This is a genomic window from Kitasatospora sp. NPDC057738, from assembly GCF_042798815.1.
Lineage (GTDB): Bacteria > Actinomycetota > Actinomycetes > Streptomycetales > Streptomycetaceae > Kitasatospora > Kitasatospora lactacystinica.
Window position 1 is genome coordinate 1 of the sequence record NZ_JBHVJT010000018.1, and the last position, 51,512, is coordinate 51,512.

The following is a 51,512-nucleotide window of genomic DNA, read 5'->3' on the forward strand; positions in this document are numbered from 1 at the left end:
CGGCCGGACCGCCCCACGGGCGATCCGGCCGTTGCGCCCGGGGGTCGGGCCGGTCAGCGCGGGGGCAGCAGGGCGGCGCCGGTCGCGGCCCGGACCTCCGCGAAGTCCACGCCCGGCGCCGTCTCCACCACCCGCAGCCCCTCCGGGGTCACGTCGATCACCGCGAGGTCGGTGACGATCCGGTCCACGACTCCGCGACCGGTCGCCGGAAGTGACAGCTCGTCGACGATTTTCGGGGAGCCGTCCCGGGCGGTGTGCTCCATCACCACGATCAGCCGGCGGGCCCCGTGCACCAGGTCCATCGCGCCGCCCATGCCCTTGACCATCTTGCCGGGGATCATCCAGTTGGCGAGGTCCCCGGTGGCCGACACCTGCATCGCGCCGAGCACCGAGACGTCGATCCGCCCGGCCCGGATCATGCCGAAGGAGAAGGCGGAGTCGAAGTACGAGGCGCCGGGGGCGACCGTCACCGTCTCCTTCCCGGCGTTGATCAGGTCGGCGTGCTCGGCGCCCTCCTCCGGGTACGGGCCGACGCCGAGGATGCCGTTCTCCGAGTGCAGCACCACCTCGACGCCCGGCGGGAGGTGGTTGGGGATCAGGGTGGGCAGGCCGATGCCCAGGTTCACGTACTGGCCGTCGCGCAACTCGCGGGCGGCGCGGGCGGCCAGGGCGTTGCGCGGGTCGAGGGCGGAGGCGGGCGCGAGGGCGGGCGCGGAGGCGGGTGCGGAGGTGCGGGCGGAGGTGGGTACCGGGGTGGGGGCGGCGGTCTCGGTGGGCATCGGGTCAGGCCTCCTGGAGTGCGGGGCGGACGGTGCGGCGCTCGATGCGGCGGTCCTCGGGGTCGGCGGCCACCACCCGGTCGACGTACACCCCGGGCAGGTGCACCGCGTCCGGGGGGAGCTCGCCGGGCTCGACGATCCGGTCCGCCTCGACCAGGGTGATCCGGCCCGCCGCCGCGCAGAGCGGGTTGAAGTTCCGGGCGGCGGCGTGGAACACGCAGTTGCCGTGCCGGTCCGCCACCTCGGCCCGGACCAGCGCGAAGTCCGCCGTGATCGCCTCCTCCAGCAGGTACCGGCGGCCGCCGAACTCCCGGACCTCCTTCGGCGGGGACGCCAGGGCCACCGAGCCGTCGGCCGCGTAGCGCCAGGGCAGCCCGCCCTCCTCGACCTGGGTGCCGACCCCGGCCGGGGTGAAGAACGCGGGGATGCCGGCTCCACCCGCCCGCAGCCGCTCGGCCAGCGTGCCCTGAGGGGTCAGCTCCACCTCCAGCTCGCCGGAGAGGTACTGCCGGGCGAACTCCTTGTTCTCCCCGACGTACGAGGAGGTCATCCGGGCGATCCGGCCGGCCCGCAGCAGCAGGCCCAGCCCCCAGTCGTCCACCCCGCAGTTGTTCGACACCACCCGCAGTCCGGTGGTGCCGGAGTCGGCCAGGGCGCCGATCAGCGTGCTCGGGATGCCGCAGAGGCCGAAGCCGCCGACGGCCAGCACCGCGCCGTCGGGGATGTCCCCGACCGCGTCGGCGGGGGAGTCCAGGACCTTGTCCAAGGGATCACCTCATGAGGGAGTGGGAGGAGGGGAGTCGTAGGAGAGGAGTGGGAGAAGAGAGGAGGGGGCGGAACGGCGGGGCAGGGGAGGGGCAGCGGGGCAGGAGGCGACGGGGAGCGGGGGAGGGACGGCCGGCGGGCCCGGGAACCGCGCGGAGCCCGTGGCCGTACCAGGCCGGGCTGGGGTCCTGCCTGGGCCGGACCGGGCGGGCACGCCGCTGGGGTGGCTGCCGCCGGACGGGCTCCGCGCCCCTCCACCGTCACCGGGCGGGGGCCGCCGCAACCATGGCGGCCACCCCCATGGGTGGGTGAGGAGTCGTGTCGACAGGCCACATCCGGGCGCCCGGAGGGCGACGGAGGCCCGGCGGTATGTCGGCCGGAACCATATCCGGACGGGCTGATGCGTCAACTGGGCACATGTCGCCACTCCCACCGCACACCTACGGTTCCGGCATTCACCCCGCCGCACCTCAGGAGTCGGTCACCATGCGCAGCTCGACAGCCCCCTCCCGGACCGCCGCCGGCGCCCGTCCGGGCGACTCCCTGACCGGCGGCCCGGCCCGGAAGCTCGCCGCCCTCGCGGCCTGCGTCCTGCTCGCCTCGGGTTGCGCCAAGGCCGGAACGGCCGGGACGAGCGCGGCGGACGGTGGCGCCAAGGGCCCGATCAAGGTCGGCCTGGTGTACTCCAGGACCGGTCCGCTGGCCGCCTACGGCAAGCAGTACCTGGAGGGCTTCAAGGCCGGCCTGAGCTACGCGACCAAGGGCACCGGCGCGGTCGACGGGCACAAGATCGAGTTCGAGGAGCAGGACGACGCCGGCGACCCGGCCAAGGCGGTGTCCGCCGCCAAGGACCTGATCGGCAAGGGCTACAAGGTGCTGGCCGGTTCCACCGCCTCCGGGGTGGCCCTCCAGGTCGGCCCCATCGCCGCGCAGAACAAGGTGCTCTTCATCAGCGGGCCGGCCGCCGCGGACAAGGCCACCGGTCTGAACAAGTACACCTTCCGTTCCGGCCGCCAGTCCTACCAGGACATCAAGACCGCGGCCTCGTTCGTCGGTGACGCGAAGGGCAAGAAGGTCACCGTGCTCGCTCAGGACAACGCCTTCGGCCAGGCCAACGTGGCCGCGGTGAAGGCGGTGCTCGGCGGTGAGGGTGCGACCGTCGACCAGGTGCTCGCCCCGCCGAGCGCCACCGACCTCACCCCCTTCGCCACCCAGGCCCGGACCGCCAAGCCCGACCTGCTGTTCGTCGCCTGGGCAGGCGACACCGCCTCGGCCCTGTGGACGGCGCTCAACCAGCAGGACGTGTTCGCCGACACCAAGGTCGTCACCGGCCTCGACCTGGCCGCCTCCTACCCGCTGTTCGGCCCGGCCGGCGAGAAGATCTCCTTCCTGAACCACTACTTCGACGGCGCCGCCGGCACCCCGGTGGAGAAGGCCATGACCGAAGCCGTCACCGCCGCCGGAGGGAAGACGGACATCTTCACCCCGGACGGCTTCACCGCCGCCCAGATGATCGTGCACGCCGTCGAGTCCAACCACGGCTCCGCCGACGACACTTCGGCCCTGGTCAAGGCCCTGGAGGGCTGGAGCTTCGACGGGGTCAAGGGGAAGACCACGGTCCGCGCCGAGGACCACGCCCTGCTCCAGCCGATGTTCCAGGTGCGGCTGACCGGCAATGGTGCCGCCGCCAAGCCCTCGGTGGAGAAGACCCTGACCGCGGACGAGGCCGCGCCCCCGGTCACCCCGATGGCGGGCTGATCCCGATGCCCGCCCGCACCGACTCCACTCCTTCCGCCGCCTCCTCCTCCGCTCAGGACTCCTCGTCCGTGCGTTCCTCCGCGTCCTCCTCCCCGGTGCTGCGTCTGGACGGGCTCGGCTGGGCCGTCCGCGGCGTGCCGATCGTCGAGGACGTCTCCTTCTCGGTCGGCGAAGGCGAGTTCATCGCCTTCATCGGGCCCAACGGCGCCGGCAAGACCTCCCTCTTCAACCTGATCTCGGGCATCTACCCGGCGACCCACGGCAGCCTCCACCTCGACGGCGCGGACGTCACCACCGAGGCGGTGCACGCCAGGGCCCGCCGCGGTCTCGGCCGCACCTTCCAGACCTCCTCCCTCTGGCCGGGGATGACGGTCGCCGACCACGTCCGCCTGGCCGCCCAGGCGGCGGCCGGGCCGCGCGCGTCGTACCGGCTCTGGCGCCGCGCCGACCGCTACGAGCAGCAGTTGGCCGACACCCTGGAACGCACCGACCTCACCCATCGCGCCGACACCCTCGCCAGTGCGCTCTCGCACGGGGAGAAGCGCAAGCTGGAGCTGGCCGTCCTGCTGGTCTCCGAGCCCCGGCTGATCCTGCTGGACGAGCCGATGGCCGGTGTCAGCGCGGAGGAGGTGCCCGCCCTCACCGAGCTGATCCGTTCCGTGCACCGGGACCTGGGCCGGACCGTCCTGATGGTCGAGCACCACATGGACGTCCTGCTCGGCCTGGCCGACCGGCTCGCGGTGATGCACCACGGCACGCTGCTCGCCCTGGACACTCCCGAGGCCGTGATGGCCGACCCGACCGTGCAACAGGCCTACCTGGGTGAGGCGTTGTGACCTCCTCTCCGTTCTCCGCTCAGCGCCCCACTCCTTCGGGGAACTCCGCCTCCTCGCCGTCCTCCGACACCGTTCCCCTCCTCTCCGTCCGCGATCTGCGGGTGGTCATCGACGGGCTGCACATCCTGCACGGGGTCGACTTCGACGTGGCCCCCGCCGGAGTGACCGCGCTCCTGGGTCGCAACGGTGCCGGCAAGACCACCACCGTCAAGGCCGTCATGGGCCTGGTGCCGCGCACCGGAAGCATCCGGCTCTCCGAATCCGAGCTCTCCTCCCTTCCCACGCATCTGGTCGTTCGTCACGGCATCGGCTACGCGCCCGAGGACCGGGGGATCTTCGCCGGCCTGACGGTCGCCGAGAACCTCCGCCTCGCCGAGCGCGCCGCCGGGAGCGGGGGCGCCGCCGGTGAACCGGACTACGCACTCGTCCACGAGCTCTTCCCCGAACTCAAGCAGCGAGCCGGGCAGTTGGCCGGGACGCTCTCCGGCGGCCAGCAGCAGATGGTGGCGATCGGCCGGACGCTGCTCAACCGCAACCGGCTGATCATCGCCGACGAGCCCACCAAGGGCCTGGCCCCGAAGATCGTCGCCGAGGTGGCCGAGGTGCTGGCGCGCGCGGCCGAGGCCGTGCCCGTCCTGCTGGTCGAGCAGAACCTCGCCCTCGTCCGCCGACTGGCCGGCACCTGCGCCGTCCTGGCCGACGGCCGCACCGCCCACCGCGGCGACACCGCCGAGCTGTTGGCCGATGAGGAAGCCGCCCGCCGCCTGCTCGGCGTCGGCTCCCGCCACCCGCTCGCCGGCGGGCCCCGGCCCGCCTCCTCCCCGGCCGCCCCCGTCCTCACCGCCGAGGTGAAGCCCTGATGGACACCGTCGTCCTCCTCTCCTGTACCGGACTCGGTCTCGGTGCGCTGTACTTCCTGGTCGCCTCCGGTCTGTCGCTGATCTTCGGTCTGATGGACGTGCTCAACTTCGCGCACGGCGCCCTGCTCTCCATCGGCGCCTACGCCACCTGGTGGGCCGGCGCCGAGGCCGGCTTCTCCTTCTGGCTCGCGGTGCCGTTCGGCACCCTGGTCGGGACGGTCGCCGCCGTCCTGTTGGAGCTCTTCCTGATCCGGCCGCTCTACAGCCGCCCGCGCGACCAGATCCTCGCCACCGTCGGGGTCGGGCTCGCCGTACCCGCCCTGCTGATGGGGGTCTGGGGCGCGGATTCCCGTCCCTTCCCCCAGCCGGAACTGCTGTCCGGCACCTGGCACGTGCTCGGGGCGACCGTCCCGGTCAACCGCTTCGTGCTGGTGGCCGCCGCCGCACTGCTGCTGCTCGCTCTTCGGTTGTTCCTCGCCCGCACCCGCTACGGGCTGATCGTCCGGGCCGGCGTCGAGGACCGGGCGATGGTCACGGCGCTCGGCATCGACGTCCGGAGGGCGTTCACCCTCGTCTTCGCCCTCGGTGGGGCGGCCGCCGCGCTCGGCGGCGCCCTCGGCGGCCTCTACTTCGGTTCGGTCAATCCCGGCCAGGGGACCGGCCTGCTCATCTTCGCCTTCGTCGTCGTGGTCATGGGTGGCATGGGCTCCGTGACCGGAGCCGCCGTCGCCTCGGTGGGCGTCGGCCTCGTCCAGCAGTTCGCCAACTACTACACCGGCGCCGGTCTCGGCGACCTCTCGGTCGTCGTCCTGCTCGCCGTCCTGCTTCTCGTCCGACCCCGTGGACTCACCGGGAGGCTCGCGTGAGCGCCGAAACACCGATCACGAGCACCGGTGGCCCCGCGGCGAGCCGCAGCGCCGCCGCTCCGGCAGGGGGGACTGACACCGGCCCTGCCGTGACCGCCGTGCCGGAAGAGGGGACTGACACCAGCTCCGCCGACACCGCCACTGTGGCAAGGGGGACTGACACCGGCCTTGCCGAGACCCATTGTGAACACAGGAGCGGTCCCGGCGCCATCCCTCGAACAGGTGATTCAGTCACTAACCGCTGGACAGGCGTGCACAGAGCGCTACGCTGGTGGCCGATCGCCCTGCTGATCACGTTCCTTGTCGCCCCATACAGTGCGCTTCCCGTCCCGGGACTGCTCGACGGCCCGCTCGGCAGCCCCGGCAGCCTCCAACTGCTCGCCCTGTGCCTGCTCTACGGGGCCCTCGCCACCGGTTACGACCTCCTGCTCGGTCGGACCGGCCTGCTCTCCTTCGGCCACGCGCTCTACTTCGCGACCGGCCTGTACGCCACCGATCTCGGCATGCTGGAGCTGCGACTGCCGTTCGCCGCCGCCGCGCTGTTCGGCGTCGCCTGCTCCGTGCTGCTGGCCCTGCTGCTCGGCTCGGTCAGCCTGCGCGTCACGGGCATCGGGTTCTCCATGGTCACCCTCGCCTTCGCCCAGGCCGGCTCGATCCTCGTCCAGCGCAACCCCGGCGGGGTCACCGGCGGCGAGGAGGGCCGATCCGCTCCGGCCGACCTGCTGCCCGCCGGCCTGCTCGGGATCGAGAACACCGCCAACCTGTACTGGATCGCCGTCGGCTACCTGGTGCTGACCGTCGCCGCGGTCCACTGGGCCGTCAAGTCGCCGATGGGCCGGGTCTGGGAGGGCATCAAGGAGAACGAGCGCCGGGTCGAGGTGCTCGGACTGCGGCCCTACGGCTACAAGCTGGTCGCCTTCGTGCTCGCCGGCGGGCTCGCCGGGCTGGGCGGGGTGGTCTACCTGCTGCTGACCGGTGGCGCCACCCCGCAGGCCGCCACCTCGGACGCCACGCTCGCGCTCCTGGTGATGGTCGTCCTCGGCGGCTCCGGCACCCGCTGGGGACCGCTGCTCGGCGGTGTCCTGTACACCTGGGCGAGCCACCGGCTCGGCGACCTCGCCAACTCCTCGACCGTCGCCGACCTGCCGGCGGTGCTGCGGGTTCCGCTCTCCCAACCCCTGTTCCTGCTGGGCGCCCTGTTCGTCGCCGTGGTCTACCTGCTGCCCGGCGGCCTGGCTAGACTGCCTGCCCGCATCCGCACCGCCCGGTCCGCCCGCTCCGCCTCGGTGCCGGCCGGTCTCGGAACCGCCCACCCCACCGGAGGTACCCCCGCGTGAGCCAGTCGCCGCTGAAGCCCGAGGAGTTGACCGTCCCCGTGCCCGGTGGGGACCTGGCCGTCCTGCGCTGGCCCGCAGACGACCCGCGGGCCCCCACGATCGTGGCGGTGCACGGCATCACCGCCAACGGCCTCGCCTGGTACGAGGTCGCCCGCCGGCTCGCCGGCCGGGTCACCCTGCTCGCGCCCGACCTGCGGGGCCGCGGCGCCAGCCGCTCGGTCGCCGGACCGTACGGGCTGGCCCGGCACGCCGACGACGTGGCCGCGCTGATCGGCGCCCTCGGCCCGGGGCCCGTCACGGTGGTCGGCCACTCGATGGGGGCCTGGGTCACCGCCCTGGCCGCCGTCCGGCACCCCGGCCTGGTCCGCCGCGTCCTGCTGGTCGACGGAGCGGTGACCTTCCCGCTGCCGCAGGGCATCCGGGAGGAGGACGCCCTGGCCGCGGTGCTCGGCCCCGCGCTGGCCCGGCTGTCCACGACCTTCCCGGACCGGGACGCCTACCGGGAGTTCTGGCGCGGGCACCCAGCCTTCGCCGGCGAGTGGACCGAGGGGATCGACGCCTACACCCAGCGCGACCTCGTCGGCACGGAGCCCGAACTGCGCTCCTCCTGCGTGCTGGAGGCCGTACAGGTCGACGGCGCCCAGGTCCTGCTGGACGAGGAAGCGGCCGGCGCCGTGCACCGGCTGCCCTGCCCGGCCGACCTGCTCTGGGCCGAGCGCGGCCTGCTCGACGAGCCGCAGGGCCTCTACGACCACGCGCGGCTCGAACTGGCCCGGCTGGACACGGAGCGGGTGCCCGCCGCACCGGTACCCGGCACCAACCACTACTCGATCCTCTGGGGCGGGGCCGGGGCGGACCGCATCGTCCGGATCCTGCTCGCGGACGCCCTCGCCGCCGAGTAGCCGGCCGGGCTCGGGAGCGGGTCGGAACACCAGCGACCGGCACGCCAACGGCGGAACACCAGCGGCCGGCACGCCAACGGCCGGAACGACAGCGGCCGGCGAGGGATCCGACCCCCGCCGGCCGGTCCCGGTGGCCCGCTCCTGCACGCCTCGGCGCGTCAGCCCGCCGTGCCGAGGAAGCTCTCCCAGCCGCCCGCCGGCGCCTGGCCGACGTTGAGCGAGCGCAGCTTGCGCAGGGTGGACTGGTCCTGCACCTCCAGCCACTCGACCAACTGCTTGAAGGAGACCAGTCGGACGTCGGGCTTGCCCGCGACGGTCTTGAGGGTCTCCTCGACGGCGTCCATGTAGATGCCGCCGTTCCACTGCTCGAAGTGGTTGCCGATGAAGAACGGCGCGCGGTTGCTGTTGTACGCGCGCTCGAAGCCCGCCAGGTAGGAGTTGGTGGCCTGGGTGCGCCAGTCGCCGTACTTGGCCGGGTCGCCCTTGGTGCTGCCGCTGGACTGGTTGGCCAGGATGTTGTAGTCCATCGACAGCACCTGGAAGGTGTGCCCGGGGAACGGGATGGACTGCAGCGGGAAGTCCCAGACCTTGCCGTCCTGCACCTTCTGCGGCCATATTTGCAAGCCGCCCGAGGAACTGGCGTCGTACTTCCAGCCCAGCTTGGCGATGGTCGGCAGCAGCGCCTTCTGGCCCTCCAGGCACGGGGTGCGGCCGCCGATGAGCTCCTTCTTGTAGTCGAAGGGGAGCGGGTCGACGTCGGTGAAGCCGGTGTTGGTCCGCCACTGGGTGACGAAGCCGATCGCCTGGTCGATCTCGCTCTGCCAGTCCTCGGGGGTCCACATGTTGACCCCGTTCTTGTCCGGACGGCTGGAGCAGAAGTGCCCGTTGAAGTGGGTGCCGATCTCGTGCCCGGCCAGCCAGGCCTGGCTGATGAGCTTGAGCGTGCTCTTCACCGCGCCGTCCGACAGGTACGGGATGTCGGAGGCGCCGACCGAGTGCTTCGGCGGGTGGTACAGGTCGGCCTTGCCCTTGGGGAGGGCGTAGATGCCCGAGAGGAAGAAGGTCATGGTGGCCTTGTGCTGCTCCGCCAGCTTCAGGAAGCGGGGGAACTGGCCGTCCTCGGTGCCGCCGGCGCCGTCCCAGGAGAAGACCACGAACTGCGGCGGCCGCTCGCCCGGCTTGAGCTTCTCGGGCTTGGGCTGGTTCGGCTGCGGTCCGGTGTCCGCGTTGGAACCGTCGCCGATCGGGGTGCCCTTGGGCACCGCCGCCTGGGGGTCGGGGCCGCCGCCCTGGGCGGTTCCGGTACCGCCGGGGCCGGGGGAGGTGGCGCCTTGTCCCGAGCCGGATCCGCCGCTGGAGCAGGCCGCGACCGCGCCGAGGGCCGCGGTCGCGGCGGTTGCACTGAGCACCGTCCTGCGCGAGATGCTGGTCATGGTCTCCCCTGGGTGCCGATGCCGGTGGTGAGGGCGGCCCGCAGCCGCACCGGTCAAATCGGGCAATTGATGAATATTCCGCCGTTAGCATGTCATGTCGCCGCGGCGGCTTCCAAGGTCGCCGAGCGCTGACGACTCCCAACACGCCTGGCGCATCCGGCTGGGCTGCGGGGATGCGCCGACTGTTGCCGTCCTGTGACGCTTCCCACCCCGTGCGGCCCGGTCAGTACGCTACCGCCGGCCGGTCGGCCCGCCGCCGGGGTTCGTCGTCGTTGGGCCCGATTGGTCGCCCTTTTGGGAAAACTTTTGCCCCTTGCCGGGGCGGGCGGCCCGAAGCCCGCCAGGGGGAGGGCCGGCCCGGGCGGGCGTGCGGAAAGAGGTGTGCCGGCCCCGGTGGGATCACGGAAGCCGCGCGGAACCACAAGGAAGGGGTCCGCCGCGGCGGGACCGTCGCAAGGGGCGGAGGGGTGGCCGGGAGCGGTCGCCGGGCGGACCGTCAGAGTGCGGCGAGCCGCCGGGTGCGGCGCACCATGCGCGCGATCGCGGTGCTGATGGCGGTGGCCGCCGCGCAGGAGACCACGAGGCTCAGCCAGGCGGTGTTGAACCAGTGGCTGTTCAGCCAGCCCAGCGTCACGATGTAGGCGGCCCAGACCAGCGCCGCCAGTGCCGACCAGTGCAGGAACCGGTGCGGATGGGCGGGGGAGTGGCCGATGGCCAGGTCGAGGACGGTCCGCCCGGCCGGGACGAACCGCGCGACCACCACCATCGCGGCGGCCGCCCCGTGGGGTCGTTCGATCAGGGCTTCCTGGACCCGGGCCACGCTGGCCGCCAGTTTGGGGCGCCGGGCGAGCCGGCGGTGCAGCACCGGGGCGCCGCGCCGGGCCAGGTTGAGCAGCAGCAGGTCGCCCAGGAAGGAGGCCACCGCCACGCCCAGCCCGAGCATCAGGGGCGCACCGTCGATCTGCGCGGTCTTGAGCACGGCCAGGATGACCAGCGTCCCGCTGGGGATGAACGGAAGGAGGGCGTCCCCGAGCACGGCGACGAGCGCCAGCGCGCAGATCCACGAGGATCCGGTCGCCGCCACGAAGTTCAAGGCCCTTTACTCCCTCCACGCCTCCCGAGGGAGCAGGTGGCTGCAGGGGTCAACGCTAGCGCCTCGACTTTTCATGCCATGAAGCACCCCGGTATGGCATGGGTCACGGTCGCTGATTCCGGCCGCGCCCCGGGGCGGGAAACGACGCGTCCGGGCCGGTCCGGGGGTCGGGGCGCCCGGGGGGCGGACCGTCGCCGAAACCGAACGAGCCCCCGGGGCGGGGTGCCGCGCCGAGGGCTCGCAGTGATCGTCCGGTGCTGGTCCAGCCCGACGATCTTGCTGGTGGAGTGCGGATCCCGCTCCGGCGACCCGCTCCCGGCCCCAGCCTGCCGGACGCCGGCCCCCGGTCGCGAGTCCTGGCGCTGGCGACTTCCGGCGCTGGCGGGAAGTCGCCAGCCGTGTTCGCCCGCTGGCTCTGCGTCAGCCGAACGGTCGGTCGACTTCCGCGCGAAATGGCCGAAACCCGCTTGGACCGTGGCCGGACGACACTCCGGAGGCGGGAACAGCGAGGCCCCGGCCGTGGTTGACCCCCCTCGGCGACAGCGACCGGCGGGCCATCCGGGACCGCGCGGTCACCCACGACGGCCGGCCCGAGGACGGCGGCCAGAAGGGCGGACGGGATGACCACCGAGGACCACCAGGAGCACGGGACCGGACCGGAGACCGGACCGGAGACCGGATCGGCGGCCGGACCGGCGGCCGGCGCGGCGATCCGCGGCACCGCCCGCGGGACGGCGCCCGCGCCGCTCTCGATCCTCGACCTCGCCACCGTCGGCGTCGGCCACACGCCCGCCGAGGCCCTCGCCGCCACCACCGAACTGGCCCGCCGGGCCGAGCAATGGGGCTACCACCGCTTCTGGGTGGCCGAGCACCACGGCATGCCCGGAGTGGCCAGCTCCACCCCGGCCGTCCTGCTCGCCCACCTCGGGGCCAACACCACGACGCTGCGGCTGGGCTCCGGCGGCGTCATGCTCCCCAACCACGCCCCGCTGGCCGTCGCCGAGCAGTTCGGCCTGCTGGAGGCCCTGCACCCGGGGCGGATCGACCTCGGACTCGGCCGCGCCCCCGGCACCGACCCGGCCACCGCCCGGGCGCTGCGCCGCGGCCTCGCCGAAGGCGCGGACGACTTCCCGCAGCAGCTCGCCGAGCTGACCCACTTCCTCGACGGCGACTTCCCGGACGGCCACCCGTACGCCCGGCTGACCGCCGTCCCCCGGGGCGAGGGCCGACCGCCGGTCTGGCTGCTCGGCTCCTCCGGCTTCAGCGCCCAGCTGGCGGGCCGCCTCGGCCTCCCGTTCGCCTTCGCCCACCACTTCAGCAGCGCCAACACCGTCCCGGCGCTGGACCTCTACCGCTCGTCCTTCCGCCCCTCCGCCGTGCTCGCCGAGCCGTACGCGCTGATCGGCGTGAGCGCGGTCGCCGCCGACGACGAGCCCTCGGCCCGGCGACTCGCCCGCTCCGCGGCCCTCGGCATGCTCCGCCTGCGACGCGGCAACCCCGGCCCGATCCCCACCCCGGAGGAGGCCGAGGACTACCCGTACAGCCCGGTCGAGGCCGACTTCATCGACAGCTGGCTCGACAACGTCGTGCTCGGCGACCCGGGCCGGGTCGCCGACGGGCTGGAGGCGCTGCGCAAGCGGACCGGCGTGGACGAGCTGATGGTGACCTCGCACATCCACGGCCACGAGGCCCGGCTCCGCTCGTACGGCCTGATCGCCGAGGCCTACGGCCTGACGGCGGCGGCGTGACCTCGACGGCCTGACGGCACCCGGACCGACGGCCCACCGTCCGCCGCGTCCGCCACCTCCACCGCGGCGGCCGGGCCCGGCCGTTCCGCCCCGCAGCGCCCGCCGGTCGCCCGCCCGTCCTGCGGCTACCGGCCGTTCAGGGCGGGGCGGCCCTCGCGGAGTATGGCCGCGACCAGCTCGGCCTCGCCGGGGCGGGCAAAGTACCAGCCCTGGGCGGTGTCGCAGCCGGTCAGCCGCAGGCGCTCGGCCTGGGCGGCGCTCTCGATGCCCTCCGCGGTGACGGTCAGGCCGAGGGTGTGGGCGAGCTGCACCATCGCGCCGACGATCTGCTCGTCCGCGTCGCTGCGCCGGGAGCGGAGCTCCGGGCGGCCCGGACGGTCCGTCGGGGCGGGCTCGCGGAAGCCCTCGATGAAGGTGCCGTCGAGCTTGAGCACGTGCACCGGCAGCCTGGAGAGGTAGGCCAGGTTGGAGTAGCCGGTGCCGAAGTCGTCGATCGCGATCCGCACGCCCATGTCCGCGAGCGCCTGGAGGGCCTGGAGCGGGCGGCCGCCGGGGCCGAGCAGGGCGCTCTCGGTGATCTCCAGCTGGAGGAGCCGGGCCGGCAGGCCGGTGCGTTCGAGCGCCCGGGCGACGTCGGCGACGATGTCGGAGTCCCAGATCTGGCGGGCGGCCAGGTTGACGCTCACGAAGGTCTCGGTGTCGGGGAACTCGGTGAGCCACTGCCGGGCCTGTCGGCAGGACTCCTCCAGCACCCAGGTCCCGAGCGGCACGATCGCGCCGGTCTCCTCGGCGAGCGGGATGAAGCGGTCCGGGGAGAGCGTCCCGTAGCGGGGGTGGCGCCAGCGGACCAGCGCCTCCGCGCCGTGCACCGCACCGTCGGCCAGGCCGACCAGCGGCTGGTACTCGATGGTGAACTCACGGCGCTCCAGGGCCGGGCGCAGTGCGGTGGCGAGCAGCTGCCGGGTGAGCTGGTGGGCGCCGCGGTCCGGGTCGTAGAGGGTCCAGCGGGCGCGGCCGTCGGCCTTGGACCAGTAGAGCGTGGCGTCGGCGTCCTTGACCAGGTCGGTCGGGGTGGTCTCGTGCACGGACCGCTCGACCACGCCCACGCTGGCGGTGATCACCAGTCGGTGCCCGGAGACGTCGAAGGGACGTTCCAGCACCTCCAGGATCCGGGCGGCCAGCTCGGTCAGCTGCTCGCTGCCCAGGCTGTCGGTGACCAGGACGGCGAACTCGTCGCCGCCCATCCGGGCCACCAGGTGGGTGTCCCGCCCGTCGAACCCGCGCCGCAACCGGGTGGCGACGGCGATCAGCAGCTGGTCGCCGATGTGGTGGCCGAGCGCCTCGTTGATCGCCGCGAAGCCGTCGAGGTCCAGGTAGCAGACCCCCACCCGGCGTTCGTCCGCGGCCTCGGCCGGGCCCGGCCGGTCGTCCGGCGCGAGGCAGGCGGCGTCGAGCCGCTCGAAGAAGTAGGCCCGGTTGGGCAGCCGGGTCAGCGGGTCGTGCAGGGCCTGGTACTCCAGCCGGTCGCCGAGCCGCCGCTGCTCGGTGATGTCCTCCACCAGGGCGAGGGTGTAGAGCGGATCGCCGGCGCCGTCCCGGATCAGCGAGACGGTGACCTTGCTCCAGACGGTGTGGCCCTCGCGGTGCTTGAGCTGCTTCTCCACGCGGAACCGTTCCCGCTCCCCGTGGACGAGCTCGGGGAAGAGCCGGTCCGGCATGCCCTCCGGGTCGATGATCTCGTGCAGGTGGGTGCGGGCCAGTTCGCCGACGCCCCGTCCGATCAGCGTGGCGAAGGCCGGGTTGACCTCGATGATCCGGTCCTCGGCGTCGATCAGGGCCATGCCGATGACGGCGTCGCAGAAGGCGGCCCGGAACCGGGACTCGCTGGCCCGCAGTGCCGCCAGCAGCCGGTCGGTGCCGGCGCCCTCCCGGTCGCTGCCCTCGGCCGCCCGGCCGCTGCCGCCGGCGAGCCCCCGGTCCCGGTGGGCGTCGTCGGTGAGCGGGGCCGAGCAGGTGGGGCAGAGCAGCAGCTCCGGCTCCGCGAGCGTCCCGCAGGCGCCGAGGGCCGTGGTGGCTCCCGCGGCGGGGGCGGTGGTGGTTCCCGCGGCGGGGGCGGGGGCGGTGGCCGGTCCGCCGGTGCCGGCGGCCGGTTCCAGGACCGGCGAGGCGAGGTGGCGGTGGCGCGGTGATTCCTCGTGCCGCACGCCCGGGTGGTGTGCGTCGGCCCCCTCGTTCCGGCCCGGCACGGCATGCTCCCGTCCGCTGCTGACGCTTGACGATGGTCCGGCCGGCCGGTCGGGACCCGGCGGTCGGCTCCGCACTCTGTCGTGGTCCTCGGAGTCGGCCGCTGCGGGGGCTGCCCGTCGTGGGGCGCCGGCGCGCGGGGACCCGCCTGAAGGACAGGGCGCTGCGGCCGATCATAGGCCGCGACGACAACACGCGGTGACCGCCGCCAGGGTGATTCGCCCGCTTTGTGATCATGAATGGCGGTACGTGCGGACGCCCCCGGTGCACATCACATGATGTGCGCCAGGGGCGCGTGCGCCGAAGCCGCGCCCTTGGGCGCCGGTCGCGCGCCGGATGCGGAGCGGAGCGGGCCGGGAGCCCGGGGGCGGAAGGGGCTGTCGGAGGTGATGGAGAAGAGGGCGGAAGAGAGAAGAGAGGGCGGAAGAGAGAAGAGAGGGCGGAAGAGAGAAGAGGGCGGAAAGGAAGAAGAGCGAAGACGGGCGGGCTCAGGCCAGCGAGGCCGTGAGGGTGATGGTGGTGCCGGTCAGGGCCTGGCTGACCGGGCAGTTGGCCTTGGCGTCCTCGGCGGCCTTCACGAAGCCGGCCTCGTCCAGCCCGGGGACCTCGCCGACGACGGTCAGGTGGATGCCGGTGATGCCCGTGCCGGGCTGGAACGTCACGTCGGCCCGGGTGTCCAGCTTGGTCGGCGGGGTGCCGGCACCGGCCAGGCCGTGCGAGAGGGCCATCGAGAAGCACGCGGAGTGGGCGGCTGCGATGAGCTCCTCCGGGCTGGTTTTGCCGTTGGGGGCCTCGGCGCGGGACGGCCAGGAGACGGGGTACTCGCCGATCCCGGAGGAGGCGAAGGTCACCAACCCCTTTCCGTCGAGGAGGTTGCCCTCCCACGCGGTGGTGGCGGTGCGGGTGGTTGCCACGATCGGTTCCTCCAGTACTGAGGGAGTGTTCGAACGGTCACGTCCGGTCATGCACGCCCCAGCCTACGGGCAGAGCCGTCCCGGCCCGGTGCGTCACGCCGCCGGGGTCGGGCGGAGCACCGGCCCGCCGTCCGGCCCGGCTCACCGTCCGGTCCGGCCCGCCGTCCGGATCGTGGACGGTTCCGTCCGACGGTGCGGGGCCGGAGCGGGGGCCCTGTTAGATTTGCCCGGGCCCGAGCCCGGCCGCCGTACGGTCGGGCGCCCACTGCAGACACCGGGAGCCGCCCCGATGACGGACCACTCCACGACCCCCGACGCCGGCCTGACCGAGGGGATCGACGACGCCGTACGGGCCGAGCTGACCGGCCTGCGCGAGAGCATCGACAACATCGACGCCGCGGTGGTCCACATGCTGGCCGAGCGCTTCAAGGCGACCCAGCGGGTCGGCCGGCTCAAGGCCGAGCACAAGCTGCCGCCGGCCGACCCGGCGCGCGAGCGGGACCAGATCAAGCGCCTGCGGGAGCTGGCGGCGGGGGCGAAGCTGGACCCGGTCTTCGCCGAGAAGTTCCTGAACTTCATCATCGCTGAAGTGATCAGGCATCACGAGCAGATTGCGAGTGCCGCTGTGACCAGCCGGAATGCATCCGACTGACGGGCCGTTAGGTGCCTTGGAAGATCATTTGGGGGAGATTCAGGAGATCAACTCCAGATCACTCCCAGATGCTCTTCCAGCCGAGGTTGGCCATCGCACGTTGGAACGTCGCCTCAAGGCCTTCCAGGCGCCGCTGCCGCATCGCCGGGGTCGGCCGCCGGTAGACGCCCTTGATCCCACGATACTTGTGACCCATCTGTTCGTGCGCCAAAACCTCCGGAACCTCAAGCTCGGCCTGAAGGCTGTCGTGGAACTTCCGCAGCGTTCGGGAGGTGAGCCCAGGGAAAAGCGGCTCCCACGCCTCCTGCGGCGGCCCGCCTCGACCGCGGGGGCGTTCCTCCCGACCGTCGGCCGCCGGCCGGAGGGCAGTGTGCCAGGTCGACCTCCACCACATCTTCCCGGTCGGGGTGCAGAACATGATGTCGTGGGGCGACGTGTGCTTACGGTCCGCGAGAAGGGCGGCGAGGAAGGGCGGCACGTCCACGTCGCGCGCGCTCTGCGGGTTCTTCGGAGGCTCGAAGCCTCGAAAGGTCGACCGCTTGCCGTCGGCGTCGTAGACGTAGTACTCGGCCCAGACGCCCTCTTCCTTGTCGATTCGGATGATCGGGCACTCGAAGACGCCGCCGTCGTACCGCTGTCTGCGGATCAGCAGGGTGTTGCGCCTGTGCAGGCCGCATGACTCCTCGTACCGGACGCCGGTCCACCCTTCGGTGACGATTTTGAGGCCGTTCCAGGGTCCCATTCGGCGGGCAGCCTCCAGCACCACCTCGGGCCGCGGAATCTCCTCCTCGTCCTCTTCCTGCTGGGTGTCGGCTTGCTTGACCTCGACCCGAAGTCCGGTCAGGCGGCGGTTGTACAGCGGGTTCACGGTGAGACGCTTCGCGTCCACGGCGCCCGTGAGGATCTGAGACAGCAGGCCGACGGCCGCGCGTACGGTGCTCTCGGCATACGACCTGCTTCGGTTCCGGGCCCACGTCTCGACGTCGAACCAGGTGAACGCGATAAGCGGGGTGTGTTCCCATTGGGGGAGGATGTGGTTGGCCAGTAGCTCGCGGCGGTTCATGGTGGTGCGGCCCCGAGGGGAGTCGCCCTGGGCCTCGAGCCAGAGCTTCACCCACGTGCCAAGCTTCCCGCGGGCGAGTTCCGGGTCCACCCAGGTGCCGGAGCGGATGGCGGCTTCCTGCTCGTCGCCCCAGTCCTCGGCCGTCTTTTTGGTGGCGAAACCAGGCTCAGAGCCCCAGGTTCCGTCCGGCTTCTTGTAGCGGGCGCGCCACGTATAGGACGTAGTCTTCTTCCCGTCGCGGACCTTGAACACTTTCTCGGCGTACGCCAAGGGGCACCCCTCTTGTCCTGGCAGGCGGGGCCTGCCGTTCCGCGAAGCCCCGCCGTGCCAAGGTGTGCCACTACACGTCGGCGTCGCAGATTGCCCGCAGGAGGTCCGGGTCCTTACGGAGCCACTGATCGAGCTTGAGTGCCTGGGCCTCGGTGAGGCGCTGGGCATTCAGTTCGACCATCAGCACGCCGGCCTTCCGTCGGACGACCACTAGGCCGTCGTGGGGGACGAAGTCCGTCACGCGCTCGATCCGCATCCGCATGGGGCGGCCCCCCTACCTGTGTTGGGTGACCCCCCTCACTCAGGTAGCGGAATCTTTACACACGTTTGGCATATGCGCAGGGGTTTCGCAGTGTGTCGTGTGATTGTCGACTTACTGCGTGTCGTCCTCGGAGAAGATCTCGTGGGCAGCCCGCTGAAGCCGGCTCCACTTCTTCTCCAGCTCGCGCCGCTCTTCGGGCGTGAGGTCCCTTCCTTCGCCCTCCTTCCAGATGATCACCACGTCACCGTCGTCGGGCGAGCTGAGCGTGACTGCTGTGGCATCGGCAACGCGGCCGCCAAGCAGGGCTGCCTTCACTCGTCCGGTCAGACTGTCGAGAAGTTCGTCAACCTCGGTGTCTTCGATGTCAGTTCCTGGCGGGACATCGCCATGCCCTCCGCGAACGATCGGGGCGCCGCCGGCCAGTACAGCCTCGACGCTGTCCTCGGTCCAGCCGAACCGACGAGCGGCCGCTCGGTGCAGTGGCGTGATCTTGGAGTAGCGATGGCCGCTTTCCATCTTCTGGACCGCCGACCGCCCGACACCCAGCTCCTGCGCAAGCTGGGGCTGCGTTAGCTCGAGGTCGTCTCGCGCGGCGGCGATCGCGCTTGAAAGGCGAGCCCAGTCTCTGTCCATGGGCACATCATGCCGCATCCTCATGCAACCGCAGAGCTCGGATCCGGCCGTTTGACCTGCATTTAAGGCTGGCTTGGGTTGCATGGCGGGCCGCGCGCCCCCGGCATGGCATGCATTGCATGCCTCAAAGTGCATCGAAAGTGCGCCGAGACTGCTTGCAAAGCAAGCTCTCCCGTGGTTGTCTTCTCTCGTGACGCCGAACGGATCCGCAATCAGAGCCTTCCGGACTGCTTGCAATGTAAGCCTCAGAGAGCTTGCTTTGCGGACTGGGCGTGACCGCAGTCATCTGTCCCGAGTGGAACGCGGGCTGGCTGGGGCGAGCGAGGAGACGATCCGCGCGATAGCCGCTGCCCTGTCCGTCCCCGTGGCCGCTCTTAATCGAGAGGAACAGCCGTGACCACGAAGAAGGTCGCGCACTCCACCCTCGCCACCGAGTTCACGGCCGAGGAGCGTCTCCGGCTCTACACCGCCGAGCAGGTCATCGAGAAGGGGCTCCTGCCCTACACCGTTCGCACGCTCAAGATCGCCGCAAACCAGAAGCGCATCCCGCACATCACGGTGAACCGCAAAATCCGATTCCGGCTGGCCGACATCAAGGCCATCCAGGAGGCCTCGGCCGTCGACCCGGCCACCCGCGGCCGTCGTCGCGCCGCCTGACCCCTCAGACATGGGTCGGGCCCCCGTCGGGATGCCGCCCGTACGAGAGCCCTTGGCCCACCCGTGCGTCAAACGATCACGAAAGAGAGGTGGACCTGTGTCCATCATCCCCTACACGTCCCCGGAGACCGCAACCGCGGTCCGGGACAACGCCGAGCTCCTGAACCGCCAGATCGACGGTGCGCTCACGAAGCTGACCGCGCCGGCCACGCAGTTGGTGGTCGAGGACCCGTGGCTGGACCGCTGGTACGACGTGCTGGATGGTCGGGCGGAGAGCCTGCTGCCGGTGTGGTCGCCGGAGACTGTCGCGCTGGTCGCGGAGTTCGCGGCGCGGACGGGCGGTGCGCTGTGACCGCGTTGGTGGATGTGTCGGTGCTGCGGTGGCTGCCGGCGGTCGAGGTCGACCTGGCCGCGGCACGCGTGGCGGTGGCCGGGCTGACGGCTCGGGTGCCGGGTTCGGTGCTGGACGTGAACGTGTCGTCGGACGGCCGCGCGGTGTCGGTGCAGGTCGTGGACGTGGCCGCGCTGAGCATCTGGTTCGACCTGTTCGGCCGGGCGGCGGGTGGTACGTCGTCGCGGGATGGCGGCGGGATGGCCTGGCACGTGCGGCTGACGGTGCCGGAGCTGCCCGGGGTCCGGATCGAGCTGACCGCGGTGTCCGGCGAGTTCGAGGTGCTGCCCAGGACGGCGTTGGTGCGGGCGATGTGTCCGTGGATGCCGCACCGGTGGGCGGTCGAGGACCGCGAGGCCGCGGCGTGGGCTCGGAGGGCGGCGTGATGGCCAAGCTCACCGTCACCGACAACTACCGCGTTGTCGTGACCGGCACCCTCGATCTGTCCCTGCCGATCGGGCCCCGGATCCAGGTGTGCGTCAAGGACGCGGTGATCGAGCCGCAGCGCCTCGGCGACCTGGGGTGGGTGTCGATGTCCGATCGGCTGGCCAGCCGGGACATCGGGGGCGATTACCGGCGTCGGTGCGAGGAGATCGTGCAGGCCCTACGCGCCCAGCATCCGGGCATCAAGGCCGCGATCGAGTTCGACACCACCGAGACGTGCTCGCACTGCGGGCTCGACTGGGACGAGTGGACGACCGAGAGCGCCGAACGGTGGCCGGACGAGGACTACGTCGTCGGTGAGCCGCTGTGTTGTGACGAGGCCCAGTCGAAGTACCGCGCGGCCCGGGCGGGGACGGCGTGATGGCCGGGGACCTGCCGGTGCGTCGGGAGATGGCCGCCGAGGCGCCGCTGATGGAGCGGTACATGGACGCCTACGGGGACGACCTGTGGGCGTGGCCGCCGAGCGTGCAGCTCCAGTACGCGGCCGAGGTCGCGGAGCTGCGGGAGCAGTGGCTGCGGGGTGAGGTCCAGTGATGCTCACCGCCCTGATCGCCCTGTCCGTCGGCGCGTTCGCCCTACTGCTGTGGCTGGACTGGCGGGCCCGTCGCCGGGTGCGTCCGGTCCGGGCCGCCGAGGTGACGCCCGAGCAGATCCGGCACGTGGCCTCGCGGCAGCCCCGGGACGGTGACCGGTGATCGGCTGCCTCCGCTCTCTCGCCGCCCTGCGCATCGTGCGCGTCACCTGGCCGTACCCGGCCCTGGGGCTCGCCCGGCCCGACGGCCGCGGCTGGCTGATCTGCCGACTCCCCAAGAACTGATCCGCCCCGGCCGGGGCTCGGAGTCCCGGCCACTCCAACGGAGAACACGTTGAGCACTGAGATCGTCAGGGCCACCCCGGTCCACTCCCAGGCCCTGTCCCTGGGCATCATGTCCGCCCGCGACGCGTGGCTGTTCTGCGAGAGCCTCGCGAAGGCCAACATCCTGCCGCCGGAGTACCGCGGCAACCCCGGCTCCGTCCTGTGGGCGCTGGAATACGGCCGGGCCCTTGGCCTGGACGTGGTCACCACCATCACCACCATCCACGTCATCAAGGGCAAGCCCACCCAGTCCGCGGACCTGATGCTGTCCCGGGCCCGGACCGCCGGCCACAAGGTCCGGGTGCGGCCGGAGAACGAGCGGTGCGTCGTCAGCATCTGGCGGTCGGACGACCCGGACTTCGAGAACCGGACGGAGTGGACGCTGGACGACGCACGGAAGGCCCAGCTCTACCCGGGTAAGCCGGACTCGAACTGGGCGAAGTACACCCGTTCCATGCTGCGGGCCCGGGCCATCTCGGAGTGCGTGCGGTCGGCGTGCCCGGAGGTTCTGCACGGGGCGATCTACACGCCGGAGGAACTGGGCGCCTACGTCGACCAGGAGGGGAATCCGGTGGACGCCCCAGTGCAGCCACTCCGCGCGGTCCAGGCTGAGCCGGTCCGCGATTGGCTCGCGGAGGCCCGTGCAGCCGACAGCGCCGAGCAGGTTCGTGCGATCTACCGCGATGCCAGCGCGGCCGGCGCTCGGGATGAGCTGAACCGGATCGCCGAGATCGGCCGCGAGAAGGCCGCCCAACCTGCCGAGGTGGTCGAGGCAGAGCTGGTCGAGGACGACGGGCGTACGGCCGCTGTGGACGCCCTGCGGGGTGCCGCGCTGGCCGCTGGTGTCGCGTCGAGCATCGAGCAGGACTTCACCCAGTCGTACGGCGTGCCGATCGCCGAGGCCTCGGTCGAGCAGCTCGCGGAGATGACCGAGCTGCTGCGAGGTGCCGCGTGAGCCTCAAGGAGATCGCGGGCCGGGCGGCTGTGCTGCAGGCCCTGTACGAGGAGATTGGCGAGCAGTTGAAGGCCGCGAAGGCGGACCAGGCTGCGGGCCTGAAGGCCGCTCGTGAGGAGACGGGGGCGACCCGGATCGAGGCCTCGCTGCCGAACGGAACGGTTGTCGCCAAGGTGGCGCTGGTCAGCCCTGGCGCGGCCGCTGTGGTGGTCGACGAGGTCGCGTTCCTGGAGTGGGTGCGTGACAACCGGCCGGACCAGATCAAGCGCGAGTTCGTCACCAGCGTTCGGGAGACGTTCGTGAAGGCCCTGTTGAAGGAGCTCACGGCGGCGGGTGTGCCGCAGTGGGTGGACCAGGAGACGGGTGTTGTGCACGAGGTGCCTGGTGTGCGGATGCAGCCGCGTGCGTCGTACACCCGCATGACGTGGGAGAAGTCGGGGCCCGACGCCGTGGCGGAGGCCTGGCGTGCGGGCGAACTGGCGGCGCTGGTGCTGCCGGAGCTGACCGTGGGAGGTGCCTCGTGAGCTGGTGGCAGCAGCCGCTGGTCGGCTTCGACCTGGAGACCACAGGCGTCAACCCGGAGCAGGACCGGATCGTGACGGCCGCGGTCGTCATGGTGGGCCCGCGGCGGTCGGCCAACGCGGAGGACAACGCGGTGCGTTGGCTCGCGGTGGAGCGGTTCGGGTGGACTGTGGCTCCGGCTCCCGGTGTGGTGATTCCGGCGGCTGCAACGGCGGTGCACGGGATCACGACGGAGTACGCGTTGGCAGTCGGTCGGCCGGCGGCGCGGGTGGTGCAGGAGATCGGCATCGTCCTGGCCGAGCACATCGCCGCCGGCCGGCCGCTGGTGGCGATGAACGCTCCGTACGACTTCACGATGCTCGACCGGGAATCGGAGCGGCACGGCTACCAGCCGCTCGCGGTGCAGGCCGGCTGCGAGCCGATCGTGGTGGACCCGCTGGTACTGGACCGGCAGGTGGACCGGTACCGGCGGGGGAAGCGCACCCTCGGTGCGCTGTGCGAGCACTACGGGGTCCGCCTCGACGGTGCGCACGAGGCCGCTGCGGACGCGCTCGCTGCGGTCCGGGTGGCGGTCGAGATCGCCAGCCGTCACCCCGCGATCGGCGGGGCGTCGCTGGCGGACCTCCACGCGGCCCAGGCCGCCTGGGCGGGCGAGCAGGCGGACAGCCTGCGGCAGCACCTGGTCCGGCAGGGCCGCGACGCTACCAGCGTGCATGGGCACTGGCCGCTGATTCCCCGGCAGGAGGTGGCCAAGTGAGCGCCAACCAGCCTGGTGACACGGCCGAGCGTCTGCTGCCGATCGCGGCCGGCCTGGCGTGCATCGTCCGTGGCGAGGGCGGCCCGCGGGAGGTCGCCCACATCCTCGGGCAGCTGGACGCCTACGAGCGTGAGGTGATGATCGTGGTCCTCGCGGGCCTGGTGGATCCGGACCGGACGGTCGCCGACGTGCTCGGCTACCTGACTTGGGACGAGCACGAGCAGCCCGTGCCGGCGCCGACGGTGGAGAAGACGCTGCGGGAGATCGCGGTTATGCCCAACCTGCCGTCGCCGCTGGTCAGATGGCTGAAGGCCGAGCAGCAGCACGAGGCCCGTATGCGGTATCGGTCTGGGGAGACACAGGGCGAGATCGCTCAGTCCATGGGCCTTGATGTGCAGACCGTGGGCCGATGGGTTCGAGCGGCGGTGGCGGCGTGACGGCCCGGCGGTACACGGATCCGGCGGAGCGCGCGGAGGCGTGCAGCCCCTCGCTGGTGGCCACCGTGGTGTCCGAGAAGGACCGGGAGAGCGCCCGCCGGTACGTGGCCCGACGGGCCCGGGACGGCGGGGACGAGCAGCTGCTGCTGGCCGCTCTCGGCCTCGACCAGCCTCCGGCGTGACCTGCCGTCAGTGGCTGCCCGCGGTGCGCAAGTACTGCGGGCAACCGGCCCGGCCCTACATCCAGGGGCCGCGTTGCCCCGACCACACACCGGCCGCACAGGCCGGACGCCCCGAACCACCAGACCCCAAGGAGACGTGATGGGCCTCGACTTCAGCCACACGGAAGCGCACTGGACGTACACGGGTTTCATGCGGTTCCGCCGGGCGATCGCCACCCATGAGGGCATCGACCTCGACCAGATGAACGGCTTCCGCATCTACGGCAGCAACCAGCCCCAGATCCCTTGGACGGCCGTCACCACGGCGCTCCGTCCGCTCCTCGACCACTCGGACTGCGACGGCGAGCTGTCGCCCGAGGAGTGCCGCCTGGTCGCACCCAGGCTTCGCGAGGTGGTTAGTGCCGTGTGGCCGAAGGACTGCTACGACCGCACCCACGGCCTGCTCCTCGCCGACGGCATGGAGGCCGCAGCCGCCGCTGGCGAGCAGTTCGAGTTCTGCTGACGCCCGCCTGACTGCCTGGGGCGGGGTGACCGTCCCCCGCCCCAGGCCACCAACCCCTCACCGACCGCACTGCCGAGAGAAGCCACGATGGCCTGGGTCCGTATCTCCGACGACTTCTACGACCACCCCAAGTTCGACGCCGCGGGGTCCCTCGGTATCGCACTGTGGGCGGCCGGGCTGGCGTGGAGCAACCGGAACCTGACCGACGGGTACATCCCGCGGAAGACGGCCCTGCGGTTGCTGGACTTCGAGGACGCCGCGGAGGCAGTTAGTAGCGCTGACCGTAACGGCGTTACTAACGGGCCCCGTAACGGCTATGTCACACCGGATGTCGCGCGTTTCGTCGCCGATCGGCTCGTGAAGGCCGGCCTCTGGGAGGAGGTCGAGGGTGGGTTCGCCATCCACGACTACCTCGATTACCAGAAGTCGGCCGCCCAGATCACTGCCGAGCGTGACAAGAACGCTGCACGTCAAAAGGCTTTTCGGGACCGCCGAAGCACGGCAAAGGGCGAGTCAAGTCGTAACGGTGACCGTAACGGCGTTACTAACAGGCCCGTAACGCATGCTCCCAACCCCAACCCCAACCCACCTAAAGACAAGAGGACTACGTCCTCTTCGTCCACGGTCGGCGAGCCGCCCGCAGACCCACCGATCCGACACGACGTCGAACGCGTATGCCGAGCCCTGGCCGACGCCGTGGCCGCCAACGGCAGCCGCAAGCCCACCATCACCAAGGGCTGGCGCGACGCCGCCCGCCTCATGCTCGACAGGGACGGCATCGCCCTCGACGACGTCCTCGGCGCAATCCGCTGGTCCCAGGCCGACGAGTTCTGGCGCTCCAACGTCCTCTCGGTGCCAACCCTGCGCAAGCAATACGACCGGCTCCGCCTCGCCGCCCAACGCAACCGGCCCGGCGTCAACCTCCCGGCCCAGTCCCAGGGCCACCTGCCCGGCACAGACAGCCGCGTTGCCGAGCACTACGACCTCATGAACGAACTCCTCGCAGAAGGGAGCAAGTAATGGACCGCGTTGAAGCCACCAAACTTCTCGCCCATGCCGCCGCTTTCGATAACCGCAAGCCCAGCAAGGCCGCCAGCATCGCCTGGGCCGAAGCCCTCAAGGACATCCCCGCCGACCCCGATGCATTCGCCGCGGTTGCCAGGTTCTACTCCCAGCCCAGCCGGAACGGAGACCTCGACTCCACCCGCTGGATCCAGCCCCACCATGTCCGGGTCCTTCGCAAGGAGATCCGCGACGAACGCATCCCCGACGGCGCGTTCACCTACCCGCTGCCCGCCGGTTCCGAGACCGGCGCCGAGTTCGTTGAACGTCGACGCCAACAGATCACCGCCATTGCCGACGGCCGCATCGAAGCCGAACCCATTCGGCAACTCACCGGCGGACCCCACCCGTCCGTTGCCGACGCCCTCATGGGCGTGGGGCGCATGCCCAACCACGTTCGTGACGCCCTTGCCGACGCCCTGCCCGGCCGCAAGGCCCGCGAAGAAGCCCGACTCCGTGGCGAAGCCGACGCCCTTGCTGTTCCGTGCCCCTGGTGCCACTCCGCCGCCGACGACCCGTGCAAGCGCCGCAGGGGCGCCCGAGGCGACAAGCCCGGTACCTGGTTTCATCGTACAACCGTGCACCCCGGCCGGGTCGATGCCGCTGCCGTAGCAGCCCGAGCATGCCCCAACTGCCGAGCCCCGATGGGAGTGCCGTGCGCGCACCCTGACGGCCGGTTCCACGACGGCGTCCACCTGGGCCGATTGACCAACCAACCCGCCGCGTGATGGGCGCCCCGATGCCCACCGGCCTCCGCCGCCGCCGCGACCGCCCGCCCGAATGGCAGATCCCCTGCCCCGTCCCCACCTGCCGCGCCAAACCCGGCACCCCCTGCCACACCCCCACCGGCCGCCGCCTCACCGCCGACAGCCACCCCAGCCGCGCCGACGCCTGGATCGTCCAGACCACCCGCCCCGCCGCCTGAACGGAGTCACCGTCATGACCGGCCCACTGCTGCTGACCGTCACCCTCAACGGCATCAACCACCCCCTCGCTGCTTGCCGCTGGGTCCGCTACGAGCCCAACGGATGCGCCACCGGCAGCCTCCTCGGCGACGAAGCCACCAGCCCCGAGAGCGCTGCCGCCACGTTCACCACCGTTCGCCGCGACCGCGAGCGCGCCCACCGCCGCGGCGTCCGCTACCGCCTCGTCAGCCCCGACGAATGGCGCGACACCGTCCGGGCCTGCCTGCTCGGCGAATGCACCCACCGAACCGCCACCCAACCCGCCGCCTGAGGAGACCCCGATGCCGATCCGCCTGCACCGCCCCGCCGTCCGCGGCTGGCGTGCCCCCAAGGGAGCCATCTACGTCGGCCCCGGCAGCCGCTGGGCCAACCCCTGGCGCTGGCGCACCCGCGACGCCCTCGCCCGCGTCCCCGCCCTCGACGGCTCGGACTGGGAACTGGAGGACCGCATCAGCTCCGCCGGCCGCTGGCACCACTACAAGCACCCCGACGGCCGCGTCACCCCGCACGCGATCCGCTACATGACCCGGCAGGAATGCATTGACCTGTATCGGCAGGCCCTCACCGCCCCGACCGCCGACGTCCGGCTGTGGACCTACCCCGGGCCCGCACTCACCGTCGCCGACGCCCGCACCGAGCTCGCCGGCCACGACCTCGTCTGCCGGTGCGCGCTCGGCCAGCTCTGCCACGCAGACCTGCTGCTCGAACTCGCCACCCCCGCCGAGGAGAACGCCCGATGAACCAGCCCCAGCCCGCCGACCTGCTCGCCGTCGCTCGCCTCGCCGTTCTCTTCCGCATCGCCACCGAGGAGATCCACGTCTTCCGTGACCCCCTCCACGTTGGCGCTGGCATCACCCCCGGAACCCTCCGCCACCTCACCGAGACCCACTTGATCACCGTTGGCGACCACGAGCCAACACGCGGCCACTGCCTGACCCTCACTGACACCGGCAGGGACGCCCTCTACGCCGCCATCTCCACCCAGGAGGCCTGAGCCATGGACCAGCTCGACCTCGACGCCATCCAGGCCCGCACCGACGCCGCCACCCCCGGACCCTGGTGGGCCGACGACACCGACATCATCGTCGGCACCTCCGACGACCTCCAGCCCCACCCCGTCTGGATCGGCGAGACCGCCAACCCCGGAACGCCCAACGGCGGCCTGGCCAACGCCCAGTTCATTGCGGCTGCCCGCACCGACGTGCCCGCCCTGCTCGACCGGGTCCGGGAGCTCACCGCCGACCTCGCCGAGATGACGCACTGCCGCGACAACGCCATCCGAGCCCTCCGCCGCGACGACATCGACACCGACCTCGACATCGAGGACACCATCGCGAACGAGATGTCCGTCCAGGGCTGGGACTGGGAAGACGATGACGCGCCCCGCACCATCGCCACCATCCTCAGCCCCGTGATCCGGCCCGCCCTCGCGAAGGCCACCCAGCAGCGCGACGAGGCGCTCGCCCGGGTCCGGCAGCTGGAGGCCGAGCAGGCCGCCACCAAGGCCCCCACCATCCTGTGGCTCGCCGAGTACGACGGCACCGAGCCCACCCTCTGGAGCACCGAGGGCGGTGCACTCGAACACTGCAGCGCCATCGCCCGGACCGAGCTCACCTCCTGGGACTGGATCCCCGAAGACGGAGGCCAGCAGATCTACCGCGTCCACCCCGACACCGACGAGCCACTGGGCCCCGGACCCGGACGAGTCACCCCGCTCACCATCCAGACCAGCTGAGCCACCACCTGACGGCCCCGTGCGCGGCCAGGACCGGACCCCTACCGGCCGCGCACGGCCCCAGGCACCCCGAGTGCCACCCACACCACGAACGCCCGTTCTAGCCCCCGCCACGCACACCCACCACGGAGACCACCATGGACCAGCCGGACTTCAACCCCCGCACCCACCAGCTGTTCTGGATGCTGCTCGACGAGATCAAGCCCGCGCAGAACCGCTACCAGCGCGCACTCCGCAGGGCGCACTCCACCGCGACCGACAGTCCCGAGAACCTCGCCGCCCGGGCCAAGGGGAACACCGCGCTCGCCGAGATGGAGATGGCCATCCGCGAGTGGGTCGCCGCCACCGCCTGCACCTGCGGTCGGATCGCCATCGGCCTGGAGGTCACCGACCACCGCGAGTGGCACCGGGACTGCCGGCAGCACGGCGTCTACTCCACGTGGTGGAACTCCCCCGAGCAGCAGGCCGCGCGCGAGACCCGGCGCCAGTCGTCGATCGATCTGCAGGCCCGCGCCCGCGACGCCCGCCTCGCCGCCGGCGGTGCCCGGTGACCGACACCCCGCCGTCGCTCCCCGACGCCGACCTCGCCGACATCCGGACCCGGTTCGAACGTACGACAGAACCCGGTTGGCGCGACGTCACCGACATCGGACGCCTCCTCGGGGAGATCGACCGGCTCCGCGCCGAGGTGGACCGGCAGCGACACCGGTGGGCGAAGTCCCAGGACCGCGCCTGGGAATCCCACCTCGCCGCCGAGGCCGCTGCCGAGACCCGCGACCAGTGCCACGCCCAGCTTCGCCACGCCCAGCAGGCCCTCGCCGACGTCCAGGCCGAACCCGACAGCCACGCCGCCCGCATCGTTAATTTTTACGCCGCTCTGACCAGCCTTGGCGAGCTGCACCACCCCACCTACTGGAACGGCCGGCAGATCTGCCCCGAATGCCAACGCCGATGGCCGTGCCGCACCTCCACCGCGATCGCCGCCGCCTGCGACACGACCAGCTGACACCCCACTGACGTCCGCCCGCACCCGCGGGCGGCCCAACCCAAGGAGAACCCAATGCCCGACGACACCACCACCGCGCCCGTGCCCTGCGGCGAGGGCCACTGCCTCTGCTACGGCACCGGCGAAGAGCACGCCAACTGCGCCTGCGGCTGCGACTGCCCCCGCGACGTCGAGGGCTGGCTCCTCGACGACGGCGACGACGACTGACCACCACCCGCCCCCGGCCTGCCGCCCACCAGCGGCAGGCCCCACCCCGAAGGAAACCCGTGACCGTCCACACCCGCCGCGAGATGACCATCCGCCGCGTTGCTCATGTCCTGCCCACCCCCGCCGTCGGCGCCGACCTCGGCAAAGCCTGGCGCGCCGCCCAGGCCGACTACCGTCGCGACTTCGCCGTCGATCCCAACCGGATGCTGCCCGACGACGCGCTGACCGTCACCGTCGGCGACAACGAGGTCGTCATCTCGTACGAGGTGACCGTCAAGTGCCGGGACACCATCAACCTCCGCACGGTGCTGGGCCAGGACGGCGGGGAGCAGTGACCCGCCCCCTCACCCAGCGCGAAGCCGACGTCCTCCGGTACGCCGCCCAGGGCTACAAGGACCACGAGATCGCCCGCGCCCTCGGCAGGGACACCACCGAGCGGGACATCCACAACGCCCGCCTCCGCGCCGTCCGAGCCACCGGTGCCCGCACCCTCGACCAGGCCATCCAGATCCACAACCAGCCCACCGGAGACCAGCCGTGAGCGGTGCCATCATCTGCCCCACGCGCTGCTGGCCCTGCCAGGCCGATCAGCACCACGCCGTGCCTGCCCCGCACCCATGGGCCGACGACGAAGACCGTGCCCACGCCGCCGCGACCGGGCAGCCCGAACCCACCGGCAACTGCGGCTGCTGGTGCGCCAAGCCCACCGCGTGACCGTCAGCCCCTGGCTGGTCCTGGCCGGCGCCCTCGCAGGCGCCGGCCTCGCAGCAACCCTCCTCGCCCTCCACCCCTGGAGACGCGCATGACCACCTGGTTCCCCCTCGCCGCCTGCAGCCCCCTCGTCCTCTGGTGGGCCTGCCGCATCGCCACCGCCCGGAGGACCCCCATGCCCCACCTGCCCGACGACATCGGCATCCAGCCCGCCACCGACGGGCGGCCCGCCATCCTCTGGGCCCGCTACGGCCACACCGTGCACCTCAGCGCCGTCCCCGATACCCAGACCGACCACGAGGAGGACCCGTCGTGACCGGCGCGTGGCAGCCCACCCCCGGCGCCGCGCTGACCGACCGTGAGCTGCAGTACCTGCGGCTCATGGCTGACGGCCACACCCGCGACAGCGCCGCCCGTGCCATGGGCATCACCGTCGGAGGCGCCAACCACCACGCACGCCACGTGCTGATCAAGCTCAGCGCGGCATCCATGGCCCAAGCCGTCTGGAAGGGGCGCCGCCTCCTCACGCGCCACCCACCGGACGACACCCCCACCACCTGCCCCACAGGATGCGCCGGCGACCGCAGCGCCTACCGCCAACACCTGCGCCGCGGCGAGACAGCCTGCACCGCCAGCCGCCGCGCAAACGCCGCCCACACCCAGCAATACCGCCAGAACAGGAGCACCGCCGCATGACCAGCGCCTACCAGCAGCAACTCGCTCAGCAGCTCCACGCGGCCGAGAACGAACTCGGCACGCTCCGGCAGCGGGTCGCCGCGTTCGACGCAACCGCCCGGCTTGCCGAGGCTGATCGTGACGGCGCCTACCGCGAGCGCGCCCACCTCACCGCCTGGCTCGCCACCATCCACCCCGCCGTCATCACGCCGGCCGTTGACATCGACGAGGACGGCTGGCAGCTCCTGTACATCACCGTCGGCGGCCGGCAGTTGTCCTGGCACATCCACCCCCGCGACGCCGAGCTGTACGCCCATGTCGAGCACGTCGACCCTGCCGACCCCCGCGCCCAATGGGACGGCCACACCGCGGCTGAGAAGTACCAGGTCATCCGCGAGCTGACGTTCGCCGAGTTGCGCGGGGACGCCCGCGCTGAGCAGGCCGAGGCCCGCATCGCCGCCGTCCGGGCGCTCGCCGACGTGCTTGAGACCGAGGAGGCGTACGGCGGATACGCCGACGCGAACAGCGAGGCCGCACGCCGGATCCGCGACACCCTCGACGCGCCCCAGCCCTCCCGCTCGCTCGCCGGAGCCCTCCTCGCCGCGCTCACCCACTCCGTGCGGGCCGCACAGGACCACGCCAGCGCCATGCAGAAGCTCGCCGCCGACCTACGTGAACACCCCTTCGCCGTCACCATCACGCCCGAGATCTCCCGCGCATGCGAGCCCGACTGCACCGCCGACCACACCGACCTCGACCACGTCCACGACCCCGAGTGCGGACGCTCCAATTCCGTCGGCGTCCGCAGCTGCACCCGCCCCGCCGACCACGACGGCTACCACCTCAACCACGACGGCAACACCTGGGACGACGACGACTGACGACCAGCGGACCGGACCCAGTCACGGCCGCGCGCGCCACCACCCCACACAAGCACCAGGAGACCACCGTGCCGAACGCCGGAGTGATCATCGTGCCCCAACCCGCCCACCACACCGGCTCGTCCACCAGCGTGCCGACCGGGTACCTCATCGGCTACATCGCCATTGCCCTCGCCGTGTGGGCCGTCGCCACCTACCTGCTCGCCAGGCACGACAAGGACTCGGGTGCGTTCCTGGCCGTCATCAGCGGCGCGCTCGCGGCCGTCTGCTGGCCCCTGACCGCCCTGGCCGCGCCGTTCTGGCTGCTGGCCCGAGCCGCGGCCCGCAAGCCCAAGCGCGGCTGACCTGCTGCACGACGAAGGGGCGCCCCCGAACCCACCACGGCCAGGGCGCCCCACGCGGTCCGAAAACCATACCGCCCAGCACCACAGGAGACCGGCATCATGCTCCCCGCCCCGCACCTGGACCGCCTCCGTACCCAGCTCGGCCAGATGCCCGAACTGATCACGCTCGCGCACCTCGCACTCCAGCCCGGCTCCGGCCGGCGCGGGGCACGCGTCTCCGGCGCCACCCGCACCGCGCCCCTCCCGTGCCGGGTGGACGTCCTGTCGCTCGTCGGCCCGACCGCGGCTGAGGCCGTCCACGACGACCACCACGACCAGGACGACACCCCCGGCCTCGACCTCCTCGTTTCCTGGGCCCGGACCGTCCTCGAGGACCGGCAGCGCGCCAACGACTGGAGCGGCTGGCTGACACCCGGCACCGGCATGCTGCACCCGCTCGACTGGCGGGAGTCCGACGTCAGCCTCGCCATCGGCTACCTGCTGATGCACCTCGACTGGGCCTCCGGCCGCCCGTACGCCCGCGACCTCGCTGACGAGATCGGCCGCCTCCACGGCCACCTCAACCGCGCCACCGGCATGCCCATAGCGGCCCCGGCCCGCCGCCAGGTCTGCCCCACCTGCCAGCACCTCACCATCACCGTGCGGCCCGACGGCTGGCGCGAGTGCAGCAACCCCGATTGCCTCTCCGTCCGCACCGCGGACGAGTACGCCGCTCGCGCCGAGCAGGTCCTCGAGGAACTCGCCGCGGCCTGATGCGCCAGTGATGCGCGGCGGATGCGCCGCAGGTCAGAGACATGAAGCGGCCCCGCCCGGGATGGTCCGGGCGGGGCCGTGATGCGCGGGGATGCGTCAGGACTGCGGCTTCGGTTTCGCGCTGACGACCGTCCGTTCGCGCAACGGGGGGACGCCGCCCGCCTTGCTGATCCGGCCGACGTGCTGGCGTTCGTAGGGGACAAGCCGGGTCACCTCGGACGGTCCGAGCGTGCGGGCCATGAGCACATCCACGATGCCGGCGTTCAGGGCTTCGCGGGCCTCTTCCAGCTTGGTCTCGGCCTTCTCGTAGGCAGCACTGAGCTCGGCGAGCCTGGAACGTGCCGCCTGCTGGTCATCAGCGCTGGTCATGCACCGATGATGCCACGCCGCACGTCGGCGCTGATAGGGGCGAGACATGGAACCTCTTGATGCATCTTGACGTTGCAACCTCATGATGCAAGTATGGGTGAAGGCAGGCAGCAACGCCACCCCCAAGGGGAGGAACCCGATGCGCACCACCGCCAAGACCCGCACCCGCAACACCACCCAGGCCCGTGACACCAACCGGGCCACCCAGTACGCCACCCTCAACGGCCGCCTCCAGGCGATGCTCCAGCGCGGCGACATCACCCGCACCGGCGACCACCTCGACCGCCTCGGCATCCAACTCCCCGACGGCCAGCAGTCCTGGTACGGCCGCCACGTCGCCAAGGCCCACCGCGCCACCACCGGTCGCGACGCTTACAAGGCCTGGGTCCAGCACCGCACCACCGGCCGCTGGATCGCCGTGTACGTCTACACCCCCGACGCCCAGGCCCTGACCGCCGGCCTCTGGTCCTACAAGGGCACCCGGCCGTACGCCGCTGAGCTGTCCACGGAGGCCGCCTGATGCCCGCCACCGGTGACCTGCTCAGCCGGATCTCCGCCGACATCCTGACCGGCTGCCCGCACGACGGCGCCGACGAGGCCGAGTGCTGGGAGTGCCAGGACCAGCGCGCTGCTGACGCCGCCGAGTACCGCGCCTACGCCTACCACTGACCCGTCGCCACCTGCGACAGCTAGGAGCCATCACCGATGACCAGCACCAACCGCGCCGACTTCTTCAAGCCCGGCACTACCTACCACATCAACCCCAACGGCACCGCCCCCGAAATCCGCGCCGAGTTCATCTGCCACGGCGTCGGCACCAACCCGCGCAACGGCGAGAAGCGCGCCTTCGGCTTCTACCGCGTTGGCGCCTTCGACGACTGGTTCTCCACCGCGCTGCGGCCCGAGCAGTGGACGGACCACGACTGGTGGCGGCTGTGCACCGACCCGCAGTGCGCCAAGCACGCCGGTTTCTCGGACGAGGCCTAACACACGCCCAGCTCGGTGGCCCGCGAGTGCCGGCCACCGAGCCCGCCAACCACCCACCCGCATCCCCGGAGCACACCACCATGACCACCACCCCGCCCGACTGGGCCCGGACGGCAGCCGCCAACGTCAGCCGACACGCCGTCATGGCCCTCGTCCGCACCGCCGCCGCCTGCATGGCCGGCTGGTCCCTCTACGCCGTCGCCCGCCACTACCACGTGCCCCGCGAACTGGCCCTCGCCGCCGGCCTCGTCTTCGACGGCATCGCCTACCTCTGCCTCCGGTCCGCCAGCGACGCCATCCGAGCCGGACGCTCCGCCGCCCCCAGCATCCTCGCCACCCTCGGCATGGGCGCCACCAGCGTGTACCTCAACCTGGTCCACGCCGACATCACCAACGGCGGCCACCCCGCCCAGGTCCTCTACGCCTCCCCGGCCGTCGGCCTCCTCATCGTCTCCGCCCTCGCCTGGAACGCCGACCGGGCCACCGCGCGAGCCGAACGAGGCGAGTCCGCATTCCGGCCCCCCGCCTTCGGGCTCTGGGGCTGGCTCCTCGCCCACAACGAGGCCGCCACCGCCGTCCGTGAGCGTGCAGTCGGCCACGTGACCAGCGGCGCATCCGCCACGCATCAGCCCACACCCGCCATCGGACGCCGCAACCACCGGGCCGTCCTGCGCGAGCGCTTCGCCGCCATGGACCCGGCCGACGCCGTCGAGATCGCCGCCGCCTCCCACCCCAACATGAGCCCTGCCGAGCTCGCCGAGATGCTCGCCACCTACGGCATCACCGTCAGCACCCTCGACGTCGCGCTCATCCTCGGCGAGGCCGCCGTCCCCACCATCACACTCGACCGCGTCCCCCAGCCGGCCGCCGCTCCCGCCCCTGCGATCGGCGCCCAGATGCGACCGAATGCGGCACCGAATGCGCCCCAGGTCACGGGCATGACCAAGGCCGACGCCATTGTCGCCATGGCCCAGCACTTCGGCGGACTCAAAACCCCGGCCGAACCCATCGCCATCGCCCTCGCCAAGCAGGACATTACGGTCGACCTGGCATACATCCGGCATCGGCTCTCCAAGGCCCGCAGGGACGAGCAGAAGACTGTCGAGGAACAGGCCTCGCTTGCCCAGCAGCAGGAGCGCTCCTCCGGCACCGGGTTCTACCCGTGACTGCCGTGCTCTGGTGGGCGGTCCCCGCCGCCTTCGTCATCGGCTACCTGGCCGGGTGCTTCCTCAGCCGCCGCGCCCAGCGTGTGATCGCCGCCATCGCGCTCAGCCCCCTTGCCCTCGTACTCCTCTACACCCTCCTCTGGAGCTAGCCATGGGCCTCTGGTCCGTGCTCACCGGCGGCAAGCCCGCCGCCCCGACCGGCCGTACCCCGCGCGAGCAGGCGCGCCGTGCCGCCGAGATCCACCGCATCGACGCTGGCACCACCGCCTGGCTCCGCCGCGGCGGCATCGGTCCCCGGAAGGACCGCTGACCATGACCATCCCCCCGCCCCCCGACCAGCCGCCCACCGCCGGCATGCCCCAGCCCGAGTCCGAGTCCCGTGGCACGTGGTGGAGCAAGAACGGCCCGTGGAGCCAGCCCAAGCCCAAGCCCACCAACCTTCGCAAGACCGAGTCCACCGATACCGCCGAGGACCAGGCCGACACCGAGGAAACAGGGGAGACCAACGACTCCCAGCGCATCTGGGTGTCCGAGTTCGCCGACCAGCTCGCCGCCCGGCTCGGCACCCGAATCGGCACGATCCTCACCGAGACCCCGGACGAGCGCGCCGAGCGCGAGCGCACCGAACACGAGGCAACCTTCGAGGCCAAGGGCGAAACCGAACAGCAGCGCCGCCGACGTCACCGGCGCGAGGCCATCGTCCGCCGCCAACGCGCCTCCATCCTGTGGCGCCAGGACGACGCCGAACGCCGCCGCCGCTTCCGCCGCTGGTGCATCCTCACCGCCGCATCCGCCGCATCCGGCTACCTCCTGCACCTGCCCCAGCTCCTCACCGCCGTACCACTGCCCGTCGGCGTCGGCGCCGTGATCCTCGGCTGGGCATTCGACCGCAAGATGCGTGGCGGCGGCCACGTCCGCGTCACCCAGGTCCGCGGGCCCGCCGTCATCTACCTCTGCGCGGTCCGCATCCCCCTCGCCTCCGCCCTCATCGCTGTCCTCGGCCTCACCCCGCTCTTCGCCCTCACCCACCACTGACCAGGAGACCTCCCATGCTCGGCACCTTCGGCACCGGCGGCATCCTCATCGTCGTCATCCTCCTTCTCATCGCCCACAAGCGCGGCGGCGGCAAGTTCCAGCCCGTCAAGTCCCACCATGTCTTCTACTGGGGCGCAGTCATCGGACTCACCGCAGCCAGCGCGGGAACCGCCATCCAGAAAATCGGCCTGGTCGGCACCGAATTCTCCAACGCGCTCACCAAGCAGTCCGAGACGTTCGGCAACGTCGGCCCGGCGGCTGTTGCCGCAGCCATCGTTGTCATCGCCTTTTGCTTCAAGGCCAGCTTCCCCAAGGACTTGCTGTGCGGGATCGCCGCCCCCGGGATCCTCAGCGCCGCGGCCAACTTCTGGGCCGTCCCCGTGGGCATCTTCACCTCCCTCCTGCACACCGTGGCCAGCTGATGACCTACCTCGAAGACGCCCTCACCCTCCACGCCGAGACCCTGGCCGCGTGGAACGAAGCCCGCACTGCGGCCCGCAAGATCAAGGACCCCGCCGAGCGTGCCGCCGCCCTTGAGGTCCTCAAGGGGAAGCGACCCGTCCACCCCTACTTCGGCGGCCTCTCCCTCACCGCCCTGCGCCAGGGCAACCACCGCCTGCTCGCCCCGATCCGGGCCCGCCACGCCGACGCCAAGGCCGAGCACGCTGAGACCTTCAACGCGTGGAAAGAGCGACGCACCAAGGCCTTGGAGATCAAGGACCCCGCCGAGCGTGCCAAGACCCTCGAAGCCCTCAAGGGCGAGCGGCCCACCCACCCCCGCACGGTCATGATCGGATGCGCGGTCGTCTCCGCCGCCCTGCTGGCCGGCATCCCCGCCGTCCGCCACTACGCCCCGGTCTCCATCACCACCGGCCTCACCCTGTGGATGATCACCGCCCTGGTCCTCGGCCAGAAGCGCCCCGACCACACACAGCAACCGCCCGCCGAGCAAACCCGAAAGAGCACCCCCGAGGCCGACGGCCGGGAGCCCGACGAGGAGCCCGAGGAGGATGCCGAGGAGGAGCCCTCGCCGACCGAACCGACCCCCGCCGAAGCCCGCCACGTGGTGGCCGTCCTGGGGGCCGACGGCACCCACGTCGCCCGCACCATCGTGGCCGCCCGCCTCGCCGCCGCACACCCCCTCTGGAAGCCGTCCGCAAAGGCCGTCACCGCCCTCCTCACCCAGGCCGGCGTGCGGGTCCGCGACGGGGTCAGGGTGGACGGCGTCAGCGTGCCCGGCATCCACCACGACGACGTGCCCCCGCTCCCCTCCTCCACGACCTCCACCCGTGGTCCCGGCGTTGTTGCAGGTCAGAGCGACAACAACAACCACAACAACGCCGAAGAGCGGCCCACCCGAGAGGGGTTCGTCATGCGCGCCGACCCCGACGATCCGGCCCGGACGATCATCGTCAGCCGCGCCGCCACCGCCTGATCCATCGACACGAGAGGCACCGCCATGACCACCTACCAGTGGCCGAACAAGATCGTCCCCGAGTTCACGCTGGAGGAGCTGACCGCAGCTCTCCAGGCCGCCGAGAAGGGCGACCAGCAGATGAACCCCGCCGTGGTCGAGAGCTGCCGCCGCGAGTGGGAGCGCCGCCACGGCCTCTCCTCCGAAGACTGACCCCGGCCACATCCAGAGAGGACCGCCATGACCACCGCTGAGCAGCTTGCCGCCGCCGAGGGCCGTCTCACCGAGCTGCAGCTCCGCTTCGTCGCAGTCGCCTGGGACGCCGACGAGCGCGGCCGGGTCTACACCGCGATCTGCGAGACCCGCCGCGAGATCGACCGCCTGACCAGCCTCCAGCCGACCGCCTGACCCCCACCAAAACCAACGGAGAACCAGCGATGAGCACGCCCATGACCCGCGAACAGATGATCTCTACCCTGCAGCAGGCGGTCGGCCTGAGCGCCGACACCGCCGCCCGGATCGCCGACATCGGCCTCACCACCGACACCTGGCAGGGACTCGCCGCAGCCATCGCCGCCGGCGTCGCCCGCGGGGAGGCCTGGGCCCTGGAGGCCACCTGGCCCGACGTGGCGAAGATCGGCCGCCACTGAACTCGCCCCGGGGCGGCCGCACAGCCGGCAAGCAGACCGACCGCCCCGGGCCCTCCACCACCCACCAACGAGCAGGGAGACCCACATCATGGCCTACGCCAACGGCACCGACCAGCAGCCCGAGCCGATCGTGGTCGAGCGCGGCCCCGGCATCAGCGTCGAGTGGCCCCAGCCCACCCCGCAGCCTCAGCCCGAGAAGTAGCCACCACCCACCCCGCCCGCCCGCCCCGGTACTACCCGAGGCGGGCGGCCGCACGAGAGGATGAACCATGAGCACCGAGTACGACGCCAGCGTCGACGCCGCGGCAGCCCTACTCCTGGCCGCCATCACCATGCGCGACCTGGCCAACGCCATGGCACCCCAGGTGTACGCCGCCATGCCCGACGACATCCGCCACCGAGTCGACACCCCCAACTACATGTCCGCATTCGATGCACTGCCCCAGGACCTTAAGCAGGCCGCCCGCCTGATCGTGGACGGCAACCCGGACATCCGCAGGGCCCGCCGCATCGACGCAGGAGAGCTCGCATGAACCGCACCCGCCCGGATTGGCGTGCCTCCCGGATCGGTCATCTCATCGGGGTCCACTCGCCGTCAGCCCTTTACACCGGCCGGTGCTGGTGCCAGCAGAGGCGGCGAAGGCCTGCCTCCTCGACGGCCACTGGCTCCGGCCGGGACGGTCAGCTGGTTCGAGTGCGGCATGGCGAGTACGAGGCGGGACGATGACAGCCGACCTGCTGCAGTTCCTCGCCGCCCGGCTCGACGAGGACACGGCGAAAGCCGTCCCCAACCTGGCCACGCGCGGCCTCGGGGACGAGGGAACGTACCCGGACTACCGGGCGCTGTCGACCAGCGACACGGACGCCGCAGATGCCTACCTCAGAACGTTCAACCCGCGGCGCATCCTGGCCGAGGTCGACGCCAAGCGGCGCATCATCGCCGAACACCCGTGGCGGCGAGAGCCGGACTGGCCGTCGGGTCGACAGTGCAGGCAGTGCGCCACCGAGTACCCGTGCACCACGCTCCGCCTGCTCGTTCTGCCCTACGCCGGTCACTGCGACTACCGGCCCGAATGGGCACCCAGCGTCTGACCGCGCCACTACGATGTGGCCATCATCAGCCCTGGTGGGTCCCGCATCCGATACGACTCCAGGAGCCTGGCATGCCCACCATCCACCTCATCTCCGCCGCCCCCGGTGACCACGTCCCCGGCCACGAACTGGCCAGCCCGGACTGTCCGGAGTACCTCGGCCTGCTCGAACGACCCGACGTCCAGGCGTGGATGGACACCATCGGCTACGGCCCGGAGGCCGAGGACGAGCTGATCTACCTGGTGACCGACGACGACGACCTGGATGCCATCCCCGCCGGCTTTGAGCACCTCACCATCGAGCTCTGACGAGGCGCCGGGGATGCCGCTTGCGCTTGATCGCCGCCCGTCGTAACCTCGCTTGCAGCAGGTAGCCCCTGCCCAGAAACGCCCCGAAGGCCCCGCAGACCAACGTCGCGGGGCCTTCGTGCTGCCCGGGGAGGTGCCGTGCCGGTCTACCCCAACCCGCCACTCCACCTGATCCGACCGGACGACATCGCCGACCGAGCCGGCACCGCCGCCGCCTTCGGCGTCGACGAGGTCACCATCAAGCGGTGGGTCCACCTGGGACTCGTCGAGGCGCTTCCGATCCCCGACGGTCCCCTGCTCTACCACCTGCCCACCGTTGCCCGCGCCGAGCTGTCCACCTGGCGCAACGGCGCCGACCGGGCTATCCGCGGTGGACGCCCACCCGGCTGGCGGGTCGGCCAAGCCGCCGCCTAACCCCAGAGGAGCCGACGTGCAACCCAGCATCGGTCGCATCGTCCACTACCACTCCCACGGCAGCCCCGTGCAGCCCGACGGCACCCAGCGGTACACCTCGAAGCCCCGCGCCGCGATCGTCACCGCCGTACCCGAGTACCTGGAAGCTGAGCCGTACGACGGCTGCCCCAACGACGGCACACACCTGCCCGTCGTCGTCAGCGTGGCCGTACTCAACCCCACCGGCATGTTCTTCGACGAGAGCGTTTCGTACGCCGAAGAGCCCACCCCGGGCTGCTGGTCCTGGCCCCCGCGCACCTGACCTGAGGAGGTGCCCGTGCCTGGACGCCAACTTGGCCCTGTCACCGACGAGGACCGCGCCGAGATCCTCCGCCTCCACGGCGAAGGCCTCAGCCGCAACGAGATCATGCGGCGCGTCGACCGATCCGCCCGCGTCGTTACCGAGACCGTCCACAACGCCGGCCTCGGCTTCGAACGCTCGGGCCAGGTACAGGTGGCCACCGAGGCCCGCCGTATCGATCTCGAAGCCCGACGCGTCGACCTCGCCCACCAGCTCCACGAGGACGCCGAACGACTCCGCGCCCAACTCTGGGAACCCGCCACCGTGTACGCCTTCGGCGGCAAGGACAACGAGTACAACGACCACGAGCTGCCCGAACCGCCTCCGGCAGACAAGAAGGCCCTGCTCGGCGCCGCCGGCATGGCCATTGACCGCTCGCTCAAGCTCGTGCCCCCGAAGACCGGTGCCGGCGCCGACGAGGCCCTGTCCATGCTCGGCGCCCTCGCGGCCGGCATCGCGCGCTACGCGGAGGAGGACACCGGCGAGGAGGGCTGATGCTCGACCAGCTCCCCCTCTCTCGCAAGCAACTCTGCTCGATCGCGCAGGCCACAGCCCGCATCAACATCTGGTCGGGTGCGATCCGCTCCGGCAAGACCATCGCCAGCCTGCTGGCGTTCCTGATCGCGATCTCGACCGCGCCCACCGCGGGCCTGATCGTGATCGTCGGCAGGAGCTTGCAGACGATCGAGCGCAACGTTCTCGACCCGCTGCAGACGATCGAGCTGTTCGGCCCGCTCGCCCGCCAGGTCCACCACACCCGCGGCGCGACCACTGCGACGATCCTCGGCCGCACGATCCACTTGATCGGTGCAGCCGACGCCCGCGCCGAGGGCCGCCTGCGCGGCCTCACCGCCTCACTCGCCTACGTGGACGAGGCGACGCTGCTGCCTGAAGGGTTCTGGAACCAGCTCCTCGGCCGCCTCAGCGTCCCGGGCGCCAGGCTGTTCGCCACCACGAACCCGGACTCCCCAGCTCACTGGCTGAAGCGAAAGTTCCTCGACCGGACCAACCAACTGGACCTGCGGTCGTGGCACTTCACGCTCAACGACAACCCGAGCCTGGCACCGGCCTACGTCGCAGCGCTCAAGGCGGAGTACGTCGGTCTCTGGTACCGACGCATGATCGACGGCGCATGGGTCGCCGCCGAAGGCGCCGTCTACGACATGTGGGACCCGGAGAACCACGTCGTGGCAGCCGACCGGGTGCCCGCGATACAGCGCCTACTTGCACTCGGCGTCGACTACGGCACCACCAACCCGTCCACCGGGCTGCTGCTCGGCCTCGGGACGGACCGGCGCCTGTACCTGGTGGACGAGTGGCGCCACGACCCGCAGCAGGGCCACCAACGGCTGACCGACGGGCAGCTGTCTGCGTCGCTGCGACGGTGGATGGCCGACCAGCGCCATGCACCGGAGTGGGTGGTCGTCGACCCGGCAGCGGCCTCGTTCCGCGTGCAGCTCCACCAGGACGGCGTGACCGCGCAGGAAGCCGATAACGACGTGAGCCGCGGCATCAGCCTGTTGGCCACGCTCCTTGCCCAGGGGCAGCTCATGGTGTCCGACCGCTGCCAGGGGTTCATCAACGAAGCCCCCGGCTACTCATGGGACCCGAAGGCGACCGAGGACGGCAAGGACCGGCCGATCAAGGTTGCCGACCACTCCTTGGATGGTGGCCGGTACGCCATCACCACCACCGAGGCGCTGTGGCGCCCCCACCTGATCACACCGCTGGAGATGGCGGCCTGACCTTCGAGGAGGTGTCCCGGTGCCTCTGCCGGACGAGGACAAGGCGTGGCCGCCGAAACGCATCACCACTGCTCTGAAGGCGATCAACGAGTGGGACACGTGGTGGTCCGGCGACCCGCAGCGGCTCACCGCCCTCTACGGCGGCGGCGGCACCTACGGCATGCCCGACCCGAAGGCCAGCCAGTACCGGGGCGGGATGATGGGCCGAATCTCCCGCTGGTGGTGGGGCACCCCGCCCGCCCCCGGCGAGCTCCGCTCCCACACCCACATCCCGATCGCCGGCGACATCTGCTCCGCCTCGGCGAACCTGCTGTTCAGCGAGCCGCCCAGGATCAGCGTCGTCGACTCCGACGTCACACAGCAGCGCCTGGACGCGGTGTGCGGCGACCGCTTCCACGCAACGCTCCTGCGCGCCGCCGAACTCGCCGCAGCCCTTGGCGGGGTGTACCTGCGCCCGGTCGCCGACACCACCCTCGCCGACGCCCCATGGCTGGACATCGTCCACCCCGACAGGGCCTGGCCCGAGTTCACCTGGGGTCGGCTCTCCGCCGTCACGTTCTGGCGGGTCGTCGAGTGCGAAGACGGCCAGGTCTGGCGCCACCTTGAACGCCACGAGCCCGGCGCCATCCTCCACGGCCTCTACCAGGGCACCGACGACCGCCTCGGCCACCCCGTGCCGCTGGAGGACCAGGAGGAGACCGCCCCACTCGCAGCCAAGGTCGACAGCGAGGGCCGGATCCTGACCGCCTACCCGCGGCTCGGCGTCGCCTACGTCCCCAACCAGCCCACCCGCAAGTGGCGGTCCCTGCCGCTGCTGTGCGACCTCGGCCGATCCGACCTCGACGGCATCGAGAACCTGATGGACGACCTCGACCAGGCCCACGCCTCCTGGATGCGTGACCTGCGCCTCGGTGTCGGCCGGGTTGTTGTTCCGAACGCCATGATGCAGTCCCTCGGCCCGGGCCGAGGAGGCTACTGGAACCCGGCCCAGGAGATGTACACCGGCCTGGACATGCTCACCAAACCCGGCGAGAGTCCGCTGACCCTGGTCCAGTTCGACATCCGGGTGCAGGAGCACAAGGACACCTGCGACGACCTGGTCAAGAAGATCGTTCGCAGCGCGGGCTACTCAGAGCAGACGTTCGGCTCGGACGGCGAGGTCGCGGTTACGGCGACCGAGGTCAACGCCAAGGGCCAGCGCTCGGAGACGACCCGCGGGAACAAGATCCTCGCGTGGCGGCCGGGCCTCGGCGACGTCATCCAGGCCCTGCTCGCCATGGACGCCGACCTGTACCGCTCCGGCGCGGACTGGCGCCAGCGTCCGCTCGTGGAGTTCGAGGACGGCATCCAGGAGGACTCCCTCACCCTGGCCAACACCACCGAGGTCCTCACCCGGGCCCAGGCCGCGAGCACCGAGACCAAGGTCCGCTACATGCACCCCGACTGGGACGACGAGCGCGTGACCCGCGAGGTCGCGGCGATCCACGCCGAGACCGGGCAAGCCGTGCCCGACCCGATGCAGACCGGCCTCATCCCCTAGGAGGTGGGCCGTGCCCGTGTCCCCGGACATGGCCGAGGACCTCGCCCGCACCGTCGGCTCCCTGTACGAGCAGGCCGAACTCGCCCTGCTGGAGCGCCTGCGGGCCGACCTCGCGGCCGGCATCGACAGCCCGATGTGGGTGAACCAGAAGTTGGCCGGCCTCGGAGATTTCCAGCAGGGCATCCGCGCCCTGCTCGACGGTCTGCAGATTGACACCGACGGCGCCCTGCGGGAGGCCGTCTCCCAGGCGTACGAGCGCGGCCAGCAGGCCGCGGTTGCCGAGCTCGGCGCCCTGCCGGTCGGGCAGGCCGCTGCGGCGGCCGAGGCCCTGCCAGGTGCCGCTGTGGTGGACCGTCTCGCTGCCGCAGTCATCGGCGACACCGGGCCGGTGTACCAGCGGGTGCTGCGGGTCAGCGTGGACGTGTACCGGCAGACCGTGGCCGAGGCCGCCGCCTCCGCGCTCACGGGCGCCGAGACCCGTCGGCAGGCTGCTGCCCGGGCCCTCGTCCGCTTCGCCCAGCGAGGCGTGACCGGGTTCGTCGACAAGGCGGGCCGCTCCTGGGACATGGCCTCCTACGCCGAGATGGCGACCCGTTCGGCCGTCGGCAAGGCGGCCGTCCAGGCCCACACCGACCGGCTGCAGGCCGCCGGCCTCGACCTGGTCGTCGTGTCCGACAGCCCGGAGGAGTGCCCGCTCTGCCGCCCGTGGGAACGCAAGATCCTCTCGATCGGCGACTCGGGGGCCCGGACCGTCGAGATGCAGCATGCCACCGCCGACGACCGCACGGTGACCGTCCACATCGCCGGCTCCCTCGGCGACGCCCGCGCGGCCGGCCTGCAACACCCCAACTGCCGCCACAGGGTCAGCGCCTACCTGCCCGGCGTCACCCAGCGCCCGCCCGTCCAGGAGGACCGTGCGAGCTACGAGCAGACCCAGCAGCAGCGCTACCTGGAACGGCAGATCCGCACCTGGAAACGCAGGGCTGCCGCAGCGATGGACGACGACCAGCGCAAGGCCGCGAACGCCAAGGTCCGCGACTACCAGGGCCGGGTGCGGGACCTGCTCGCCGAGACCGACGGCCTGCCCCGCAAGAGCCACCGCGAACAACTCTCCTCCGCCCGCTGAAAACTTCCGGCCGCCGGGTGCAGCCGGGCGAACCACCAGGCCCGCCGGGAGCGGGCCCCCCAGGCCGGCCAGGAGTCGGCCCCGACGCGCCCCAGGAGGGCACGATGCGACGTTCCACCCTGCCCCGCACCGGCTGGGCCCACCCCTACGGCCACGCCCCTTTCTCCCCGTTCCTCTACGCGGACGGAGGGGACGGCGGCGACTCCGGCTCCAACGGCGACGCCACCGGCGGTGAGACTGCCGGCGGATCCGACGCTGGCGACAGCGGGACCGAGAGTGGCGGCACGGACGGCGCCGACGACAGCGCGAAGCCGAAGCCGACTGCGGGTGGCGACCAGGCGGCGGAGATCGCCCGACTCACCAAAGAACTCGCCGCGGCCCGGTCCGAGGCCGGCAAGGAGCGCACCACCGCCAAGGAGACCGCGGCCCAGGAGGCCCGGAACGCCCTGGTGCAGGACCTCGGCAAGGCCCTCGGCCTGGTCAAGGACGAGAAGGACATCCCGCCGGACCCCGCGAAGCTGACCGCCGAGATCGAGCGGGCCACCGCAGCACACCGCGAGACCAGCATCGAGCTGGCCGTATTCAAGGGCGCGGCCAAGGCTGGCGCCGATCCGGGCGCGCTCACCGACAGCAGGGCATTCATGGCCAGCCTCGGCAAGCTCGACCCCGGTGCGGACGACTTCGCGGCCAAGGTCGGCAAGGCCATCGAGAAGGCCATCGTCGACAACCCCAAGCTCGCCGCCACCGCAGCCCGCACCGACTCCGGCTCCACCGACTTCAACGGCTCCGCAGGCGACAAGCCCGACGGCGGACCCCAGACCATCGACGACATCCGAGCGGCGCGCCGCAAGCGCCGCGCCGGGTAAGGAGACACCGACCCCATGGCCAACAACTTCCTGACCGCGCAGGTCATCGCCGACCAGGCCCTGGCCACCCTCTACGAGACCACCGTCATGGCAAGCCTCGTCCACCGCGACTACGAGCCGGAGTTCGCCCGCAAGATCGGCGACGCGATCACCATCCGCAAGCCCGCAGTGTTCACGGCGAACGAGTACAACCGGGCCTCCGGCATCACGGTACAGACCGCCACCGAGTCCTCGGTGAACATGACGCTCAACCACTTCGCCGACGTCTCCTTCGCGGTCACCAGCGAGGAAATGTCGCTGAAGATCCAGAACTTCGACGCCCAGCTCCTCACCCCGGCCATGGAGGCGATCGCCCAGAAGATCGACTCCGACGTGCTCCTGCTGCGCAACGACATCACCGCCGAGGTCGGCCACGCCACCCCGAACGCCGCAGGTGAGGACTACAACGGCTACAGCGGCGACTACCCGTGGTCGGACTCCCGCGTTCTGATTCAGGCTGGCTCTGTCCTCGACCTCGCCAGGGTCCCCGCCACCGAGCGCCGGGTCGTCATGGGCCCGACCACCAAGGCCCGCTGGACCGCCGAGAAGGTGTGGCGGCAGGCCAACAAGCGCGGATCCACCGAGGGTCTGCTGGAGGCCTCGCTCGGCGACCGCGTCTCCGGGTTCGACCCGTACTGGACCCAGCACGTGGGCCAGCCCGGCGCCCCGGCCAGCGGCCAGCCGACCACCGAGGAGAACCTGGCCTTCCACAAGACGGCGTTCGCCCTCGCGTTCCGCCCGCTGGACCTGCCGAAGGGCGCTCTCGACGCCGCGGTCGTCAACTACAAGGGCTACGCGCTGCGCGTGGTCTACGACTACGACGTCGACAAGAAGCAGACCGTCGTGTCGATCGACTGCCTCTACGGCACCAAGACGTTGGACCCGAACCGGGCCGTCCTGATCAAGGGCGCCGACACCCCGTGACCACCGCCCGCCCGCTGACCGGCGGGCGGCCTCCTATCCACCCGAAGGGAGCCCGGCATGGGCTACAAAGTCCACACGGTCGACGGCAAGGCTGGCGAGGTCGACCTCACCGCGAACCGCACCTACTCCAAGTCGGTCCGCGTCGCCGCGGGCACCGCCGGCACCTACCAGCTGGTCAAGGTCCCCGCGGACGCGGTGATCATCGCGGTGCGCGCGTTCCGGGCCGGCGGCACCGGAGGAACCGTTCAGGTCAAGAACGGCAGCTCCGACGTCCTCGCCTCGGTCCTGACCACCAGCACCGACGCCTGGGCGGGCAGTACGACCGTGCAGAACGCAACCTGCGCTGCCGGCGCCAACATCTCCGTCGTTCTGGCCTCCCCGGCCGGCACCCCCACTGAGGTCCTCGTCCAGGTGGACTTCCGGACGGCGGTCCCGGCGTGAGCGAGTACGCGTACTGGAACCAGAACACTGGCCAGGTCGTGCGCTCGGCCGAGCCGCGTCTGCGGCTGGAGCGGCTGGACGTGTGGCACCCGATGGACCCGGCGGTTCGGGACGAGGACGCCCCGGCGCCGGTCCTCGACAGCGTGCTGCGGCCCGGTATCCTCCCCGTGATCCCGCCGCCTCCCGCCGCACAGTCCGACCCCGAGCTGCCGGCCAAGACGGCGCGTACCAAGCCCGTCAGCAAGGGAGCGGCCGATGCCCAGGACTGACCTGCCGGCCGCGCAGCAGGTGAACGCGTCCACGCCAATCGCCGCGCTCAACCTGGCCGCTGTCGACGGCACCAACGGCAACCAGTGGACCTACAAGGGCGACCAGCTCCTCGTGGTCCGCAATGGCGGCGCCAGCTCCATCACCGCCACCATCAAGAGCGCGACGACCGTGGACGGCCTGGTCGTCCCGGACCGCACCGTCACCATCGCGGCCAGCGCGACCGCCGTCATCCTCGAAGCCCAGGTTGCCAGGCAGCTCGCCAACGGCAAGATCTACATCGACTGGTCGGCCGCCGCCTCGGTGACCGCCGGCCTGATCGACCCCGCGTAGGCGTAGGGAGCCGACCGTGACCCGCGTCTACGCCACCGTCAGCGACTACCAGGCCATCACCGGGCAGGCACCCGGAGTCGACACCGAGCGACTGCTGGCCGACGCCTCCGAGATGCTCGACGCCACGGTGCTCCGGACCGCCTGGTACCAGGTCAACAGCGCGGGCATGCCGACCGACCCGGTCGTCGTCGAGGCGTTCCGCCGGGCGACCTGCCGCCAGGTCGCCTGGTGGGGCCTGGTCGGGGACTCGACTGGTGCGACCGGTGCGGGATGGGGCAGCGTCTCCATCGGGTCCGTGTCCCTCGGCCGCGGCGCGGGCTCCAGCGGCCTGCCGGACGGCTCCGACTCGGCAGCCCGCCAGGTCGCCCCCCAGGCCTGGGACGCTCTGCGCTCGCCCGATCTGGCCCCGGAGCGGCTGCTGTTCGGGTCGGTGCTCGCCCCGTGAGCGGCCTGCCCGGCTGGCTGCTGCAGCACACGGTCACCGTCGAGCCGTACGAGGGCACCGGCGCGTACGGCCACGTCTACGGGCCACTCGCGGCGGTGCGGTGCTTCCTCGACGAGCAGACCCGCACCGTCCGCACCCCGGCCGGAGACCAGACCACCAGCAGTGGTACCGCCTACGCCCCGCTGGCGACCGTCGCACCGCCGCTGTCCCGCGTCACCCTGCCCACCGGCCGCACCACCGTCGTCATCCAGGCCCTGCGCCGCGACGGCGGCACCTTCCCGGTGCCGTCCCACCTGGAGATCCAACTCGAATAGGGAGGCTGCCGTGGCCGGGCGCGTCCGTCTCACCCTCAACCTCGACCAGGTCACCAACGAGTTCCGGGCCGCCGCCGCCCAGGGCCTCATGGACGGCATGGAACACGTCCTCGCCCAGTCCACCACACTGGTGCCTCTCGACGAGGGACCGCTCCAGCACTCCGGTACTGCCTCCATCGACCCGTCCTCACTGCGGGGCGCCGTCTCCTACGACACCCCGTACTCGGTCCGCCAGCACGAGGACATGACCATCCGGCACGCCTCCGGCCGGCAGGCCAAGTTTCTGGAACAGCCCCTCAACAGCGAGAGCGGGACGGTGTGGGAGCTGGTGGCGGCCCGCATCCGGCGGGGGCTGCGCTCGTGACCGGCCCGCCGACCACCACGGACCTGATCGAGGGCTTCGCCGTGATGCTGGCCGATGCCGGCCTCGGCACGTGGCGGCCCAGCGGCGTCTACACCGCGGCGGAGACCGGCATCACGGTGGCGATGATGCCGCCTGAGCCGGACCGGGCGATCTGCCTGACCCCGTACCCGGTGGCCGACGGGCCGATGACCGAGGCCGTGGTTGGCGTGCAGGTCCGCATGCGGGCCGGCCGGGACCCGCGCGCCGTCCTCGGCCTTGCCGACGGCGTGTTCGACCTGCTCCACAACCGCGCCCACGCGGTGGTCGGCGGCATCAAGTGCCCGCTGATCTGGCGCAACTCCCAGGCGTGGATCGGTGCCGACTCGCGGGACCGCATGGAGCTGACCGCGAACTACTACCTGAACGTCTCGCGCCCGGCGGGCGCGAACCTCGACCCCTAAGGAGACGGCCGTGGCCACGGACACCACCGCACTCGCCCGCCGCTGGCGGCTGGAACTCAACGCCGGTACGACCGCCGTGCCGGACTGGCAGCAGGTCTTCGGCATCTCGGAGTTCACCCCGAAGATGCCCCCGAACATCGAGGACAGCTCGACCTACGACTCCGTCGGGTGGAAGGAGAACACCAAGACGGGCCAGGAGTGGAGCATCGAGCTCACGATCAACCGCAAGATCGACGACACCGCCAAGGTGTACGTCCCCACGCACGAGCAGCTCCGCCTCGCCGCGTTCGCCTCCGGCAGCGCCTCCTACGTGCCGATCCGCTACATGGACCGCAACGGCCTGCCCGAGGCCTACCAGGGCCGCGCCCTGGTCACCTGGGAGCCGCAGGGCGGCGCCTACACCGACCTCGACACCGTCAAGATCACGTTGACCGGCGACGGCCCGCTCGTCCCGATCACGAACCCGCTCGCCTGATGGCCCGCCAGTTCGCCGCACTGGATGCGGTACTCGACGACGCCATCGAACTGCCCGCCGGCCCGAACGGCGAGCTCTACCGCATCGAGGGGCCCTCGGCGGAGGACGGTCTGCGCATCGAGCGCATCATGACCCTCGCCACCCGCCTCGCTGCCGGAGGCGAGGCCTCCGAGTCCCAGGTGCTCGACGACGATGCCGAGCTCGACCTGTACAGGGCCGCTCTCGGCAACTCCTACGACCAGCTCCTCGCCGAGCTGTCGTGGCCCCGGTTCAAGCACGTCGCCATGACGGTGGTGTTCTGGATCACCGCTGACACCGCCACCGCCGAGCGCTACTGGGCCAGCGGTGGCGACCCTTCTCGCCTGGCCCCGAACCGGGAGACCCGTCGCGCTGGCACCCGCTCCTCGGGTACGGCTGCGGCGAGCAGGACCCCGCGACGGGGCTCTACGAGTGGTACGAGCACCCGTACGGCCAAGGCCCGGGCCGCGAAGGCCTGACCTGGGGCGCCTTGTTGGAGCAGTGGCCGTTGCTCGAGGCAGATCTCCACCAGGTCTACGGCATCGACCTCAGCGCTCCCGACCTGCTCCGTGAGCGCTCCTGGCGCTGGCTGAAGGTCCGCATCCTCGGCCTGCTGAGTACCAAGTCCCGTACCCACCGGCACTTCTACCCGCCTCAAGAGGCTGGCTGACCTGCTCCGAGGGGAGGTGCCCTGTGGCACTGACCGTCGGAGAGCTCGTCGGCTACGCAGACCTCGACGAATCCCGGTTCGAGGCCGGCGTGCAGCGAGTCGGCCGCAGCATGACCGCGCTGGCAGACGAGGTCGAGCAGGAAGCCGCCCAGGCCGGGCAGGACGGTGGCGAGGCACTCGGCGAGAACCTCGCCACCGAGGCCGAGCAGGGAGCCGAGAAGGCCGGCAGCCGCATCGGCACCGCACTCAAGGCCGTTGCGGTCACCGCCGCAGCAGTTGGCCTCGCGGCCGGCGCTGCCCTCATCAAGGGCGTCTCCGGTGCGATGGAGCAGGAGCAGGTTGCCGGGAAGTTGGGCGCCCAGCTCGGTGCGACGCCGGAAGTGGCCCGCCAGTACGGGCAGATCGCGGGCCGCATGTACGCGGATGCCGTCACCGAGGACGTCCAGGGCGCCGCCGATGCAGTGCGCTCGACCATGTCGGCCGGGCTGCTGCCGCCTGGCGCAACGAACGCCCAGATCCAGCAGATCGCCACCAAGGTCCACGACCTGGCAGACACCTTCGAGCTCGACTTGGGCCAGAGTGCCAATGCGGCTGGTCAGATGATCAAGACCGGGCTCGCCAAGGACGGCTCCGAGGCGTTGGACGTCATGACCCGCGGCATGCAGGTCATGGGCCCAAGGGCAGATGATCTTGCCGACACTTTTAATGAATATTCAACAATCTTCCGGCAGTTGGGCCTGTCAGCGACCCAAGCGACTGGGCTTCTGAGTCAGGGCATGGCTGCGGGCGCCCGTGACACGGACGTCGTCGCCGACAGCCTCAAGGAGCTCACGCTCATCACCCAGGGCGGCGGAGACGCCGTCAACGAGGCGTTCGCCAAAATCGGCCTCAGCGGCAGCGCGATGCAGAAGGCGTTCGTCGAAGGCGGCCCGGCCGCGGCCCAAGGCCTCGACACGCTGCTCGACCGGCTCCGCGCGATGACGGACCCGGTCGAGCGTCAGTCCGTCGCACTGACGCTGTTCGGTACCAAGTCGGAGGACGTCCAGCGCGCCCTCTACGCCCTCGACCCGTCCTCGGCGACAGCCGCACTCGGCGACGTCGGCGGAGCCGCCCAGCGCATGGGCGACTCCCTGCGCGACAACGCCTCCACCCGCATCGAGCAGTTCAAGCGCGGCATCGAGCAGGGCCTGACCAACGTCGTCGGCGGCACCATGCTGCCTCTCCTGGAGCGCGGTGCGTCCGCTCTTCAGGAGCGCTTCGGCCCCGCCCTCGA

83 protein-coding genes (1 of these 83 running past the window's edge) are annotated in these 51,512 nt (G+C 71.6%); 73 read left to right on the forward strand and 10 right to left on the reverse strand.

Translation table 11 applies throughout. The annotated features are described in order from the left end of the window. Positions 1-53: 53 nt before the first annotated feature. The gene (locus tag ACFVGO_RS12160; RefSeq protein ID WP_380631485.1) at positions 54-779 is read right to left on the reverse strand and encodes a 3-oxoacid CoA-transferase subunit B; all 726 of its coding nucleotides are present in this window, start codon (positions 777-779) and stop codon (positions 54-56) included. A gap of 4 nt (positions 780-783) precedes the next feature. Then, a complete protein-coding gene (locus ACFVGO_RS12165) occupies positions 784-1,545 on the reverse strand; it encodes a CoA transferase subunit A (protein WP_359901863.1) in 762 nt (253 codons plus the stop codon). Between the two features lie 485 nt (positions 1,546-2,030). Here ACFVGO_RS12165 and ACFVGO_RS12170 point away from each other — a divergent pair, with 485 nt between their 5' ends. The 6 genes from ACFVGO_RS12170 (at position 2,031) to ACFVGO_RS12195 (ending at position 8,103) form a co-directional block, all read left to right on the forward strand. Next, the gene (locus ACFVGO_RS12170; RefSeq protein ID WP_359901860.1) at positions 2,031-3,302 is read left to right on the forward strand and encodes a substrate-binding domain-containing protein; all 1,272 of its coding nucleotides are present in this window, start codon (positions 2,031-2,033) and stop codon (positions 3,300-3,302) included. A gap of 5 nt (positions 3,303-3,307) precedes the next feature. Further along, a complete protein-coding gene (locus ACFVGO_RS12175; protein ID WP_380631488.1) occupies positions 3,308-4,138 on the forward strand; it encodes an ABC transporter ATP-binding protein in 831 nt (276 codons plus the stop codon). A 95-nt stretch (positions 4,139-4,233) separates the two neighbouring features. Next, the gene (locus ACFVGO_RS12180; RefSeq protein WP_359901957.1) at positions 4,234-4,998 is read left to right on the forward strand and encodes an ABC transporter ATP-binding protein; all 765 of its coding nucleotides are present in this window, start codon (positions 4,234-4,236) and stop codon (positions 4,996-4,998) included. Continuing rightward, the gene (locus tag ACFVGO_RS12185; RefSeq protein ID WP_359901855.1) at positions 4,998-5,864 is read left to right on the forward strand and encodes a branched-chain amino acid ABC transporter permease; all 867 of its coding nucleotides are present in this window, start codon (positions 4,998-5,000) and stop codon (positions 5,862-5,864) included. Before ACFVGO_RS12180 ends, ACFVGO_RS12185 begins: the two co-directional genes overlap by 1 nt. Before the next feature lie 209 nt (positions 5,865-6,073). Further along, positions 6,074-7,201 carry a branched-chain amino acid ABC transporter permease gene (locus ACFVGO_RS12190; RefSeq protein ID WP_380631713.1) on the forward strand — a complete coding sequence of 376 codons (1,128 nt, stop codon included), beginning with the start codon at positions 6,074-6,076 and terminating at the stop codon, positions 7,199-7,201. Then, positions 7,198-8,103 (forward strand): alpha/beta fold hydrolase, encoded by a 906-nt coding sequence (locus tag ACFVGO_RS12195; protein WP_380351474.1) that lies wholly within the window; start codon positions 7,198-7,200, stop codon positions 8,101-8,103. The genes ACFVGO_RS12190 and ACFVGO_RS12195 overlap by 4 nt, the downstream gene beginning before the upstream one ends. A gap of 158 nt (positions 8,104-8,261) precedes the next feature. Here ACFVGO_RS12195 and ACFVGO_RS12200 read toward each other — a convergent pair whose 3' ends face one another. Both ACFVGO_RS12200 and ACFVGO_RS12205 read right to left on the reverse strand, forming a co-directional pair. Next, positions 8,262-9,536 carry a hypothetical protein gene (locus ACFVGO_RS12200; RefSeq protein WP_359901847.1) on the reverse strand — a complete coding sequence of 425 codons (1,275 nt, stop codon included), beginning with the start codon at positions 9,534-9,536 and terminating at the stop codon, positions 8,262-8,264. A gap of 496 nt (positions 9,537-10,032) precedes the next feature. Beyond that, positions 10,033-10,620, reverse strand: a complete 588-nt coding sequence (locus ACFVGO_RS12205) for a VTT domain-containing protein (protein WP_359901955.1) — start codon at positions 10,618-10,620, stop codon at positions 10,033-10,035. Positions 10,621-11,249: 629 nt separating this feature from the next. Between ACFVGO_RS12205 and ACFVGO_RS12210 the strand changes: the two genes are divergently transcribed. Then, complete coding sequence (locus ACFVGO_RS12210; protein ID WP_380631491.1) at positions 11,250-12,377, forward strand: LLM class flavin-dependent oxidoreductase; 1,128 nt, start codon at positions 11,250-11,252, stop codon at positions 12,375-12,377. 125 nt (positions 12,378-12,502) lie between these two features. Here the strand turns inward: ACFVGO_RS12210 and ACFVGO_RS12215 are convergent, their stop codons facing one another. Next, the gene (locus tag ACFVGO_RS12215) at positions 12,503-14,623 is read right to left on the reverse strand and encodes a putative bifunctional diguanylate cyclase/phosphodiesterase (RefSeq protein WP_380631493.1); all 2,121 of its coding nucleotides are present in this window, start codon (positions 14,621-14,623) and stop codon (positions 12,503-12,505) included. 486 nt (positions 14,624-15,109) lie between these two features. Then, positions 15,110-15,535, reverse strand: coding sequence for an OsmC family protein (locus tag ACFVGO_RS12220; RefSeq protein ID WP_359901838.1), 426 nt, complete (start codon positions 15,533-15,535; stop codon positions 15,110-15,112). 289 nt (positions 15,536-15,824) lie between these two features. Here ACFVGO_RS12220 and ACFVGO_RS12225 point away from each other — a divergent pair, with 289 nt between their 5' ends. Further along, positions 15,825-16,187 carry a chorismate mutase gene (locus tag ACFVGO_RS12225; RefSeq protein WP_380631496.1) on the forward strand — a complete coding sequence of 121 codons (363 nt, stop codon included), beginning with the start codon at positions 15,825-15,827 and terminating at the stop codon, positions 16,185-16,187. Positions 16,188-16,245: 58 nt separating this feature from the next. Here ACFVGO_RS12225 and ACFVGO_RS12230 read toward each other — a convergent pair whose 3' ends face one another. From ACFVGO_RS12230 to ACFVGO_RS12240, 3 genes are all read right to left on the reverse strand, one after another. Further along, on the reverse strand, positions 16,246-17,520 hold the full coding sequence (locus tag ACFVGO_RS12230; RefSeq protein WP_380631498.1) for a hypothetical protein: 1,275 nt from the start codon (positions 17,518-17,520) through the stop codon (positions 16,246-16,248). 70 nt (positions 17,521-17,590) lie between these two features. Next, on the reverse strand, positions 17,591-17,782 hold the full coding sequence (locus tag ACFVGO_RS12235) for a hypothetical protein (protein WP_380631500.1): 192 nt from the start codon (positions 17,780-17,782) through the stop codon (positions 17,591-17,593). Between the two features lie 111 nt (positions 17,783-17,893). Further along, on the reverse strand, positions 17,894-18,415 hold the full coding sequence (locus ACFVGO_RS12240; protein ID WP_380631502.1) for a helix-turn-helix transcriptional regulator: 522 nt from the start codon (positions 18,413-18,415) through the stop codon (positions 17,894-17,896). A gap of 82 nt (positions 18,416-18,497) precedes the next feature. Here ACFVGO_RS12240 and ACFVGO_RS12245 point away from each other — a divergent pair, with 82 nt between their 5' ends. From ACFVGO_RS12245 to ACFVGO_RS12395, 31 genes are all read left to right on the forward strand, one after another. Further along, positions 18,498-18,812, forward strand: a complete 315-nt coding sequence (locus tag ACFVGO_RS12245) for a helix-turn-helix domain-containing protein (RefSeq protein WP_380631504.1) — start codon at positions 18,498-18,500, stop codon at positions 18,810-18,812. Next, positions 18,809-19,072: a hypothetical protein gene (locus ACFVGO_RS12250; RefSeq protein WP_380631506.1), complete on the forward strand. Its 264-nt coding sequence runs from the start codon at positions 18,809-18,811 to the stop codon at positions 19,070-19,072. Before ACFVGO_RS12245 ends, ACFVGO_RS12250 begins: the two co-directional genes overlap by 4 nt. Positions 19,073-19,169: 97 nt before the next feature. After that, positions 19,170-19,424: a hypothetical protein gene (locus ACFVGO_RS12255; RefSeq protein WP_380631508.1), complete on the forward strand. Its 255-nt coding sequence runs from the start codon at positions 19,170-19,172 to the stop codon at positions 19,422-19,424. Then, entirely contained in the window at positions 19,421-19,849 is a 429-nt protein-coding gene (locus ACFVGO_RS12260; RefSeq protein WP_380631510.1) for a hypothetical protein, read from the forward strand. The genes ACFVGO_RS12255 and ACFVGO_RS12260 overlap by 4 nt, the downstream gene beginning before the upstream one ends. Continuing rightward, positions 19,849-20,268, forward strand: a complete 420-nt coding sequence (locus tag ACFVGO_RS12265) for a hypothetical protein (RefSeq protein ID WP_380631512.1) — start codon at positions 19,849-19,851, stop codon at positions 20,266-20,268. Before ACFVGO_RS12260 ends, ACFVGO_RS12265 begins: the two co-directional genes overlap by 1 nt. Further along, positions 20,268-20,441, forward strand: coding sequence for a hypothetical protein (locus ACFVGO_RS12270; protein WP_380631514.1), 174 nt, complete (start codon positions 20,268-20,270; stop codon positions 20,439-20,441). Before ACFVGO_RS12265 ends, ACFVGO_RS12270 begins: the two co-directional genes overlap by 1 nt. Beyond that, the gene (locus ACFVGO_RS12275) at positions 20,441-20,602 is read left to right on the forward strand and encodes a hypothetical protein (protein ID WP_380631516.1); all 162 of its coding nucleotides are present in this window, start codon (positions 20,441-20,443) and stop codon (positions 20,600-20,602) included. The genes ACFVGO_RS12270 and ACFVGO_RS12275 overlap by 1 nt, the downstream gene beginning before the upstream one ends. Further along, on the forward strand, positions 20,599-20,724 hold the full coding sequence (locus ACFVGO_RS12280) for a hypothetical protein (protein ID WP_380631518.1): 126 nt from the start codon (positions 20,599-20,601) through the stop codon (positions 20,722-20,724). Before ACFVGO_RS12275 ends, ACFVGO_RS12280 begins: the two co-directional genes overlap by 4 nt. Before the next feature lie 49 nt (positions 20,725-20,773). Then, on the forward strand, positions 20,774-21,718 hold the full coding sequence (locus ACFVGO_RS12285; protein WP_380631520.1) for a recombinase RecT: 945 nt from the start codon (positions 20,774-20,776) through the stop codon (positions 21,716-21,718). After that, the gene (locus tag ACFVGO_RS12290; RefSeq protein ID WP_380631522.1) at positions 21,715-22,242 is read left to right on the forward strand and encodes a hypothetical protein; all 528 of its coding nucleotides are present in this window, start codon (positions 21,715-21,717) and stop codon (positions 22,240-22,242) included. Before ACFVGO_RS12285 ends, ACFVGO_RS12290 begins: the two co-directional genes overlap by 4 nt. Then, positions 22,239-22,997, forward strand: coding sequence for an exonuclease domain-containing protein (locus ACFVGO_RS12295; RefSeq protein WP_380631524.1), 759 nt, complete (start codon positions 22,239-22,241; stop codon positions 22,995-22,997). The genes ACFVGO_RS12290 and ACFVGO_RS12295 overlap by 4 nt, the downstream gene beginning before the upstream one ends. Then, the gene (locus ACFVGO_RS12300) at positions 22,994-23,434 is read left to right on the forward strand and encodes a hypothetical protein (protein ID WP_380631526.1); all 441 of its coding nucleotides are present in this window, start codon (positions 22,994-22,996) and stop codon (positions 23,432-23,434) included. The genes ACFVGO_RS12295 and ACFVGO_RS12300 overlap by 4 nt, the downstream gene beginning before the upstream one ends. Further along, positions 23,407-23,616, forward strand: a complete 210-nt coding sequence (locus ACFVGO_RS12305) for a hypothetical protein (protein WP_380631528.1) — start codon at positions 23,407-23,409, stop codon at positions 23,614-23,616. Before ACFVGO_RS12300 ends, ACFVGO_RS12305 begins: the two co-directional genes overlap by 28 nt. A gap of 139 nt (positions 23,617-23,755) precedes the next feature. Then, on the forward strand, positions 23,756-24,118 hold the full coding sequence (locus ACFVGO_RS12310) for a hypothetical protein (RefSeq protein ID WP_380631530.1): 363 nt from the start codon (positions 23,756-23,758) through the stop codon (positions 24,116-24,118). An 87-nt stretch (positions 24,119-24,205) separates the two neighbouring features. Next, positions 24,206-25,138 carry a hypothetical protein gene (locus tag ACFVGO_RS12315; RefSeq protein ID WP_380631532.1) on the forward strand — a complete coding sequence of 311 codons (933 nt, stop codon included), beginning with the start codon at positions 24,206-24,208 and terminating at the stop codon, positions 25,136-25,138. Continuing rightward, positions 25,138-25,908: a hypothetical protein gene (locus tag ACFVGO_RS12320; protein WP_380631534.1), complete on the forward strand. Its 771-nt coding sequence runs from the start codon at positions 25,138-25,140 to the stop codon at positions 25,906-25,908. Before ACFVGO_RS12315 ends, ACFVGO_RS12320 begins: the two co-directional genes overlap by 1 nt. Positions 25,909-25,919: 11 nt before the next feature. Next, positions 25,920-26,105 (forward strand): hypothetical protein, encoded by a 186-nt coding sequence (locus ACFVGO_RS12325; RefSeq protein WP_380631536.1) that lies wholly within the window; start codon positions 25,920-25,922, stop codon positions 26,103-26,105. A gap of 14 nt (positions 26,106-26,119) precedes the next feature. Beyond that, positions 26,120-26,416 (forward strand): hypothetical protein, encoded by a 297-nt coding sequence (locus ACFVGO_RS12330; protein WP_380631538.1) that lies wholly within the window; start codon positions 26,120-26,122, stop codon positions 26,414-26,416. Between the two features lie 10 nt (positions 26,417-26,426). After that, entirely contained in the window at positions 26,427-26,885 is a 459-nt protein-coding gene (locus tag ACFVGO_RS12335) for a DUF4326 domain-containing protein (RefSeq protein ID WP_380631540.1), read from the forward strand. Then, positions 26,882-27,139 carry a hypothetical protein gene (locus ACFVGO_RS12340; RefSeq protein ID WP_380631542.1) on the forward strand — a complete coding sequence of 86 codons (258 nt, stop codon included), beginning with the start codon at positions 26,882-26,884 and terminating at the stop codon, positions 27,137-27,139. Before ACFVGO_RS12335 ends, ACFVGO_RS12340 begins: the two co-directional genes overlap by 4 nt. Before the next feature lie 3 nt (positions 27,140-27,142). Then, on the forward strand, positions 27,143-27,880 hold the full coding sequence (locus tag ACFVGO_RS12345; protein ID WP_380631544.1) for a hypothetical protein: 738 nt from the start codon (positions 27,143-27,145) through the stop codon (positions 27,878-27,880). 137 nt (positions 27,881-28,017) lie between these two features. Then, entirely contained in the window at positions 28,018-28,431 is a 414-nt protein-coding gene (locus ACFVGO_RS12350; protein ID WP_380631546.1) for a hypothetical protein, read from the forward strand. Then, positions 28,428-28,886 (forward strand): hypothetical protein, encoded by a 459-nt coding sequence (locus ACFVGO_RS12355; RefSeq protein WP_380631548.1) that lies wholly within the window; start codon positions 28,428-28,430, stop codon positions 28,884-28,886. Before ACFVGO_RS12350 ends, ACFVGO_RS12355 begins: the two co-directional genes overlap by 4 nt. 54 nt (positions 28,887-28,940) lie before the next feature. Then, positions 28,941-29,093, forward strand: a complete 153-nt coding sequence (locus ACFVGO_RS12360) for a hypothetical protein (RefSeq protein WP_380631550.1) — start codon at positions 28,941-28,943, stop codon at positions 29,091-29,093. 59 nt (positions 29,094-29,152) lie between these two features. Continuing rightward, positions 29,153-29,428 carry a hypothetical protein gene (locus tag ACFVGO_RS12365; RefSeq protein ID WP_380631552.1) on the forward strand — a complete coding sequence of 92 codons (276 nt, stop codon included), beginning with the start codon at positions 29,153-29,155 and terminating at the stop codon, positions 29,426-29,428. Further along, positions 29,425-29,634: a LuxR C-terminal-related transcriptional regulator gene (locus ACFVGO_RS12370; protein ID WP_380631554.1), complete on the forward strand. Its 210-nt coding sequence runs from the start codon at positions 29,425-29,427 to the stop codon at positions 29,632-29,634. Before ACFVGO_RS12365 ends, ACFVGO_RS12370 begins: the two co-directional genes overlap by 4 nt. Before the next feature lie 261 nt (positions 29,635-29,895). Then, entirely contained in the window at positions 29,896-30,120 is a 225-nt protein-coding gene (locus tag ACFVGO_RS12375) for a hypothetical protein (RefSeq protein WP_380631556.1), read from the forward strand. Then, a complete protein-coding gene (locus ACFVGO_RS12380; RefSeq protein ID WP_380631558.1) occupies positions 30,117-30,500 on the forward strand; it encodes a response regulator transcription factor in 384 nt (127 codons plus the stop codon). The genes ACFVGO_RS12375 and ACFVGO_RS12380 overlap by 4 nt, the downstream gene beginning before the upstream one ends. Further along, positions 30,497-31,360 carry a hypothetical protein gene (locus ACFVGO_RS12385; protein ID WP_380631560.1) on the forward strand — a complete coding sequence of 288 codons (864 nt, stop codon included), beginning with the start codon at positions 30,497-30,499 and terminating at the stop codon, positions 31,358-31,360. The genes ACFVGO_RS12380 and ACFVGO_RS12385 overlap by 4 nt, the downstream gene beginning before the upstream one ends. Before the next feature lie 68 nt (positions 31,361-31,428). Further along, on the forward strand, positions 31,429-31,704 hold the full coding sequence (locus ACFVGO_RS12390) for a hypothetical protein (protein ID WP_380631562.1): 276 nt from the start codon (positions 31,429-31,431) through the stop codon (positions 31,702-31,704). 99 nt (positions 31,705-31,803) lie between these two features. Next, on the forward strand, positions 31,804-32,457 hold the full coding sequence (locus ACFVGO_RS12395) for a hypothetical protein (protein WP_380631564.1): 654 nt from the start codon (positions 31,804-31,806) through the stop codon (positions 32,455-32,457). 96 nt (positions 32,458-32,553) lie between these two features. Here the strand turns inward: ACFVGO_RS12395 and ACFVGO_RS12400 are convergent, their stop codons facing one another. Further along, entirely contained in the window at positions 32,554-32,826 is a 273-nt protein-coding gene (locus ACFVGO_RS12400) for a hypothetical protein (protein WP_380631566.1), read from the reverse strand. Positions 32,827-32,965: 139 nt separating this feature from the next. Between ACFVGO_RS12400 and ACFVGO_RS12405 the strand changes: the two genes are divergently transcribed. The 34 genes from ACFVGO_RS12405 to ACFVGO_RS12570 all read left to right on the forward strand — a co-directional run. Then, a complete protein-coding gene (locus ACFVGO_RS12405) occupies positions 32,966-33,346 on the forward strand; it encodes a hypothetical protein (protein WP_380631568.1) in 381 nt (126 codons plus the stop codon). Continuing rightward, positions 33,346-33,495, forward strand: coding sequence for a hypothetical protein (locus ACFVGO_RS12410; RefSeq protein WP_380631570.1), 150 nt, complete (start codon positions 33,346-33,348; stop codon positions 33,493-33,495). Before ACFVGO_RS12405 ends, ACFVGO_RS12410 begins: the two co-directional genes overlap by 1 nt. A gap of 36 nt (positions 33,496-33,531) precedes the next feature. Next, positions 33,532-33,813, forward strand: coding sequence for a hypothetical protein (locus tag ACFVGO_RS12415; RefSeq protein WP_380631572.1), 282 nt, complete (start codon positions 33,532-33,534; stop codon positions 33,811-33,813). An 80-nt stretch (positions 33,814-33,893) separates the two neighbouring features. After that, positions 33,894-34,979: a hypothetical protein gene (locus ACFVGO_RS12420; protein WP_380631574.1), complete on the forward strand. Its 1,086-nt coding sequence runs from the start codon at positions 33,894-33,896 to the stop codon at positions 34,977-34,979. After that, positions 34,976-35,128: a hypothetical protein gene (locus ACFVGO_RS12425; protein ID WP_380631576.1), complete on the forward strand. Its 153-nt coding sequence runs from the start codon at positions 34,976-34,978 to the stop codon at positions 35,126-35,128. Before ACFVGO_RS12420 ends, ACFVGO_RS12425 begins: the two co-directional genes overlap by 4 nt. A 2-nt stretch (positions 35,129-35,130) precedes the next feature. Continuing rightward, the gene (locus ACFVGO_RS12430; protein WP_380631578.1) at positions 35,131-35,289 is read left to right on the forward strand and encodes a hypothetical protein; all 159 of its coding nucleotides are present in this window, start codon (positions 35,131-35,133) and stop codon (positions 35,287-35,289) included. 2 nt (positions 35,290-35,291) lie between these two features. After that, positions 35,292-36,014, forward strand: coding sequence for a hypothetical protein (locus ACFVGO_RS12435; protein WP_380631580.1), 723 nt, complete (start codon positions 35,292-35,294; stop codon positions 36,012-36,014). 14 nt (positions 36,015-36,028) lie between these two features. After that, entirely contained in the window at positions 36,029-36,436 is a 408-nt protein-coding gene (locus tag ACFVGO_RS12440) for a hypothetical protein (protein WP_380631582.1), read from the forward strand. Then, positions 36,436-37,449, forward strand: a complete 1,014-nt coding sequence (locus tag ACFVGO_RS12445; protein ID WP_380631584.1) for a hypothetical protein — start codon at positions 36,436-36,438, stop codon at positions 37,447-37,449. Before ACFVGO_RS12440 ends, ACFVGO_RS12445 begins: the two co-directional genes overlap by 1 nt. 24 nt (positions 37,450-37,473) lie before the next feature. Beyond that, positions 37,474-37,641 (forward strand): hypothetical protein, encoded by a 168-nt coding sequence (locus tag ACFVGO_RS12450; protein WP_380631586.1) that lies wholly within the window; start codon positions 37,474-37,476, stop codon positions 37,639-37,641. 27 nt (positions 37,642-37,668) lie between these two features. Then, a complete protein-coding gene (locus ACFVGO_RS12455) occupies positions 37,669-37,836 on the forward strand; it encodes a hypothetical protein (protein WP_380631588.1) in 168 nt (55 codons plus the stop codon). Between the two features lie 29 nt (positions 37,837-37,865). Continuing rightward, positions 37,866-38,078, forward strand: coding sequence for a hypothetical protein (locus tag ACFVGO_RS12460; protein WP_380631590.1), 213 nt, complete (start codon positions 37,866-37,868; stop codon positions 38,076-38,078). Between the two features lie 269 nt (positions 38,079-38,347). Continuing rightward, complete coding sequence (locus ACFVGO_RS12465) at positions 38,348-38,611, forward strand: hypothetical protein (protein ID WP_380631592.1); 264 nt, start codon at positions 38,348-38,350, stop codon at positions 38,609-38,611. A gap of 190 nt (positions 38,612-38,801) precedes the next feature. Next, on the forward strand, positions 38,802-39,170 hold the full coding sequence (locus ACFVGO_RS12470) for a DUF6221 family protein (RefSeq protein ID WP_380631594.1): 369 nt from the start codon (positions 38,802-38,804) through the stop codon (positions 39,168-39,170). 71 nt (positions 39,171-39,241) lie between these two features. Then, positions 39,242-39,478, forward strand: coding sequence for a hypothetical protein (locus tag ACFVGO_RS12475; RefSeq protein WP_380631596.1), 237 nt, complete (start codon positions 39,242-39,244; stop codon positions 39,476-39,478). Between the two features lie 138 nt (positions 39,479-39,616). Next, positions 39,617-39,892: a hypothetical protein gene (locus tag ACFVGO_RS12480; protein WP_380631598.1), complete on the forward strand. Its 276-nt coding sequence runs from the start codon at positions 39,617-39,619 to the stop codon at positions 39,890-39,892. Between the two features lie 16 nt (positions 39,893-39,908). After that, positions 39,909-40,193, forward strand: a complete 285-nt coding sequence (locus tag ACFVGO_RS12485; RefSeq protein WP_380631600.1) for a hypothetical protein — start codon at positions 39,909-39,911, stop codon at positions 40,191-40,193. Positions 40,194-40,208: 15 nt separating this feature from the next. Then, the gene (locus ACFVGO_RS12490) at positions 40,209-40,727 is read left to right on the forward strand and encodes a helix-turn-helix domain-containing protein (protein ID WP_380631602.1); all 519 of its coding nucleotides are present in this window, start codon (positions 40,209-40,211) and stop codon (positions 40,725-40,727) included. After that, positions 40,727-41,977, forward strand: coding sequence for a PBSX family phage terminase large subunit (locus tag ACFVGO_RS12495; protein ID WP_380631604.1), 1,251 nt, complete (start codon positions 40,727-40,729; stop codon positions 41,975-41,977). The genes ACFVGO_RS12490 and ACFVGO_RS12495 overlap by 1 nt, the downstream gene beginning before the upstream one ends. A 19-nt stretch (positions 41,978-41,996) precedes the next feature. Beyond that, positions 41,997-43,517 carry a phage portal protein gene (locus ACFVGO_RS12500; protein WP_380631606.1) on the forward strand — a complete coding sequence of 507 codons (1,521 nt, stop codon included), beginning with the start codon at positions 41,997-41,999 and terminating at the stop codon, positions 43,515-43,517. 10 nt (positions 43,518-43,527) lie between these two features. Then, positions 43,528-44,643, forward strand: coding sequence for a phage minor capsid protein (locus ACFVGO_RS12505; protein ID WP_380631608.1), 1,116 nt, complete (start codon positions 43,528-43,530; stop codon positions 44,641-44,643). Between the two features lie 104 nt (positions 44,644-44,747). Further along, on the forward strand, positions 44,748-45,509 hold the full coding sequence (locus ACFVGO_RS12510; protein WP_380631610.1) for a hypothetical protein: 762 nt from the start codon (positions 44,748-44,750) through the stop codon (positions 45,507-45,509). A gap of 15 nt (positions 45,510-45,524) precedes the next feature. After that, complete coding sequence (locus ACFVGO_RS12515; protein WP_380631612.1) at positions 45,525-46,472, forward strand: P22 phage major capsid protein family protein; 948 nt, start codon at positions 45,525-45,527, stop codon at positions 46,470-46,472. 57 nt (positions 46,473-46,529) lie between these two features. Then, the gene (locus tag ACFVGO_RS12520; protein WP_380631614.1) at positions 46,530-46,913 is read left to right on the forward strand and encodes a hypothetical protein; all 384 of its coding nucleotides are present in this window, start codon (positions 46,530-46,532) and stop codon (positions 46,911-46,913) included. Beyond that, positions 46,910-47,182 carry a hypothetical protein gene (locus tag ACFVGO_RS12525; protein ID WP_380631616.1) on the forward strand — a complete coding sequence of 91 codons (273 nt, stop codon included), beginning with the start codon at positions 46,910-46,912 and terminating at the stop codon, positions 47,180-47,182. Before ACFVGO_RS12520 ends, ACFVGO_RS12525 begins: the two co-directional genes overlap by 4 nt. After that, complete coding sequence (locus tag ACFVGO_RS12530) at positions 47,169-47,513, forward strand: hypothetical protein (RefSeq protein ID WP_380631618.1); 345 nt, start codon at positions 47,169-47,171, stop codon at positions 47,511-47,513. The genes ACFVGO_RS12525 and ACFVGO_RS12530 overlap by 14 nt, the downstream gene beginning before the upstream one ends. Positions 47,514-47,529: 16 nt before the next feature. Beyond that, the gene (locus tag ACFVGO_RS12535; RefSeq protein ID WP_380631620.1) at positions 47,530-47,958 is read left to right on the forward strand and encodes a hypothetical protein; all 429 of its coding nucleotides are present in this window, start codon (positions 47,530-47,532) and stop codon (positions 47,956-47,958) included. After that, positions 47,955-48,272: a hypothetical protein gene (locus tag ACFVGO_RS12540; protein WP_380631622.1), complete on the forward strand. Its 318-nt coding sequence runs from the start codon at positions 47,955-47,957 to the stop codon at positions 48,270-48,272. The genes ACFVGO_RS12535 and ACFVGO_RS12540 overlap by 4 nt, the downstream gene beginning before the upstream one ends. Positions 48,273-48,282: 10 nt before the next feature. Next, complete coding sequence (locus ACFVGO_RS12545) at positions 48,283-48,636, forward strand: hypothetical protein (RefSeq protein ID WP_380631624.1); 354 nt, start codon at positions 48,283-48,285, stop codon at positions 48,634-48,636. Further along, positions 48,633-49,076, forward strand: a complete 444-nt coding sequence (locus ACFVGO_RS12550) for a minor capsid protein (RefSeq protein ID WP_380631626.1) — start codon at positions 48,633-48,635, stop codon at positions 49,074-49,076. The genes ACFVGO_RS12545 and ACFVGO_RS12550 overlap by 4 nt, the downstream gene beginning before the upstream one ends. Before the next feature lie 10 nt (positions 49,077-49,086). Next, the gene (locus ACFVGO_RS12555; protein ID WP_380631628.1) at positions 49,087-49,551 is read left to right on the forward strand and encodes a phage tail tube protein; all 465 of its coding nucleotides are present in this window, start codon (positions 49,087-49,089) and stop codon (positions 49,549-49,551) included. After that, positions 49,551-50,048 carry a hypothetical protein gene (locus ACFVGO_RS12560; RefSeq protein WP_380631630.1) on the forward strand — a complete coding sequence of 166 codons (498 nt, stop codon included), beginning with the start codon at positions 49,551-49,553 and terminating at the stop codon, positions 50,046-50,048. The genes ACFVGO_RS12555 and ACFVGO_RS12560 overlap by 1 nt, the downstream gene beginning before the upstream one ends. A gap of 29 nt (positions 50,049-50,077) precedes the next feature. Beyond that, positions 50,078-50,239, forward strand: coding sequence for a hypothetical protein (locus tag ACFVGO_RS12565; protein ID WP_380631632.1), 162 nt, complete (start codon positions 50,078-50,080; stop codon positions 50,237-50,239). A 23-nt stretch (positions 50,240-50,262) separates the two neighbouring features. Beyond that, on the forward strand, positions 50,263-51,512 hold the 5' end (the start) of the coding sequence (locus tag ACFVGO_RS12570) for a phage tail tape measure protein (protein WP_380631634.1). 1,606 nt of this gene lie beyond the right edge of the window; only the first 1,250 of its 2,856 coding nucleotides appear in the window; the start codon lies at positions 50,263-50,265; its stop codon lies off the right edge, out of view.

Bases quoted from the DNA above. Each gene is read 5' to 3' on its own strand.
- ACFVGO_RS12460 (WP_380631590.1), top strand. From the start codon at position 37,866: ATGAGCACGCCCATGACCCGCGAACAGATGATCTCTACCCTGCAGCAG.
- ACFVGO_RS12340 (WP_380631542.1), top strand. From the start codon at position 26,882: ATGAACCAGCCCCAGCCCGCCGACCTGCTCGCCGTCGCTCGCCTCGCC.
- ACFVGO_RS12200 (WP_359901847.1), bottom strand. From the start codon at position 9,536: ATGACCAGCATCTCGCGCAGGACGGTGCTCAGTGCAACCGCCGCGACC.
- ACFVGO_RS12430 (WP_380631578.1), top strand. From the start codon at position 35,131: ATGGGCCTCTGGTCCGTGCTCACCGGCGGCAAGCCCGCCGCCCCGACC.
- ACFVGO_RS12405 (WP_380631568.1), top strand. From the start codon at position 32,966: ATGCGCACCACCGCCAAGACCCGCACCCGCAACACCACCCAGGCCCGT.
- ACFVGO_RS12330 (WP_380631538.1), top strand. From the start codon at position 26,120: ATGACCGGCCCACTGCTGCTGACCGTCACCCTCAACGGCATCAACCAC.
- ACFVGO_RS12275 (WP_380631516.1), top strand. From the start codon at position 20,441: ATGCTCACCGCCCTGATCGCCCTGTCCGTCGGCGCGTTCGCCCTACTG.
- ACFVGO_RS12315 (WP_380631532.1), top strand. From the start codon at position 24,206: ATGGCCTGGGTCCGTATCTCCGACGACTTCTACGACCACCCCAAGTTC.
- ACFVGO_RS12185 (WP_359901855.1), top strand. From the start codon at position 4,998: ATGGACACCGTCGTCCTCCTCTCCTGTACCGGACTCGGTCTCGGTGCG.
- ACFVGO_RS12325 (WP_380631536.1), top strand. From the start codon at position 25,920: ATGCCCACCGGCCTCCGCCGCCGCCGCGACCGCCCGCCCGAATGGCAG.
- ACFVGO_RS12270 (WP_380631514.1), top strand. From the start codon at position 20,268: ATGGCCGGGGACCTGCCGGTGCGTCGGGAGATGGCCGCCGAGGCGCCG.
- ACFVGO_RS12170 (WP_359901860.1), top strand. From the start codon at position 2,031: ATGCGCAGCTCGACAGCCCCCTCCCGGACCGCCGCCGGCGCCCGTCCG.
- ACFVGO_RS12385 (WP_380631560.1), top strand. From the start codon at position 30,497: ATGACCAGCGCCTACCAGCAGCAACTCGCTCAGCAGCTCCACGCGGCC.
- ACFVGO_RS12360 (WP_380631550.1), top strand. From the start codon at position 28,941: ATGCCCGACGACACCACCACCGCGCCCGTGCCCTGCGGCGAGGGCCAC.
- ACFVGO_RS12160 (WP_380631485.1), bottom strand. From the start codon at position 779: ATGCCCACCGAGACCGCCGCCCCCACCCCGGTACCCACCTCCGCCCGC.
- ACFVGO_RS12410 (WP_380631570.1), top strand. From the start codon at position 33,346: ATGCCCGCCACCGGTGACCTGCTCAGCCGGATCTCCGCCGACATCCTG.
- ACFVGO_RS12265 (WP_380631512.1), top strand. From the start codon at position 19,849: ATGGCCAAGCTCACCGTCACCGACAACTACCGCGTTGTCGTGACCGGC.
- ACFVGO_RS12450 (WP_380631586.1), top strand. From the start codon at position 37,474: ATGACCACCTACCAGTGGCCGAACAAGATCGTCCCCGAGTTCACGCTG.
- ACFVGO_RS12560 (WP_380631630.1), top strand. From the start codon at position 49,551: ATGGCCCGCCAGTTCGCCGCACTGGATGCGGTACTCGACGACGCCATC.
- ACFVGO_RS12320 (WP_380631534.1), top strand. From the start codon at position 25,138: ATGGACCGCGTTGAAGCCACCAAACTTCTCGCCCATGCCGCCGCTTTC.
- ACFVGO_RS12305 (WP_380631528.1), top strand. From the start codon at position 23,407: ATGGGTTCGAGCGGCGGTGGCGGCGTGACGGCCCGGCGGTACACGGAT.
- ACFVGO_RS12440 (WP_380631582.1), top strand. From the start codon at position 36,029: ATGCTCGGCACCTTCGGCACCGGCGGCATCCTCATCGTCGTCATCCTC.
- ACFVGO_RS12350 (WP_380631546.1), top strand. From the start codon at position 28,018: ATGGACCAGCCGGACTTCAACCCCCGCACCCACCAGCTGTTCTGGATG.
- ACFVGO_RS12465 (WP_380631592.1), top strand. From the start codon at position 38,348: ATGAGCACCGAGTACGACGCCAGCGTCGACGCCGCGGCAGCCCTACTC.
- ACFVGO_RS12415 (WP_380631572.1), top strand. From the start codon at position 33,532: ATGACCAGCACCAACCGCGCCGACTTCTTCAAGCCCGGCACTACCTAC.
- ACFVGO_RS12345 (WP_380631544.1), top strand. From the start codon at position 27,143: ATGGACCAGCTCGACCTCGACGCCATCCAGGCCCGCACCGACGCCGCC.
- ACFVGO_RS12225 (WP_380631496.1), top strand. From the start codon at position 15,825: ATGACGGACCACTCCACGACCCCCGACGCCGGCCTGACCGAGGGGATC.
- ACFVGO_RS12515 (WP_380631612.1), top strand. From the start codon at position 45,525: ATGGCCAACAACTTCCTGACCGCGCAGGTCATCGCCGACCAGGCCCTG.
- ACFVGO_RS12240 (WP_380631502.1), bottom strand. From the start codon at position 18,415: ATGGACAGAGACTGGGCTCGCCTTTCAAGCGCGATCGCCGCCGCGCGA.
- ACFVGO_RS12235 (WP_380631500.1), bottom strand. From the start codon at position 17,782: ATGCGGATGCGGATCGAGCGCGTGACGGACTTCGTCCCCCACGACGGC.
- ACFVGO_RS12420 (WP_380631574.1), top strand. From the start codon at position 33,894: ATGACCACCACCCCGCCCGACTGGGCCCGGACGGCAGCCGCCAACGTC.
- ACFVGO_RS12520 (WP_380631614.1), top strand. From the start codon at position 46,530: ATGGGCTACAAAGTCCACACGGTCGACGGCAAGGCTGGCGAGGTCGAC.
- ACFVGO_RS12175 (WP_380631488.1), top strand. From the start codon at position 3,308: ATGCCCGCCCGCACCGACTCCACTCCTTCCGCCGCCTCCTCCTCCGCT.
- ACFVGO_RS12335 (WP_380631540.1), top strand. From the start codon at position 26,427: ATGCCGATCCGCCTGCACCGCCCCGCCGTCCGCGGCTGGCGTGCCCCC.
- ACFVGO_RS12435 (WP_380631580.1), top strand. From the start codon at position 35,292: ATGACCATCCCCCCGCCCCCCGACCAGCCGCCCACCGCCGGCATGCCC.
- ACFVGO_RS12395 (WP_380631564.1), top strand. From the start codon at position 31,804: ATGCTCCCCGCCCCGCACCTGGACCGCCTCCGTACCCAGCTCGGCCAG.
- ACFVGO_RS12475 (WP_380631596.1), top strand. From the start codon at position 39,242: ATGCCCACCATCCACCTCATCTCCGCCGCCCCCGGTGACCACGTCCCC.
- ACFVGO_RS12400 (WP_380631566.1), bottom strand. From the start codon at position 32,826: ATGACCAGCGCTGATGACCAGCAGGCGGCACGTTCCAGGCTCGCCGAG.
- ACFVGO_RS12455 (WP_380631588.1), top strand. From the start codon at position 37,669: ATGACCACCGCTGAGCAGCTTGCCGCCGCCGAGGGCCGTCTCACCGAG.
- ACFVGO_RS12445 (WP_380631584.1), top strand. From the start codon at position 36,436: ATGACCTACCTCGAAGACGCCCTCACCCTCCACGCCGAGACCCTGGCC.
- ACFVGO_RS12495 (WP_380631604.1), top strand. From the start codon at position 40,727: ATGCTCGACCAGCTCCCCCTCTCTCGCAAGCAACTCTGCTCGATCGCG.
- ACFVGO_RS12310 (WP_380631530.1), top strand. From the start codon at position 23,756: ATGGGCCTCGACTTCAGCCACACGGAAGCGCACTGGACGTACACGGGT.
- ACFVGO_RS12375 (WP_380631556.1), top strand. From the start codon at position 29,896: ATGACCACCTGGTTCCCCCTCGCCGCCTGCAGCCCCCTCGTCCTCTGG.
- ACFVGO_RS12470 (WP_380631594.1), top strand. From the start codon at position 38,802: ATGACAGCCGACCTGCTGCAGTTCCTCGCCGCCCGGCTCGACGAGGAC.
- ACFVGO_RS12245 (WP_380631504.1), top strand. From the start codon at position 18,498: ATGGCGGGCCGCGCGCCCCCGGCATGGCATGCATTGCATGCCTCAAAG.
- ACFVGO_RS12530 (WP_380631618.1), top strand. From the start codon at position 47,169: ATGCCCAGGACTGACCTGCCGGCCGCGCAGCAGGTGAACGCGTCCACG.
- ACFVGO_RS12510 (WP_380631610.1), top strand. From the start codon at position 44,748: ATGCGACGTTCCACCCTGCCCCGCACCGGCTGGGCCCACCCCTACGGC.
- ACFVGO_RS12210 (WP_380631491.1), top strand. From the start codon at position 11,250: ATGACCACCGAGGACCACCAGGAGCACGGGACCGGACCGGAGACCGGA.